This is a genomic window from Providencia sp. PROV236 (genome assembly GCF_033676985.1).
Classification (GTDB): Bacteria; Pseudomonadota; Gammaproteobacteria; order Enterobacterales; family Enterobacteriaceae; genus Providencia; species Providencia manganoxydans.
This window is the reverse complement of the sequence record NZ_CP096297.1, coordinates 4,263,646-4,321,316: the sequence shown is the minus strand read 5'-3', so window position 1 is coordinate 4,321,316 and position 57,671 is coordinate 4,263,646. Positions and strand designations below refer to the sequence as shown.

The 57,671-nt window shown below is 43.3% G+C and carries 55 protein-coding genes, 6 tRNA genes, 4 rRNA genes and 1 riboswitch (1 of these 66 running past the window's edge); of the genes, 50 read left to right on the top strand and 15 right to left on the bottom strand.

Annotated elements, in window-relative coordinates:
• Positions 1–215: 215 nt before the first annotated feature.
• From rraA to priA, 7 genes are all read right to left on the bottom strand, one after another.
• A complete protein-coding gene (gene rraA, locus M1E96_RS20120) occupies positions 216–740 on the bottom strand; it encodes a ribonuclease E activity regulator RraA (RefSeq protein WP_140182914.1) in 525 nt (174 codons plus the stop codon).
• Positions 741–828: 88 nt separating this feature from the next.
• Positions 829–1,749 (bottom strand): 1,4-dihydroxy-2-naphthoate polyprenyltransferase, encoded by a 921-nt coding sequence (locus tag M1E96_RS20115; protein WP_272580758.1) that lies wholly within the window; start codon positions 1,747–1,749, stop codon positions 829–831.
• Positions 1,750–2,121: 372 nt separating this feature from the next.
• The gene (gene hslU / locus M1E96_RS20110) at positions 2,122–3,456 is read right to left on the bottom strand and encodes an HslU--HslV peptidase ATPase subunit (protein WP_070927435.1); all 1,335 of its coding nucleotides are present in this window, start codon (positions 3,454–3,456) and stop codon (positions 2,122–2,124) included.
• Between the two features lie 11 nt (positions 3,457–3,467).
• Positions 3,468–3,998, bottom strand: a complete 531-nt coding sequence (hslV, locus tag M1E96_RS20105; RefSeq protein WP_070927437.1) for an ATP-dependent protease subunit HslV — start codon at positions 3,996–3,998, stop codon at positions 3,468–3,470.
• A 404-nt stretch (positions 3,999–4,402) separates the two neighbouring features.
• Entirely contained in the window at positions 4,403–5,224 is an 822-nt protein-coding gene (gene ftsN / locus M1E96_RS20100; protein ID WP_319067987.1) for a cell division protein FtsN, read from the bottom strand.
• A 74-nt stretch (positions 5,225–5,298) separates the two neighbouring features.
• Positions 5,299–6,327 carry a DNA-binding transcriptional regulator CytR gene (cytR, locus tag M1E96_RS20095; protein WP_140182916.1) on the bottom strand — a complete coding sequence of 343 codons (1,029 nt, stop codon included), beginning with the start codon at positions 6,325–6,327 and terminating at the stop codon, positions 5,299–5,301.
• 331 nt (positions 6,328–6,658) lie between these two features.
• On the bottom strand, positions 6,659–8,857 hold the full coding sequence (gene priA, locus M1E96_RS20090; protein WP_319067986.1) for a primosomal protein N': 2,199 nt from the start codon (positions 8,855–8,857) through the stop codon (positions 6,659–6,661).
• A gap of 353 nt (positions 8,858–9,210) precedes the next feature.
• Between priA and rpmE the strand changes: the two genes are divergently transcribed.
• Complete coding sequence (gene rpmE / locus M1E96_RS20085) at positions 9,211–9,426, top strand: 50S ribosomal protein L31 (protein ID WP_004265313.1); 216 nt, start codon at positions 9,211–9,213, stop codon at positions 9,424–9,426.
• Between the two features lie 232 nt (positions 9,427–9,658).
• Here rpmE and M1E96_RS20080 read toward each other — a convergent pair whose 3' ends face one another.
• Both M1E96_RS20080 and metJ read right to left on the bottom strand, forming a co-directional pair.
• Entirely contained in the window at positions 9,659–10,402 is a 744-nt protein-coding gene (locus M1E96_RS20080; RefSeq protein WP_319067985.1) for a hypothetical protein, read from the bottom strand.
• Between the two features lie 318 nt (positions 10,403–10,720).
• Positions 10,721–11,038 (bottom strand): met regulon transcriptional regulator MetJ, encoded by a 318-nt coding sequence (metJ, locus tag M1E96_RS20075; protein WP_004265315.1) that lies wholly within the window; start codon positions 11,036–11,038, stop codon positions 10,721–10,723.
• A gap of 314 nt (positions 11,039–11,352) precedes the next feature.
• Between metJ and metB the strand changes: the two genes are divergently transcribed.
• From metB to ppc, 3 genes are all read left to right on the top strand, one after another.
• The gene (gene metB, locus M1E96_RS20070; protein ID WP_272580755.1) at positions 11,353–12,513 is read left to right on the top strand and encodes a cystathionine gamma-synthase; all 1,161 of its coding nucleotides are present in this window, start codon (positions 11,353–11,355) and stop codon (positions 12,511–12,513) included.
• An 11-nt stretch (positions 12,514–12,524) separates the two neighbouring features.
• A complete protein-coding gene (locus M1E96_RS20065; RefSeq protein WP_319067981.1) occupies positions 12,525–14,966 on the top strand; it encodes a bifunctional aspartate kinase/homoserine dehydrogenase II in 2,442 nt (813 codons plus the stop codon).
• Positions 14,967–15,354: 388 nt separating this feature from the next.
• Positions 15,355–17,994: a phosphoenolpyruvate carboxylase gene (ppc, locus tag M1E96_RS20060; RefSeq protein ID WP_319067979.1), complete on the top strand. Its 2,640-nt coding sequence runs from the start codon at positions 15,355–15,357 to the stop codon at positions 17,992–17,994.
• A gap of 326 nt (positions 17,995–18,320) precedes the next feature.
• On the opposite strand, the gene metF is transcribed toward ppc, so the two are convergent.
• Entirely contained in the window at positions 18,321–19,205 is an 885-nt protein-coding gene (gene metF / locus M1E96_RS20055; RefSeq protein WP_070927454.1) for a methylenetetrahydrofolate reductase, read from the bottom strand.
• Between the two features lie 226 nt (positions 19,206–19,431).
• Positions 19,432–20,586: an acetylornithine deacetylase gene (gene argE / locus M1E96_RS20050; RefSeq protein WP_140183097.1), complete on the bottom strand. Its 1,155-nt coding sequence runs from the start codon at positions 20,584–20,586 to the stop codon at positions 19,432–19,434.
• A gap of 102 nt (positions 20,587–20,688) precedes the next feature.
• Here argE and argC point away from each other — a divergent pair, with 102 nt between their 5' ends.
• The 4 genes from argC (at position 20,689) to argH (ending at position 25,319) form a co-directional block, all read left to right on the top strand.
• Positions 20,689–21,693 (top strand): N-acetyl-gamma-glutamyl-phosphate reductase, encoded by a 1,005-nt coding sequence (argC, locus tag M1E96_RS20045; RefSeq protein ID WP_140183098.1) that lies wholly within the window; start codon positions 20,689–20,691, stop codon positions 21,691–21,693.
• 38 nt (positions 21,694–21,731) lie between these two features.
• Positions 21,732–22,544 carry an acetylglutamate kinase gene (gene argB / locus M1E96_RS20040; RefSeq protein ID WP_369427295.1) on the top strand — a complete coding sequence of 271 codons (813 nt, stop codon included), beginning with the start codon at positions 21,732–21,734 and terminating at the stop codon, positions 22,542–22,544.
• A gap of 42 nt (positions 22,545–22,586) precedes the next feature.
• Positions 22,587–23,807, top strand: a complete 1,221-nt coding sequence (locus tag M1E96_RS20035) for an argininosuccinate synthase (protein WP_070927460.1) — start codon at positions 22,587–22,589, stop codon at positions 23,805–23,807.
• A 135-nt stretch (positions 23,808–23,942) separates the two neighbouring features.
• Positions 23,943–25,319: an argininosuccinate lyase gene (argH, locus tag M1E96_RS20030; protein WP_319067974.1), complete on the top strand. Its 1,377-nt coding sequence runs from the start codon at positions 23,943–23,945 to the stop codon at positions 25,317–25,319.
• A gap of 169 nt (positions 25,320–25,488) precedes the next feature.
• On the opposite strand, the gene M1E96_RS20025 is transcribed toward argH, so the two are convergent.
• Positions 25,489–25,821 carry a pilus assembly protein gene (locus M1E96_RS20025; protein ID WP_319067972.1) on the bottom strand — a complete coding sequence of 111 codons (333 nt, stop codon included), beginning with the start codon at positions 25,819–25,821 and terminating at the stop codon, positions 25,489–25,491.
• A gap of 797 nt (positions 25,822–26,618) precedes the next feature.
• On the opposite strand from M1E96_RS20025, the gene oxyR reads away from it, so the two are divergent.
• Positions 26,619–27,524 (top strand): DNA-binding transcriptional regulator OxyR, encoded by a 906-nt coding sequence (gene oxyR, locus M1E96_RS20020; RefSeq protein WP_070927466.1) that lies wholly within the window; start codon positions 26,619–26,621, stop codon positions 27,522–27,524.
• A 57-nt stretch (positions 27,525–27,581) separates the two neighbouring features.
• On the opposite strand, the gene sthA is transcribed toward oxyR, so the two are convergent.
• Positions 27,582–28,979: a Si-specific NAD(P)(+) transhydrogenase gene (gene sthA / locus M1E96_RS20015; protein ID WP_272580750.1), complete on the bottom strand. Its 1,398-nt coding sequence runs from the start codon at positions 28,977–28,979 to the stop codon at positions 27,582–27,584.
• Positions 28,980–29,483: 504 nt separating this feature from the next.
• On the opposite strand from sthA, the gene fabR reads away from it, so the two are divergent.
• Positions 29,484–30,140: an HTH-type transcriptional repressor FabR gene (fabR, locus tag M1E96_RS20010; RefSeq protein ID WP_070927470.1), complete on the top strand. Its 657-nt coding sequence runs from the start codon at positions 29,484–29,486 to the stop codon at positions 30,138–30,140.
• A 15-nt stretch (positions 30,141–30,155) separates the two neighbouring features.
• Entirely contained in the window at positions 30,156–30,545 is a 390-nt protein-coding gene (locus tag M1E96_RS20005) for a YijD family membrane protein (protein WP_140183100.1), read from the top strand.
• A 131-nt stretch (positions 30,546–30,676) separates the two neighbouring features.
• Here the strand turns inward: M1E96_RS20005 and trmA are convergent, their stop codons facing one another.
• The gene (gene trmA, locus M1E96_RS20000; protein WP_369427294.1) at positions 30,677–31,774 is read right to left on the bottom strand and encodes a tRNA (uridine(54)-C5)-methyltransferase TrmA; all 1,098 of its coding nucleotides are present in this window, start codon (positions 31,772–31,774) and stop codon (positions 30,677–30,679) included.
• 209 nt (positions 31,775–31,983) lie between these two features.
• Positions 31,984–32,106: riboswitch (cobalamin riboswitch) on the top strand.
• Positions 32,107–32,182: 76 nt separating this feature from the next.
• On the opposite strand from trmA, the gene btuB reads away from it, so the two are divergent.
• From btuB to birA, 10 genes are all read left to right on the top strand, one after another.
• The gene (btuB, locus tag M1E96_RS19995; RefSeq protein ID WP_272580748.1) at positions 32,183–34,063 is read left to right on the top strand and encodes a TonB-dependent vitamin B12 receptor BtuB; all 1,881 of its coding nucleotides are present in this window, start codon (positions 32,183–32,185) and stop codon (positions 34,061–34,063) included.
• Positions 34,008–34,874 (top strand): glutamate racemase, encoded by an 867-nt coding sequence (murI, locus tag M1E96_RS19990; RefSeq protein WP_369097224.1) that lies wholly within the window; start codon positions 34,008–34,010, stop codon positions 34,872–34,874. The genes btuB and murI overlap by 56 nt, the downstream gene beginning before the upstream one ends.
• A 554-nt stretch (positions 34,875–35,428) precedes the next feature.
• Positions 35,429–36,968: ribosomal RNA gene (locus tag M1E96_RS19985) — 16S ribosomal RNA — on the top strand.
• 85 nt (positions 36,969–37,053) lie between these two features.
• Positions 37,054–37,129, top strand: a tRNA-Glu gene (locus tag M1E96_RS19980).
• A 356-nt stretch (positions 37,130–37,485) separates the two neighbouring features.
• Positions 37,486–40,389 (top strand): 23S ribosomal RNA (locus M1E96_RS19975).
• A 139-nt stretch (positions 40,390–40,528) separates the two neighbouring features.
• Positions 40,529–40,644 (top strand): 5S ribosomal RNA (rrf, locus tag M1E96_RS19970).
• A 45-nt stretch (positions 40,645–40,689) separates the two neighbouring features.
• A tRNA-Thr gene (locus M1E96_RS19965) sits at positions 40,690–40,765 on the top strand.
• Between the two features lie 28 nt (positions 40,766–40,793).
• Positions 40,794–40,909: ribosomal RNA gene (rrf, locus tag M1E96_RS19960) — 5S ribosomal RNA — on the top strand.
• The 16S, 23S and 5S rRNA genes sit together here with 2 tRNA genes alongside, the layout of an rRNA operon.
• A gap of 180 nt (positions 40,910–41,089) precedes the next feature.
• Positions 41,090–42,124: a UDP-N-acetylmuramate dehydrogenase gene (gene murB, locus M1E96_RS19955; RefSeq protein ID WP_319069268.1), complete on the top strand. Its 1,035-nt coding sequence runs from the start codon at positions 41,090–41,092 to the stop codon at positions 42,122–42,124.
• Positions 42,121–43,095, top strand: coding sequence for a bifunctional biotin--[acetyl-CoA-carboxylase] ligase/biotin operon repressor BirA (birA, locus tag M1E96_RS19950; protein ID WP_070929312.1), 975 nt, complete (start codon positions 42,121–42,123; stop codon positions 43,093–43,095). Before murB ends, birA begins: the two co-directional genes overlap by 4 nt.
• Before the next feature lie 39 nt (positions 43,096–43,134).
• On the opposite strand, the gene coaA is transcribed toward birA, so the two are convergent.
• Positions 43,135–44,085, bottom strand: a complete 951-nt coding sequence (coaA, locus tag M1E96_RS19945) for a type I pantothenate kinase (protein WP_070929311.1) — start codon at positions 44,083–44,085, stop codon at positions 43,135–43,137.
• A gap of 438 nt (positions 44,086–44,523) precedes the next feature.
• Here coaA and M1E96_RS19940 point away from each other — a divergent pair.
• The 29 genes from M1E96_RS19940 to secY form a co-directional block, all read left to right on the top strand.
• Positions 44,524–44,599, top strand: a tRNA-Thr gene (locus tag M1E96_RS19940).
• A 16-nt stretch (positions 44,600–44,615) separates the two neighbouring features.
• Positions 44,616–44,700, top strand: a tRNA-Tyr gene (locus M1E96_RS19935).
• Between the two features lie 76 nt (positions 44,701–44,776).
• Positions 44,777–44,851: transfer RNA gene (locus M1E96_RS19930), tRNA-Gly, on the top strand.
• Between the two features lie 6 nt (positions 44,852–44,857).
• Positions 44,858–44,933, top strand: a tRNA-Thr gene (locus M1E96_RS19925).
• 120 nt (positions 44,934–45,053) lie between these two features.
• On the top strand, positions 45,054–46,238 hold the full coding sequence (gene tuf, locus M1E96_RS19920; protein ID WP_337979645.1) for an elongation factor Tu: 1,185 nt from the start codon (positions 45,054–45,056) through the stop codon (positions 46,236–46,238).
• 337 nt (positions 46,239–46,575) lie between these two features.
• A complete protein-coding gene (bfd, locus tag M1E96_RS19915) occupies positions 46,576–46,776 on the top strand; it encodes a bacterioferritin-associated ferredoxin (RefSeq protein ID WP_070928796.1) in 201 nt (66 codons plus the stop codon).
• A 113-nt stretch (positions 46,777–46,889) separates the two neighbouring features.
• Positions 46,890–47,360 (top strand): bacterioferritin, encoded by a 471-nt coding sequence (gene bfr / locus M1E96_RS19910; RefSeq protein WP_369427293.1) that lies wholly within the window; start codon positions 46,890–46,892, stop codon positions 47,358–47,360.
• Positions 47,361–47,697: 337 nt separating this feature from the next.
• Positions 47,698–48,009: a 30S ribosomal protein S10 gene (gene rpsJ, locus M1E96_RS19905; RefSeq protein WP_001181005.1), complete on the top strand. Its 312-nt coding sequence runs from the start codon at positions 47,698–47,700 to the stop codon at positions 48,007–48,009.
• Positions 48,010–48,041: 32 nt separating this feature from the next.
• Positions 48,042–48,671, top strand: a complete 630-nt coding sequence (gene rplC / locus M1E96_RS19900; protein ID WP_070928795.1) for a 50S ribosomal protein L3 — start codon at positions 48,042–48,044, stop codon at positions 48,669–48,671.
• A gap of 16 nt (positions 48,672–48,687) precedes the next feature.
• Positions 48,688–49,293 (top strand): 50S ribosomal protein L4, encoded by a 606-nt coding sequence (gene rplD, locus M1E96_RS19895; RefSeq protein WP_004926458.1) that lies wholly within the window; start codon positions 48,688–48,690, stop codon positions 49,291–49,293.
• Complete coding sequence (rplW, locus tag M1E96_RS19890; protein ID WP_004926456.1) at positions 49,290–49,592, top strand: 50S ribosomal protein L23; 303 nt, start codon at positions 49,290–49,292, stop codon at positions 49,590–49,592. Before rplD ends, rplW begins: the two co-directional genes overlap by 4 nt.
• Before the next feature lie 19 nt (positions 49,593–49,611).
• Positions 49,612–50,436 (top strand): 50S ribosomal protein L2, encoded by an 825-nt coding sequence (rplB, locus tag M1E96_RS19885; RefSeq protein ID WP_070928794.1) that lies wholly within the window; start codon positions 49,612–49,614, stop codon positions 50,434–50,436.
• Between the two features lie 14 nt (positions 50,437–50,450).
• A complete protein-coding gene (gene rpsS / locus M1E96_RS19880; RefSeq protein ID WP_004265426.1) occupies positions 50,451–50,729 on the top strand; it encodes a 30S ribosomal protein S19 in 279 nt (92 codons plus the stop codon).
• 15 nt (positions 50,730–50,744) lie between these two features.
• Positions 50,745–51,077: a 50S ribosomal protein L22 gene (rplV, locus tag M1E96_RS19875; RefSeq protein ID WP_004265430.1), complete on the top strand. Its 333-nt coding sequence runs from the start codon at positions 50,745–50,747 to the stop codon at positions 51,075–51,077.
• A 17-nt stretch (positions 51,078–51,094) separates the two neighbouring features.
• Positions 51,095–51,796, top strand: coding sequence for a 30S ribosomal protein S3 (rpsC, locus tag M1E96_RS19870; protein WP_004265433.1), 702 nt, complete (start codon positions 51,095–51,097; stop codon positions 51,794–51,796).
• A gap of 11 nt (positions 51,797–51,807) precedes the next feature.
• A complete protein-coding gene (rplP, locus tag M1E96_RS19865; RefSeq protein ID WP_004926449.1) occupies positions 51,808–52,218 on the top strand; it encodes a 50S ribosomal protein L16 in 411 nt (136 codons plus the stop codon).
• Positions 52,218–52,409, top strand: a complete 192-nt coding sequence (gene rpmC, locus M1E96_RS19860; protein ID WP_008913885.1) for a 50S ribosomal protein L29 — start codon at positions 52,218–52,220, stop codon at positions 52,407–52,409. The genes rplP and rpmC overlap by 1 nt, the downstream gene beginning before the upstream one ends.
• Positions 52,409–52,663 carry a 30S ribosomal protein S17 gene (gene rpsQ / locus M1E96_RS19855; RefSeq protein ID WP_070928793.1) on the top strand — a complete coding sequence of 85 codons (255 nt, stop codon included), beginning with the start codon at positions 52,409–52,411 and terminating at the stop codon, positions 52,661–52,663. Before rpmC ends, rpsQ begins: the two co-directional genes overlap by 1 nt.
• 177 nt (positions 52,664–52,840) lie before the next feature.
• Positions 52,841–53,212: a 50S ribosomal protein L14 gene (rplN, locus tag M1E96_RS19850; RefSeq protein ID WP_008913887.1), complete on the top strand. Its 372-nt coding sequence runs from the start codon at positions 52,841–52,843 to the stop codon at positions 53,210–53,212.
• Positions 53,213–53,223: 11 nt separating this feature from the next.
• A complete protein-coding gene (gene rplX, locus M1E96_RS19845; protein WP_070928792.1) occupies positions 53,224–53,538 on the top strand; it encodes a 50S ribosomal protein L24 in 315 nt (104 codons plus the stop codon).
• A gap of 15 nt (positions 53,539–53,553) precedes the next feature.
• Positions 53,554–54,093 (top strand): 50S ribosomal protein L5, encoded by a 540-nt coding sequence (gene rplE, locus M1E96_RS19840; RefSeq protein ID WP_070928791.1) that lies wholly within the window; start codon positions 53,554–53,556, stop codon positions 54,091–54,093.
• 12 nt (positions 54,094–54,105) lie between these two features.
• Positions 54,106–54,411 carry a 30S ribosomal protein S14 gene (gene rpsN / locus M1E96_RS19835; protein WP_004926440.1) on the top strand — a complete coding sequence of 102 codons (306 nt, stop codon included), beginning with the start codon at positions 54,106–54,108 and terminating at the stop codon, positions 54,409–54,411.
• Positions 54,412–54,445: 34 nt separating this feature from the next.
• Complete coding sequence (rpsH, locus tag M1E96_RS19830; protein WP_004907134.1) at positions 54,446–54,838, top strand: 30S ribosomal protein S8; 393 nt, start codon at positions 54,446–54,448, stop codon at positions 54,836–54,838.
• A gap of 14 nt (positions 54,839–54,852) precedes the next feature.
• Complete coding sequence (rplF, locus tag M1E96_RS19825) at positions 54,853–55,386, top strand: 50S ribosomal protein L6 (RefSeq protein WP_070928790.1); 534 nt, start codon at positions 54,853–54,855, stop codon at positions 55,384–55,386.
• Positions 55,387–55,395: 9 nt separating this feature from the next.
• Positions 55,396–55,749, top strand: coding sequence for a 50S ribosomal protein L18 (rplR, locus tag M1E96_RS19820; RefSeq protein WP_070928789.1), 354 nt, complete (start codon positions 55,396–55,398; stop codon positions 55,747–55,749).
• Between the two features lie 14 nt (positions 55,750–55,763).
• Positions 55,764–56,264: a 30S ribosomal protein S5 gene (gene rpsE, locus M1E96_RS19815; RefSeq protein ID WP_004265471.1), complete on the top strand. Its 501-nt coding sequence runs from the start codon at positions 55,764–55,766 to the stop codon at positions 56,262–56,264.
• A gap of 6 nt (positions 56,265–56,270) precedes the next feature.
• On the top strand, positions 56,271–56,450 hold the full coding sequence (rpmD, locus tag M1E96_RS19810) for a 50S ribosomal protein L30 (protein ID WP_004926432.1): 180 nt from the start codon (positions 56,271–56,273) through the stop codon (positions 56,448–56,450).
• Positions 56,451–56,453: 3 nt separating this feature from the next.
• Complete coding sequence (gene rplO / locus M1E96_RS19805; RefSeq protein ID WP_070928788.1) at positions 56,454–56,888, top strand: 50S ribosomal protein L15; 435 nt, start codon at positions 56,454–56,456, stop codon at positions 56,886–56,888.
• 7 nt (positions 56,889–56,895) lie between these two features.
• Positions 56,896–57,671: the 5' portion of a preprotein translocase subunit SecY gene (secY, locus tag M1E96_RS19800; RefSeq protein WP_070928787.1), read on the top strand. Its footprint extends 550 nt past the window's final position; only the first 776 of its 1,326 coding nucleotides appear in the window; it begins with the start codon at positions 56,896–56,898; its stop codon lies off the right edge, out of view.

The window sequence follows — 57,671 nt, the reverse complement described above, 5'->3', positions numbered from 1 at the left end:
CGTCGCCTAGCTGCAACACGAACTGTTTAGGGTATTTAGGTATGTAATGTATTTGATGATGTTAAGCTGATTTTGGTATTTGTAGATGACATATTAATAGCAATGGAAATTTTTCTGGGGCTTAGTCTATGAATGTTGCAAATGGCTCTATAAAAAGAAGGGCTGATAACAAAATCAGCCCTTCTTTTTTTTAATTCGAATCAGTTTATTGAGCGTTAGAGATCTTCTTCGTCAATAACTTCAAAACCACTGCTATCTTGTGTGGAAAGCGGCTCTTCTGACAAAATAATACCAGTATTATCAGCGTATAGATAATCGCCAGAGAAAAAAGTGACCCCACCAAAATTGACACGAATATCGCTTTCGCCAATGCCTTCATCTGGGCAACCTGCTGGCATCGCTGCGATGGCTTGGATCCCTAAATCAAGTTCCATCAATGCATCGACCTGACGTACCGCACCATATACTACGATGCCTTCCCAGTGGTTATCCATGGCTAAGCGCGCCAATTCAGCATCAATCAGTGCTTTGCGTACGGAACCACCGCCATCAACGAGAAGAATGCGACCATGGCCGTCTTCTTCCAGCAAATCATACAGTAGGCCGTTATCTTCAAAGCACTTGACTGTAATGATTTGACCGCCAAATGAAGTACGTCCACCAAAATTGGAGAAAAGGGGTTCTACCACGTTAACGCTTTCTTGGTAGATATCACAGAGTTCGGAAGTATCATATTTCATAGTGTATGGTCTTTTTTTGCTGCAAGAGAAGTAAAGTATATCCCTTTTAAGAGGTGATTGGCAAAATTCACCTCTTAAAAATAAACAACTAATTGCTCAATACTACGCCAATGGAAAAGAGAATGTTAGTGAATAGTGCCGCTTTTACCATATTTTCTAGCATGGGGCGCATGCCCTCTGGGGTTGGATCGCTCAAGACACGGCGAACATGGTTCATTAACATAGGGACGGCGAGAAGGAATAGCCAACACGCCCAGCCATGCATATAGAACAAGTTAAAGAACGTTAAGCATAGAATGGCGATAATAATGATGATTGCGTGATAGATTCGAGAGCCTTGAGGCCCTAAACGTACCGCTAATGTATTTTTACCCGCTTTAACATCATTTTCGATATCGCGCATATTATTAATATTCAGAACTGCAACTGAAAGCAGCCCGCACGCTGTAGCAGGTAGTACAGTGATAATATTAAAAGTATTCGCTTGTAAGTAATAAGTTCCGATGACGCTGAGCCAACCGAAGAATATCAGGACAGAAATATCGCCTAACCCAAGGTAACCATAAGGTTTTTTACCAACGGTGTAAGTGATAGCCGCAACGATGGCCACCAATCCCAACACCAAAAAGCCAATCGCATCTTCAGGTTTTTCACACGCAACGATAATTAATAGAATGCCTGAAATGCAAGCTGCAATAATATTAATTTTCAGCGCTTTTTTCATATCAGCCTGAGTGATGACTCCTTTTTGCATCCCACGTAGGGGACCAATACGTTCTGCTGTATCGGAGCCTTTAACTGCATCACCGTAATCATTGGCAAGATTGGACAATATTTGCAGCAAACCTGCGGTAATTAGGGCTAATAGCGCGACAGGCCACTTAAAATTGCCCGTTAAATAGGTGAGCGCGGAGCCAGTGATAATCGCAATAACCCCTAAAGGCAGAGTCTTAGGACGTAAACTTTCTAGCCAAGCCTGCTTGCGGCTAATAGAAGTAGATGAGCTCATTCAATAATTTCACAGGTTTATACTCGTCATACTTCAAGTTGCAGCGTTGTTGACTACGCTCACTCGCACCAGTCACATAGTTACTATGCTTCTGGCGACTCGTTCACTTGTCGCCTAGCTGAACTTCGAATTATTTAGAGTCTATTATGTTCAATAAGATTAAAAGCCCCCGCATCAATAAAGTTGCGATGGGCTAAATAACTGTCAGTTTCTAAAGTACAGCCATGGTTCAATGGCTGTACTTGATTAGACGTATACTCGTTATATTTCAGGTTGCAGCGTTATTGACTTCATTTATTTGTCGCCTCGCTGCACCTCGAATTATTCAGAGCATGATATTAAGGATACATGAAAACCTGATAATTAATAAGATTATAAAATAAATCTACTCAGATCTTCGTCAGCCACCAGCTCATCTAAATGCTGTTTAACATATTCTGCATTGATTTGGATGGTTTGGCCGCTACGTTCGCTGGCGTCATAGGATATTTCTTCCATTAAACGCTCTAGCACCGTGTGTAGACGACGTGCACCGATGTTCTCTGTTGATTCATTGACTTGCCATGCAGCCTCAGCAATACGGCGAATACCATCTTCTGTGAACTCAATAGTCACACCTTCGGTTGCCATCAATGCTTTGTATTGCTCAGTCAAAGAGGCATTGGGTTCAGTCAAAATACGTACAAAATCTTCAGTGGTCAGTGCTTGTAGTTCAACACGGATCGGCAAACGACCTTGTAATTCAGGGATCAAATCCGATGGACTAGAAACTTGGAAGGCACCTGATGCGATAAAGAGAATATGATCTGTTCTTACCATGCCATGCTTAGTGGAAACAGTACAACCTTCGATCAATGGTAATAAATCACGCTGAACACCTTCACGGGATACATCTGGGCCAGAAGATTGCCCACCACGTTTACAGATTTTATCGAATTCATCGATAAATACGATACCGTGTTGTTCAACCGCTTCAATCGCTTGCTCTTTTAACTCTTCTGGGTTAACTAGCTTAGCGGCTTCTTCTTCAATCAACAGCTTAAATGCTTCTTTGATTTTCATCTTGCGTGCTTTTTGTTTTTGCCCCGCAAGATTCTGGAACATGGATTGTAATTGATTGGTCATTTCTTCCATGCCAGGAGGAGCCATGATTTCAACACCCATTGGTGCCGCTGCAACTTCAATTTCAATCTCTTTGTCATCTAGCTGGCCTTCACGTAATTTCTTACGGAATGATTGACGCGCAGGGGATTGCTCATCAACAGGCTCAGATTGACCCCAGTTATTTTTTGCTGGTGGGATTAATACGTCAAGAATACGTTCTTCGGCCAGTTCTTCAGCACGGTAGCGATTTTTTTCAATCGATTGCTGGCGTACCATTTTAATTGCTGAATCAGCTAAATCACGAATGATAGAGTCAACTTCTTTACCGACATAACCGACTTCAGTAAATTTTGTCGCTTCAACTTTAATAAATGGTGCGTTGGCGAGTTTTGCCAGACGGCGAGCGATTTCTGTTTTACCTACACCAGTTGGTCCAATCATTAAAATATTTTTCGGTGTCACTTCATGGCGCAGCGTTTCATTCAGCTGCATACGGCGCCAGCGATTACGTAATGCAATAGCAACAGAGCGTTTCGCATTATTTTGGCCAATGATGTGGTTATCGAGTTCGCTAACTATTTCGCGTGGAGTCATTTCGGACATACTGGCAATCCTTATGATTTTGAAGAAATTTCTTCAAAGTTTACATTGTGGTTGGTATAGATACAGATATCACCGGCGATCGAGAGCGCTTTTTCCGCGATTTCACGTGCGCTTAAATCTGTATTTTCAAGTAAGGCGCGTGCTGCGGATTGCGCATATGGGCCACCTGAACCTATAGCAATTAAATCATTTTCTGGCTGAACAACATCACCATTCCCCGTAATAATGAGAGAAGTATGTTCATCAGCGACAGCAAGCAGTGCTTCTAGTTTGCGCAACATGCGGTCAGTACGCCAATCTTTTGCTAATTCAACAGCTGCTTTAGTTAAATGGCCTTGGTGCAATTCAAGCTTACGTTCGAATAGCTCAAAAAGTGTAAATGCGTCGGCAGTGCCACCAGCAAATCCTGCAATAACTTTGTCGTTATATAAACGACGAACTTTGCGGACATTGCCTTTCATGACGGTATTACCCATCGTCGCCTGCCCATCTCCACCGATTACGACTTGGCCATTACGGCGAACACTTACGATTGTTGTCATGAGTTAGCCCCTGGTTATATGACGAAAAAATATGCGGCTTAAATACTCGTTATACTTCAAGTTGCAGCGTTGTTGACTACGTTCTCTCGCGCCAGTCACATACTGATGTATGCTCCTAGCGACTCGTTCACTTGCCGCCTAGCTGCACCTCGAATTATTTAGAGTATTGACTCGTTATACTTCAAGTTGCAGCGTTGTTGACTACGTTCTCTCGCGCCAGTCACATACTGATGTATGCTCCTAGCGACTTGTTCACTTGTCGCCTAGCTGCACCTCGAATTATTTAGAGTATAAATTTTCAAACTACCAACTTTCATAAATTGGTAGCTTGAACATGCAAAATACTGTTACAGCCACTCTTGATAGTACGTTAAAACAGTACATGGGGGAGGGGGTTATATTTTTCAACCCCCAGAGGCACGAAGAATACATCCTGATACACCAACACCACTTGCTCGATCACGCATTTTTTCAGCGGTAGACTTAGAATATGGACCAAGTATGATGCGGTGCCAACCGCCACCAACAGTGACTCGGCTTTCAATACCAGAAAATGCGAGTGTTGCACGAACAGATTCTGCCTGCTCCGCTGTACGGAAAGAACCACACTGTACCAACATATTTTGCAGATTATTCGCAGGTTTACTTTCAGTTTGCGTGGCTGGCGCTGATTGCGCAGGCTGAGCTGGTTTTGGCTCAGGTTTCGGCTCTGAAGGCGTGACAGGTTTACGCTGCACCGGTGGATTAACGGGTTGCGTTGGCTCATTAATGATCACCTGTGACCGTGGTACAGGTTGCCCGTTATACGGAACTTCTTGTAAGTTGGTGACAGGGCCGCGTCTATCGGAGTCAATTTGCTCTAATAGCTGACGTTGTTCCGGCGTCAGATCAGATTGGCGCATAATATTGCTACCTGACTTATTTTGCTGCTGGATCTCAGGGAGATCTACGCCGCGACGTTCAAGCTCTTTAATATAACGCCAACGCTCTTCTGGTTTAGGAGGTAAGGTATTTACCGGAGCTGATGGCGTATGCGCCCCTGTACTTTGAGGTGATTCTTGTTTGTTGTGAGTGATATAAAAAAGGCCGCCGACAAATAGAACAACAATCCCAACCGCAACAACGAGTGTCGTTAGAGGAAGACCTTGTGCTTTTTTTGCTTTGCCTTTACTGGTTTTACGGCGGGCAGATGAGCGCCCGCGAGCTACATAATCTTTTTGTGCCACGCTGTTACTTCACTAGGTTATTGTATGTCAGTTATTATCTCACTTTATATGTTACTTAACCTGAACGAGTTTGCCTAGCTTTTAGGCGCTTTAGTGCTTTCTCTAATGATTAAATCAGAATCTAAGAGGCGTGAACCAGGAGTTACACTATTGCCTTGCAGCTGTTCAAGCAGCAATAACATGGCATGGCGGCCTATTTCATCGCGTGGATGGTTAATGGTTGTTAGCGGTGGCAAGGTATATTTTGCTTGTTCAAGATTATCAAACCCAACGATAGAAAGATCATCTGGTAGTATTAATCCTAATTTTTTGGCTTGCCACATGGCACCGATTGCCATGATATCACTGTGGCAAAAAATCGCTGTTGGTGGCTCTGGTAGTGAAAGTAATGCCTTTGCGGCTTCAGCCCCACTTTCATGACTAAAATCGCCTCGCACAATATAGTGTTCGCGTAGTCTTTCACCTGTGCGTAGCATGGCTTTTTTATACCCTTCTAAACGATATCGGCTATGAGGCATATGTTCAGGGCCGGCAATACAAGCAATCCGTTTATGACCTAATTTTTGTAAATAATGTGTTGCATTAAATGCAGAGGTCAAATTATCAATATGGACGGTAGGTAATTTAAGGTCGGGAGAGAATTCATTAGCCATGACGATAGGCGGGAGATTCTTTTGTTCTTCCGTTGACACATCAAAGGGGAGGTTCGATCCTAATAAGACCATTCCATCAATTTGTTTAGTAATAATAAGGTTAATAAACGCATTTTCTTGCTTTTGTTGATGCTTGCAATCGCCTATCAGCACAAAATAACCTTCTTCAGCAGCGACTTTTTCTAAACCGCAGATCACATCGCTAAAGAAAGGATCACTGATATCAGGCACGATCGCCAAAATGGTTTTTGATTCATTGCGTTTATAGCTTCTTGCAAGGTTATGTGGATAGTAACCAACATCCATCACCGCCTGTTCCACTTTCTGGCGTGTCTGCAAGGAAACTTTTTCAGGGTTCATTAAAGTTCTGGAAACGGTTGCCGTTGATACGCCTGCTGCATTAGCAACATCTTTCATGGTTGCAGTACCATTTTGTTGTTTTTGTTCCACAACGCCTTCCTTACGTTAGTTAATCGTTTGCTTTTTTGCATGGCGTAAAGACGTCATCGCATCAAGTTACGAGTTATTCTAATTGGTTTAATAATAATATCTGTTACCTAGTTTACATAAAAACTGTGACTTGAGTCATTTTTTAGAGCTGCTTCGCAAATATTGAAAATAATTCACAAGGCAACCGTTTTTAGCTTATTTAATGATAAATATTTGGCTCTATAGCGGTGAGTTGTTTGCGCTATTTGATTTAGTTACGATATTTTTACTCTCATAAAAAGAAATATGATACGTAAACATGTTTTGAGTGATTTATCTTTGATAGATAAGGCTAGCCATCAGTAGGATCGACATCAATATTCCATTTCACTTTGCGACTTTCTGGCTGGCTTTGTAGCTCAGGTAGAAGTTGCGCCGTAAATTTTTGCAAATAGCCACGAGAAGGGTGTTGTAGTAACAGTTGCCAGCGGAAGCGGCCACCGCGTTTAGCTTGAATTGCTGGAGCGGGTCCTAAGATCCATAATCGAGGATCACTTTGTGGGTGTTCAGAAATATAATGGCGTACTTTCTGTAGAAACTGCTTTGAATCTTGGTTGTTGTGATCTTCTGAACGGATCAAAATATGGCTAGAAAAAGGAGGAAGCATGGCAATTTGGCGTTCTTCCATCGCTTCTTTAGTGAATGCATCATAACCACTTTCTAATAATGTCTGTAGTAATGGATGTTCCGGATGGTGAGTTTGTAAAAACACCTCACCTTGCTTGCCCGCGCGGCCAGCTCGTCCAGACACTTGCACGTAAAGCTGAGCAAAGCGTTCAGCGGCTCTGAAATCACTCGAAAACAGCGCTCCATCAACATCAAGTAGCGCAACTAAGGTGACATCTGGAAAGTGGTGTCCTTTGGCCAACATCTGTGTGCCAATCAAAATACGTGCACCACCCGCATGGACTTCATTTAAATGTTGTTCTAATTCACCTTTACGGCTAGTGGTATCACGATCAATACGTGTTACCGGAACGTTAGGGAATAATTCAGTGATCCCTTCTTCGAGCTGTTCGGTTCCCATCCCCACAGGAACGAGGTGTGTGGAGCCACAATGTGGGCATTGTTTAGGAACCGGACGTTGGCTATCACAATGGTGGCAACGTAGCTGATGAAAGTTCTGATGCAAAGTATAGTAGTGATCGCAACGTTGGCATTCGGCTATCCAACCACATTCATGGCAAATCAGTGCAGGGGCATAGCCGCGACGGTTTAAAAATAAGATTACTTGGTTGTTTTGTGCTAAGTGCTCTTGAATATGTTTAACCAATAAATGTGATAAGCCAAACTTGAGTGGTTGGCCTTTAAGGTCGATAAGATGTTGAGTTGCAGGGCGTGCGTTTCCTGCGCGTAGTGTTAAGTTCAGTTGGCGATATTTCTTTTGCTGAACATTAAATAATGTTTCTAGAGAAGGCGTAGCCGTTCCCATAATAATAGGAATGTTTTCCTTTTTTGCACGGAAAACTGCGAGGTCGCGTGCATGGTAGCGCCAGCCATCCTGTTGCTTGTAGGAACTATCATGCTCTTCATCGATAATGATAATGCCCAAGCGAGAAAAGGGAGTAAATAGTGCAGAGCGTGTACCAATGACAATGGCATTCGAACCCTGTTTTGCGCGTAACCAGACAGCAAGGCGTTCGCTGTCATTTAGCCCTGAATGCAGCACATCAACAGGGGCGTTGAAACGTTCGCGAAAACGACTAATTGTTTGCGGTGTTAAACCGATTTCAGGCACTAAAACTAATGCCTGTTTACCTTGCGCTAAAATATTTTCTAATACACTGAGGTACACTTCGGTTTTACCAGAACCAGTGATACCCGCAAGGAGCCAAGGTGAAAAAGTATCATCTTCAGCACGGATGGCACCGACGGCGGTAGCTTGTTCGCTATTGAGGCGTAAGCGTTCTCCACTGACAGAAAATTGAGATTGCCATTTTTCTGCTATTGGCTGAACAGGGTACAGGTTAATGTAATCTTTCTTTTTCAGCGACTGAAGCGCGCTTTCGCTCAATTCCAGTTCATTGACTTGGTGGCGATAAATTGCACCACGACGCAATAAAGCCAGAGCTTGTTGCTGTTTTGGCGAACGTTTTAATTCGTTAAGATCGACACTTTCGCCAAGTGCAGTTACCTGCCATTGCCAAATTGGCGAAAACTCAGCGGCCTTGCCTTGACGTAATAGAATAGGTAACGCATGAAAGAGAACTTCACCAATGGGGTAGTGATAGTACTGCGCTGACCATAATAGCAATTGCCATAGGTCGTCAGGGAAGAGGGTTTCATTATCAAGCACAAGCTCAACGGATTTCAGTTGGTCTTCGGGGAGTTCGCTAGTATGGCTGTGGTTAACCACAATGCCTAGAGCTTGCCGTTTACCAAAAGGCACCATGACACGACCGCCAATTGGAGGGATCGGCATATTGTCATCTAAGCAATAATCAAAAGCGCGATTTAAAGGAACAGGTAAAGCCACCTGAACGACGATCATATCTAGTATTCCGTCTAGTTTTTGTGCGATAATAGTAAGATTGTCTGGTTAGAGTATCATAAAAAACTCTACTCTAAATAATTCGAGATGTAGATAAGCGACAAGTGAAAGACCAGTAAGACAGACGGGGAGCATAGACAAACTGTGTGGCTCGGCTCGCTGAGGTTAGTCGATACCTCTGCATCTTAAAGTATGGCGAGTATATGCAGTTTTCATTGCGCGATAAACATATTTTCTGTATGATCCGCCGCCTTTGGTATCTAATTTTGCCAATAAACATTTTTAATCAACACGACGTGTGGTGTCCGGCGTTAGGGCTGGAATGGCGACACGGCCTTAATAGAGGTTCTCCCATGAAAAAAGGTATTCACCCTAAATACGAAGAAGTTACTGCTACTTGTTCTTGCGGTAATGTTATGAAAATCAATTCAACTGCGGGTCACTCACTGAACCTGGACGTTTGTGGTAACTGCCACCCGTTCTATACTGGTAAACAGCGTGACGTTGCGACTGGTGGTCGTGTTGATCGCTTTAACCAACGTTTCAGCATCCCAGGTTCTAAGAAGTAATAAAACCTACAGATGCAAAAAAGGGAAAATACGTTTTCCCTTTTTTTATGGAAGAAATAAACCGTTAGAGATGGTCACCCACACCAAACACATACCATTGTTTCTGATCTTCGCGTTTGATTTTACCATGTCGATATCGGTTTTATCGGTCACTTGCCCACATCTAAATAGCGATAACTGGAGCACAGTACAGATAGAAGCGCACTCTCTAAAGAATACGCATTAATCACATTTAGCGTTTTTTACATGGCGCTGGGGCATATTGTGCATTTGCGGGAAAAGGATTAGCTTCACAGTCAGGGAGCTGTTCACGAACTTCAAACATTGCAAAACCAATGACACCAATATTACGTTCATCACCTTGAATATTTTGATTTACATAAGAATTCTCAGGGGTAGCAAAGCGGAAAGCTGCGACGTGATCTTGGCTTTTACGGAATCCTTCAATGGTTACCTCACTCTTTGGGCGGATCAGATAACCACTATTTTGATATGAGCCTGCACGGCCATTGAGTACATCGATACCATCAACCGTTGTGACCACTTCATAAGTTCTATTTCTATCGGTATTGGCGATGGTTAATTGATAACGCTGTCCCTCTTTGGCGGGTAAAATATACTGGCCTTGATGATTACGATAGATTGGCATTTTATAGCCACGTTGGTCAGTGACTTTGATTTCCAATGGAGATAGTGCGATGTAATTCATGGTTTGAATGTGCGATGGTATTGATTCTCCGCGGTAATAGATAGTGGCAGTATCAAAAGGTGAGTTGGTTAAACGTGATGCATTCACGGTTGTTACAGCAGAATTAACATCTTCACCCCATTGAGTACCTAATTTTTTGGCTGAAGATTGAATATCAGCGGTTTCTCGGTACTTTTGTGAGTTTATGGCGGAATAGTTTGTGCATCCAGCGGTAATGAGTAACGCAGTACCAATTAGCCCCATCAAAGCCTGATTATATCGATTCATTACATTACCCTTCATGATTTTTGTTATTCGTTGTGAGTAGGAAATAATGCTGGGAGTGTAAAATTACGGATCGTGTAAAGCTTGAGGGAGATTCTGAATTGCGAATAATTCAGAGGAATCTAAACCGAAGTAGATCTCCAAACCCTTTCAAGTTGCAGTTTTGGTTGACTGTACTCAGTTAGCCGGATCATAGAGTTTATCTATGCTCTTCGTCTACCTTCGTTTGTCGCCTAACTGCAACTCGAATTGTTTAGAGTGGAAAAAACGCTACGTCATCAGTGAGTGGCGTAGTTGAAACCAGAGATGAAGTAGCAGCAATCAGTATTCCCAAGTTTCAGGGTCAATGCCGAGTTCGCGCATGATCTCTTTAGCGGCCTCTGGGATTTCATCATTACGCTCTTTGCGTAAATCCTCATCATTTGGCAGCGGCTGGCCAGTAAAGGCGTGCAAAAAAGCTTCACACAGTAATTCACTGTTGGTTGCATGACGTAAGTTATTGATTTGTCTGCGGGTACGCTCATCAGTTAAAATTTTCAGTACCTTCAATGGAATTGATACTGTAATTTTTTTTACTTGCTCACTTTTTTTGCCATGCTCAGCATACGGACTGACATATTCACCGTTCCATTCAGCCATGAGTTACCTTGGTTATTTTCATTAATAATAAAAAATAATACATCAGTTATCTTTCAAATCACAAAATATTCATGGTCTAAGATATTTAACTGACATATAAGTTAAAATACTAGCAACATAAAACGTCATAATTTCTTTTTGAAATTAATGAGTTGATATGTTTTGCATAAATTACAATCAATTTACGCATAATCATTAAGGATGATTATTCCATTACTTGATATAAACGTAAAGAAGTTTAGCCGTCTAGATATGTTGACGTCTATACTTCTAGTGGGTATTATTTGGCTTACCGTCTATCAGGAGAAGCGTTTATGTCCCTTAAACCGTCGACTATCGCCATTCATAATGGGTTAAACGAAGATTCGCAGTTTGGCTGCGTTGTTCCGCCCATTTATTTATCCAGTACTTATAATTTTACTGAGTTTAATGAGCCTCGTGTTCATGATTATTCACGTCGGGGCAATCCTGGGCGTGATATCGTGCAAAGAACAATCGCACAGCTTGAAGGCGGTAGCGGAGCAGTGATGACAAACAGTGGGATGTCCGCGTTACATCTTTTATGTACTGTTTTTCTGCAACCAGGGGATCTACTTGTCGCTCCTCATGATTGTTACGGCGGAAGTTATCGTCTGTTTAATAGTCAGCATCAACGCGGTGCTTATCAAGTGCAATTTGTTGATCAAAATAACCAAACTCAATTACTCGCTGCCCTAGCTAAAAAACCTAAATTGGTGTTGATTGAAACGCCAAGTAATCCACTACTAACTATTTATGATATTGAAACAATTACAAAACTAGCTCACGATGCAGGGGCTTTAGTCATTGTTGATAACACTTTTTTAAGTCCTATATTGCAGCAACCGATTTCGTTAGGTGCTGATTTTGTTGTGCACTCTTGTACAAAATATCTTAATGGTCATTCAGATATTATTGCAGGAGCCGTTATTGCCAAAGAGGAAAAGTGGGCAATAGAATTAGCATGGTGGGCGAATAACATCGGTGTTACAGGGGGAGCCTTCGATAGCTATTTATTGCTCAGGGGGATCAGAACGTTATCACCACGCATAAAGCAGCAACAAAGTAATGCTCATGAGATAGTAAATTATCTTAAAACTCAGAAGTTAGTGAAGAAATTATATTATCCTGAATTAACAGAGCATGCAGGCCACAAGGTCGCCGTAAAACAGCAGAAAGGTTTTGGTGCAATGTTGAGCTTCGAATTTAATGGTGATGAATCACAGTTACGTCGTTTTCTAAGCTCACTCACACTTTTTACACTTGCGGAGTCATTAGGGGGCGTTGAAACCTTAATATCACATAGTGCGACGATGACACATGCAGGAATGTCAGCGGAGGCACGAGCGGCGGCGGGTATTACTGATAGCTTATTACGGATTTCTGTCGGGATCGAAGATAGCCAAGATCTGATCGCGGATTTAGAAAATGCATTTAAAGTAGCAGCACAACGTTAGCGGAGTATTTGATGAGTGCACTGACAGCAGTTGAGGCGGGTCCACATCACCGCCAGTTACATAAATTTGGAGGGAGTAGTTTAGCTGATGCGAAATGTTATCAGCGGGTCGCCAATATTATGGCTAACTATAGCCAATCCGGTGACTTAATGGTGGTTTCAGCTGCGGGTAGTACAACAAATCAGTTAATTAATTGGCTAAAATTAAGTCAAAGTGATCGTATTTCTGCTCATCAAGTTCAGCAATACTTACGTCGTTACCAGCAAGATTTAATTAATGGGCTATTGCCAGAAGAGAAGGCCAGCAAACTAACTCGTTTATTTATCGAAGATTTAGAGCGCTTAAGTGCTTTACTGGATAAACCGATTAATGATGCTTCTTACGCCGAAGTCGTTGGTCACGGTGAAATATGGTCAGCACGCCTGATGTCTGAGGTGTTGCAAGAATCAGGCATGCAAAGTGTTTGGTTAGATGCTCGGGCGTTTTTGCGTGCAGAAAGAGCAGCTCAGCCGCAGGTTGATGAGCCACAATCACGCCAATTATTACAGCAAATTTTAGCGCAGTATCCTAAACATCGTTTGGTTGTGACAGGGTTTATTTCCCGTAACCAAGCGGGTGAAACGGTTCTTCTAGGGCGTAATGGTAGCGATTATTCGGCAACACAAGTCGGCGCATTAGCAGATGCTGAAAAAGTCACTATTTGGAGCGATGTAGCAGGGGTATATAGCGCTGACCCACGTAAAATTAAAGACGCCTGTTTATTGCCTTTATTGCGTTTAGATGAAGCCAGCGAACTCGCTCGTCTTGCTGCACCGGTACTACATACACGTACCTTACAACCCGTTTCTGTGAGTAATATCGACCTGCAATTAAGATGCAGCTATCAGCCTGAGCAAGGTTCAACAAAAATTGAACGTGTCTTAGCATCAGGAACTGGCGCAAAAATTGTGACGAGTCATGATGATGTATGTTTAATTGAACTCAGAATTGCACAAGGGCGTGATTTTAATCAGATCTATAAGGATATCGATTCACTATTGAAGCGTACTCAGCTACGTCCACTCGCGCATGGTATTCATCCTGATAGGAATTTACTGCAATTTTGTTATACCTCTGAAATTGTTGAAAGTGCCTTGAATATTTTAGAAGAAGCCGCGCTTCCGGGAACGTTATCACTACGTGAAGGTTTTTCATTGGTGGCATTAGTGGGGGCAGGGGTATGTAAAAACCCACTGCATAGTCATCGCTTCTACGCAGAATTGAAAGAGCAGCCTGTTGAATTTGTTTGGCATTCGGAAGATGGGATCAGCTTAGTTGCGGTATTGCGTTCAAACCAGACTGAACATTTAATTCAAGGCATGCATCAAAGTCTGTTCCGAGCCGAAAAACGTATTGGATTAGTTTTATTTGGTAAAGGCAATATAGGTGCTCGTTGGTTAGAGCTATTTGCCGCTGAACAACCGAATATTTCTGCGCGTAGTGATTTTGATTTCGTGCTTGCTGGTGTCGTTGATAGCCGCCGCAGTTTGCTTAATTACCAAGGTATTGATCCTAGTCGTGCCTTAGCCTTTTTCGATGATGATGCAATAGAACATCAGGACGATAATCTGTTTTTATGGATGCGCTCCCACCCATATGATGATCTCGTTGTGCTTGATGTAACAGCGAGCGCGGAGCTGGCGAATAGCTATATTGATTTTGCCAGTTATGGCTTCCATGTTATCAGTGCTAATAAAATTGCGGGGGCAGCAGAAACACAGCAGTATCGCCAAATTCGTGATGCATTCAGTAAAACTGGGCGTCATTGGTTGTATAACGCCACGGTAGGGGCAGGTTTACCAATCAATCATACTGTGCGTGATCTCAAAGAAAGTGGCGATGCTATTTTAGCCATCAGCGGTATTTTTTCCGGCACTTTGTCATGGCTTTTTTTACAGTTTGATGGCTCTGTACCTTTCAGCGAATTAGTTGAACAAGCATGGCAACAAGGTTTGACGGAACCTGATCCACGAATTGACCTCTCGGGGCAAGATGTCATGCGTAAATTGATTATTTTAGCTCGCGAAGCAGGTTATGAAATTGAACCTACGGATGTCCGTGTTGAATCATTGGTTCCTCCGCAAGCAGAAGCCGGCTCATTAGATGAGTTTTTTGAAAATAGTGCACTGATTAATGAACAGATGCAACAACGCTTAGAAGCAGCCCAAGAAATGGGGATGGTTTTGCGCTATGTTGCGCGATTTGATGCGGTGAAAGGGCGTGCTCGTGTTGGTGTCGAAGCGGTTAAACCTGATCATCCTCTATCTTCATTACTACCGGGCGATAATGTTTTTGCCATCGAAAGTCGTTGGTACCGCGATAATCCATTAGTGATCCGCGGGCCCGGTGCGGGTCGTGATGTAACTGCGGGGGCTATCCAATCAGATCTTAATCGTCTTTCTCAGCTGCTATAACGTATTTTTAAGGTAGGTATTATTTTTTTAATGCCTACCTCCTTACAATTAATCCTATCTATTTTTGCGTTTTTGTTCTGATGATTTAATTCTTAAGCAATATTCATGTCTTAAAAGTGCTGAATCGACAATATATTGCGCTAAAGCAAGACATGAATAAGAAAAACTAATAAAAATATCGCTGTAATTAAATTTCAGAAAAATCCCCCAAATTGCTTTTTTTCTGATATCTATATAGAGGCAAGGGTAAAATTTGGTGGCTGCATCACAAAACTACAACTCCAGCGCAGCTTGCTGAAATTTAATTACAGGAAATTGGACGCAGTTGCTAACCGTTAACTAACCTAGAACGGACCGCATTCTGCCAGAAGCACAAGGTTAAAGTCTCATGAATCAGCAATATTCTGCAATGCGTAGTAATGTCAGTATGTTGGGTAAGCTACTCGGCGACACAATTAAGGAAGCTTTAGGTGAGGACATCCTCGATAAAGTGGAATCCATCCGTAAATTGTCAAAATCATCTCGTGCTGGTAATGAAGTACAGCGCCAAAAACTGTTAATGACATTACAAAACCTCTCTAATGATGAACTACTACCAGTTGCGAGGGCATTTAACCAGTTTTTAAACCTGACTAACGTTGCTGAGCAATATCACAGCATCTCACCACACGGTGAAGCAGCGAGTAATCCTGTTGCACTCAAAAACTTATTCAGCCGCTTAAAAGATAAAAGTTTTACTGATGGCGATATTCATAAAGCGGTTAACCAGCTCTCAATCGAATTGGTTTTAACGGCTCATCCCACAGAGATAGCACGTCGTACCCTGATCCATAAACTGGTTGAAGTAAATACCTGTTTATCACAACTCGATCATGATGATTTGGCCGATTACGAGCGCAACAATATCATGCGTCGCTTGCGTCAATTAGTCGCGCAATCGTGGCATACCGATGAAATTCGTAAAATTCGCCCAACGCCTATCGATGAAGCAAAATGGGGATTTGCAGTTGTAGAAAACTCATTGTGGGAAGCGGTACCTGCATTTTTACGTGAGTTTAATGAGCAGCTTGAAGAATCTATCGGTACAGTGTTACCGGTTGAAGCCAACCCAATTCGCTTTACCTCATGGATGGGTGGGGATCGTGATGGTAACCCAAATGTAACTTCAGAAGTTACGCGTCATGTATTATTGCTCAGTCGTTGGAAAGCGGCGGATTTATTCTTAAAAGATATTCAAGTTCTGGTCTCCGAACTATCGATGACCGAAGCAACCCCAGAACTGCGTGCATTAGCAGGAGGTGATGATGTTGATGAGCCTTATCGACAAATAGCTAAAAACCTGCGAGGCCAGCTATTTTCCACTTTGGAATATTTAGAGCGCCGAGTCAAAGGTGAGCAAGTACTGCCACCTGCTGATTTATTGACCGACAATGCACAATTGTGGGAACCGTTGTACGCATGCTATCAATCACTCATGGCATGTGGGATGAGTATCATTGCGAATGGACAACTACTGGATACATTACGTCGTGTACGTAGCTTCGGTTTGCAACTCGTCCGTATCGATGTTCGCCAAGAAAGTACGCGTCATACGGAAGCTCTGTCTGAGTTAACACAGTATTTAGGTTTAGGTGACTATGCCACTTGGTCTGAAGAAGAGAAGCAAGACTTCTTATTAACGGAATTGCAATCGCGTCGTCCGTTGATCCCGCGTAGTTGGCAACCAAGTGCTGAAACAGCAGAAGTCTTCGAAACCTGTCGTGTGATTGCGGAATCTAAGAATGATTCTGTCGCGGCCTATGTCATTTCCATGGCAAAAGTGCCTTCTGATGTACTTGCGGTTAAGCTATTACTCAAAGAAGCCGGCGCTTCAGTGCGTTTACCTGTTGCACCACTATTTGAAACACTTGAAGACTTAAACAACGCTGAAAGCGTGATGAAAAAGCTGCTAAGTATCGAATGGTATCGTGAGCTAATTGATGATCGTCAGATGGTCATGATTGGTTATTCTGACTCAGCAAAAGATGCGGGGGTTATGGCTGCTTCTTGGGCACAATACCGCGCACAAGATGCTCTAATTAAGTTATGTGATAAAGAAGGCGTCACATTAACACTCTTCCATGGCCGTGGCGGCACAATTGGCCGAGGTGGTGCACCTGCTCATTCTGCACTGCTCTCTCAACCGCCGGGAAGCTTACGAGGTGGTTTACGTGTCACTGAACAAGGTGAGATGATCCGCTTTAAGTTTGGTTTACCACAGGTGGCGATCAGTAGCTTAGCGTTATACGCGAGTGCTATTTTAGAAGCGAACTTACTGCCACCACCTGAGCCAAAACAAGAGTGGAAATCTGTAATGGATTCTCTATCTGATGTTTCTTGTGCTATGTATCGTGACTATGTCCTCGAACAGCCTGACTTTGTGCCTTACTTCCGCGCTGCAACACCTGAGCTTGAATTAGGTAAATTACCACTAGGCTCACGTCCTGCAAAACGTCGCCCAACGGGGGGGGTTGAAACTTTACGTGCTATCCCATGGATTTTTGCGTGGACTCAGAACCGTTTAATGCTCCCTGCATGGTTAGGGGCAGGCGCTGCACTGAAGCATGTGATTGAACAAGAAGGCAAACAAGCTGTATTGGATGAAATGTGGCAGCAATGGCCTTTCTTCAACACACGTATTGCTATGTTAGAAATGGTGTATGCGAAAGCGGACTTATGGCTCGCTGAATATTACGACCACCGTTTGGTGGAAGAGCGCCTTTGGCCTCTTGGCTTGAAACTACGTGAACAGCTTTCTGAAGATATCAAAAGTGTGTTAGCTGTTTCGAAAGATGAGGCACTGATGGCTGATTTGCCATGGATTGCTGAATCAATTGCCTTACGTAATGTTTACACAGATCCATTAAACGTTTTACAGGCAGAATTACTACACCGCTCTCGCCAGCAAGAGCAGCCAGATCCGCGCGTTGAGCAAGCATTGATGGTGACCATTGCCGGTGTTGCCGCGGGTATGCGTAATACGGGTTAATATAATTATATCTATATAAAGATAAAGGCTACTATATTATTGGTAGCCTTTATTGCTTATAAATCAGTAAATTGATAATGATAAAAGTAATTAATCATCTAAAAATTGTTCTAGAGTTGTCGTGTTTTCACTATTCTTAAATTGTGTAATTATTGTTCTATAGATTTTAGCTTTGTTTCGACTTCGTTATAATTTTATATTTCAAATGGTTAGATTTTTTAGTTGCAGAACTAATCAAAGTAATAACTTGAATAATATAGAGTATTAGCTTAGGTGATGGAGTTAGGACCACATCAATTGCAGTCCTAATAAATGATCGGCGAGTCTTACGGTCTTACCCCTAACGTATGGCAAATAGCATAAGTTAGTTCAGAGCGGTTCAACGTATAAAAATGGAAATCCTTCACACCTTCTCGGCTTAAAATTTTCACCATATCCATCGCAATCGATGCACCAACTAAATTGCGGCTTTCGGGGTCATTATCTAACCCTTCATACATTTTGCTCATCCATGATGGAATACGTACGTTGGTGAGCTTGGCAAAACGCTCTAGCTGGCGGAAATTTGAAACAGGCAAAATACCCGGTACGATTTCCACATCAATGCCTGTTGCGACACAACGGTCGCGAAAGCGTAAATAGCTTTCAACATCAAAAAAGAATTGGGTGATCGCGCGGTTAGCACCTGCATCAATTTTCTTTTTTAAGCTAATTAAGTCTGCCTGAGCGCTTTTCGCTTCAGGATGGACTTCAGGGTAAGCAGCAACAGAAATATCAAAGTCGGCTTCGGTTTTCAGTAATTCGACTAAATCCGCTGCATACATATCGGGTTTGCTACTGTTATCGGGTAAATCACCACGCAGTGCCACGATTTGACGAATTCCACTATTCCAATAATCACGTGCGATCTCTTTTAATTCATCGCGTGATGCATCGATACAAGTCAAATGAGGAGCCGCGATGAGACCCGTTTTTTCTTTAATGTCTTTAATAATGCTATGGGTTCTATCACGTTCGCCTGAATTTGCGCCGTAGGTCACAGAGACAAACTTAGGTTTAAGATTCTTTAACCGATCAATCGATTTCCAGAGAGTTTGTTCCATCTCTTCAGTACGCGGCGGAAAAAATTCAAAGGAGACATTAATCTGCCCATCTAACTCTGCCAAATTTTGGTTTAGCGCCTCGCGCTGATTTGCGTGAAAAAAACTCATACCCTGCCTCTCGTGACATTAAGTCTTGCAATCGTAATTGTATCGATAGTTTATTATATCCATTTACGCGTCTATACGTTTAGACGTCTAAATAGAGATTACCGAATATTTAAATAGAGTCAACACTTAAATGAAATAGTCACAGTGAGAGTTTTTCAGAGGCAATAGGAAAAAAATTCAAGTTGAAGAAAGCGCAACAGCAAGATGCTATTGCGCTTATCAAATTTTATTCAGTCAGACAAAAATGTTCAATCAGCTGACCAATCAGTTGGCGGGTGGGTTCAATAAATGCGATATCGATAAACTCATCAGGCTGATGAGCTTGTTCAATTGAGCCGGGGCCAAGAACTAAAGTAGGGCAGAGCTCTTGAATAAAAGGGGCTTCCGTACAGTAATTAACAGTATCTGCTTTTTGACCGAGAAGTTGTTCAATCACAGCGACCATTTTATGATCAGTTGGGCATTCATAACCTGGGATAGGGGGATGCAGTGCTTCAATGTCTAAACGACCCGGCCATTTTGCTTTGACTGGTTCAAGGGTTTCATTCAATAGCTCATCGAGATCTTGTAAGGTTAGACCCGGTAAAGGACGAATATCCATGTGTAATTCACAGCAACCACAAATGCGGTTCGCAGCATCACCACCATGAATATGACCGAAATTCATCGTTGGGTAGGGGATCACGAACGCAGGGTTGTTATAACGCTCTTTCAATGTGTTACGTAGCGTCATCAAATGGCTAATCGACTCATGCATTAATTCAATTGCATTAACACCTCGGGCTGGATCACTTGAGTGCCCCGACTGACCGGTAATACGAATGGCATTTGAAAGGTGCCCTTTATGCGCACGTATTGGCTGTAACGAGGTAGGTTCACCAATAATGGCAAAGTCAGGGCGCAGTTGAGTACTCGCCGCAAAATAACGTGCCCCCGCCATTGAGGTCTCTTCATCGGCAGTTGCAAGAATATGCAGTGGACGAGTAAATTTGCTCGTATCAATATCACGCAGCGCATCAACAATAAAAGCAAAAAAGCCTTTCATGTCGGCGGTCCCTAAGCCATAGAGCTTACCGTCGTGCTCCGTCAATGCAAAAGGATCTTTACTCCAACGGCCTTCATCAAAGGGGACGGTATCTGTGTGGCCACACAACATTAGGCCACCACTGCCTTCACCAATTGATGCTAATAGATTGTATTTATCACGGGTATCCGGTACGGGTTGGATATTAACCGTAAATCCAAGTGTTTCTAGCCAGCCTCCCAGCAATTCAACCAGTGCTTTATTGCTCTGATCGAGTTGTGCATCAGTTGCACTGATGGATGGAGTGGCAATTAATTGACGATAAATCTCAATAAATGCAGGTAATTTAATATTCACTGTTGACAGCCTTTATCCATAATAGTATCAATATTCATGCACTTTATTTGAATAAAAATACACATTAAACTGTTTGGGTCACGAGTACAAGGTAGAAAGTATATGTTGAACACACTCATTATCGGGGCCAGTGGCTATACTGGAGCGGAATTAGCGGCTTATCTGCAACGTCATCCTGAAATAAATCTTCAAGGGTTGATGGTGTCAGCGCAAAGTGCTGATGCAGGTAAATGCTTCTCTGATTTACATCCCCAGTATAAAGGCATCATCGATATTCCAGTGCAACCATTGACCGATGTTGCAGCAGTAGCACAAGGCGTTGATGTCGTATTTCTTGCAACGGCTCATGAAGTGAGCCATGACATCGCCCCTCAATTTTTAGAAGCGGGTTGTGTCGTGTTTGATTTATCAGGCGCCTATCGTGTTCAAGATGCTGCTTTCTATCCACAATACTATGGTTTTGAACATACAAACAGTAAATGGTTAGATCAAGCCGTTTACGGCCTTGCAGAATGGCAGGCTGATAAAATTCGTCAAGCCCAGTTGATCGCGGTACCGGGGTGCTATCCAACTGTTTCTCAGTTAGCGCTTAAACCACTGATTGAGGCTAAATTACTTGATGAACAAATGTGGCCCGTCATTAATGCAACCAGTGGTGTTTCAGGTGCTGGGCGTAAAGCTTCCATGACTAATAGTTTTTGTGAGGTGAGTTTGCAGCCTTATGGCATTTTTACTCACCGTCACCAACCCGAAATTGCAACGCATTTAGGCCGTGAAGTCATTTTCACTCCACATTTAGGCAATTTTGCTCGCGGTATCCTTGCCACGATCACTTGCAAGGTGAAAGCAGGGGTAACTGATGAGCAAATTCGTCAAGTATTTAAAGATGCCTATCAAAGTAAACCGTTGGTGCGTTTATATGACAAAGGCGTTCCGGCACTAAAATCTGTGGTTGGTACACCATTTTGTGATATCGGCTTTGTGCTAAAAGGTGAACATCTGATATTAGTGGGTACAGAAGACAATTTATTAAAAGGCGCAGCTGCACAGGCAGTGCAATGCATGAATATTCGTTTCGATTTTAATGAAACACAATCATTATTTTAGTGCCATCACGGTCAATGAACTTATTAAGGATCAACCCCATGCAACCATTAGTGATTAAATTGGGTGGTGTATTACTCGACAGCGAAGAAGCGCTAGAGAGGCTGTTTACGGCATTGCAAACTTATCGTCAGTCACATCAAAGACCATTAGTCATTGTGCATGGTGGTGGCTGCTTAGTTGATGAATTAATGCAGAAATTGCAATTACCGGTAGTTAAAAAGCAAGGGCTACGCGTCACCCCAGCAGATCAAATTGACATCATTACTGGGGCATTAGCGGGGACTGCTAATAAAACATTATTGGCGTGGGCAACTAAATACCAGCTACAAGCGGTTGGTCTATCATTAGGTGATGGGCAAAGTGCGGTAGTGACTCAACTTAATGATGAACTAGGTCATGTTGGCAGTGCGAAACCGGGCAATGCGAAATTACTGCAATTACTATTAGATGCAGATTATTTACCAATTATCAGTTCAATTGGTGTGACATCGGATGGTTTATTAATGAACGTCAATGCAGACCAAGCGGCTACAGCGATTGCACAGGCATTGAATGCAGATTTAGTTCTATTGTCTGATGTGAGCGGCATTCTTGATGGTAAAGGCCAAAAAATTGATGAAATGACGACGGAGAAAGCTCAGAAACTAATTGAACAAGGCATTATTACCGACGGCATGATTGTAAAAGTCAATGCGGCACTTGATGCAGCAACCACCTTACAGCGACCCGTTGATATTGCGAGTTGGCGTCATGCGGAGCAATTACCCGCACTATTTAATGGTACCTCCATCGGAACTCGAATTTTAGCATCGAAAGTGAGATGCATGCGGTTAGCTTTGCTAATCAAATAAACAAATGAACTCTTAATTAAGCGGAATCGGGATAGATAAGTTATGAAAAAGGGCATCAAAAAAATTGTATTAGCGTACTCAGGTGGTTTAGATACATCAGCAATTATTCCATGGTTAAAAGAAAACTATGATGATTGTGAAGTAGTTGCATTCGTTGCTGATGTTGGGCAAGACAGAGAAGATCTGGTTGGTGTTGAACAAAAAGCGCTGCAATCAGGGGCATCTGAATGCTATGTCGTCGATCTGCGCGAAGAATTTATCAAAGAATATATTTACCCAGTATTAAAAACAGGCGCTCTTTATGAAGGTAGCTACCTATTAGGGACGTCAATGGCGCGCCCAATTATTGCTAAAGCGCAAGTTGAAATTGCATTGAAAGTGGGTGCTGATGCTGTTGCTCATGGCGCAACAGGTAAAGGCAACGACCAAGTTCGTTTTGAAAGTACATACACTGCGTTAGCACCTCAATTAAAAGTGGTTGCGCCATGGCGTGAGTGGGATTTACGTTCTCGTGAAGCGCTTCTTGATTACTTAAAAGAGCGTAATATCCCAACGACAGCAAGCCTTGAGAAAATTTATAGCCGTGATGAAAACGCATGGCACATCTCAACGGAAGGGGGTGTATTAGAAAGCACATGGAATGCGGCTAATCAGGACTGCTGGGTGTGGACGGTTGATCCAAAAGATGCACCAGATGAAGCTGAATTAGTCACCGTTGGTGTGAAACAAGGTGAAGTCGTTTCTGTTAATGGTAAAGCGCTGTCACCACTGGGTTGCCTTGAGACTCTGAACGTACTGGGTGCGAAGCATGGTGTGGGCCGTATTGATATTGTTGAAAACCGTTTAGTCGGCATGAAATCACGTGGTTGTTATGAAACCCCAGGGGGAACCATCATGATGGCTGCTCTGCGTGGCATTGAGCAGCTGGTTCTGGATCGCGATAGCTTTAAATGGCGTGAGCAATTAGGTCTAGAAATGTCTTATGTGGTTTATGACGGTCGTTGGTTTGCACCTTTACGTCAATCTCTACAAGCTGCGGCAGAATCTTTAGCGCAAGATGTGACGGGTGAAGTGGTATTGAAATTGTATAAAGGGCAAGTGACGGCAATTCAGAAGAAAGCGGATAAGAGCCTGTATTCTGAAGAGTTCGCTACATTCGGTGAAGATGAAGTTTATGATCACAGCCATGCTGGTGGTTTTATCCGTCTATATTCACTGTCTTCACGTATTCGTGCGTTGAAGGAACAGAATAAAGCGAAATAGTTTTAGTATTTTCCCGGCAGCGGTAGGCTGCCGGGTACGACATATATACTCTAAATAATTCAAGTTGCAGGTAGTCAACATCCCTGTAGCTTAATGGATGAAGAGTATATTTTATCAATCAGATAGGGATCAATTATGGCACTTTGGGGTGGACGTTTTAGTCAAGAAGCCGATCAGCGGTTTAAACAATTTAATGATTCATTGCGCTTTGATTATCGCTTAGCACAGCAAGACATTATTGGTTCGGTTGCATGGTCAAAAGCGTTGGTCACTGTTGGAGTGTTATCAGCGGCGGAGCAGCAATCTTTAGAACAGGCATTGAATGAATTATTGCAAGAGGTTCAAGATAACCCTGAAAGTATTCTGCAAAGTGATGCTGAAGATATTCATAGTTGGGTCGAAGGAAAACTGATTGATAAAGTAGGGGATTTAGGAAAAAAACTGCATACCGGTCGTAGTCGCAACGACCAAGTGGCAACGGATTTAAAACTGTGGTGTAAAGATCAGGTTGCTTTGTTATTAGAGGCGGTTTCGGAGCTGCAAAAAGCGTTGGTTATCACGGCTGAAAATAATCAAGATGCGGTGATGCCTGGATACACTCATTTGCAACGTGCACAGCCAGTCACTTTTGCACATTGGTGCTTAGCTTACAGTGAGATGCTTGCGCGTGATGAAAGCCGTTTAAAAGATACATTGAAACGTTTAGATGTGAGCCCATTAGGTTGTGGCGCATTAGCTGGCACTGCTTATGATATCGATCGCGAACAGCTAGCGGGTTGGTTAGGATTCTCTGCTGCTACGCGCAATAGTCTCGATACGGTATCCGATAGGGATCATGTCCTTGAACTATTATCTGATGCCAGTATTGGCATGGTGCATTTATCGCGTTTTGCTGAAGATTTAATCTTCTTTAACAGTGGCGAAGCAGCTTTTGTCGAATTATCAGATAAAGTCACCTCAGGCTCTTCATTGATGCCGCAAAAGAAAAACCCAGATGCCTTAGAATTGATCCGCGGTAAATGTGGACGTGTACAGGGTGCATTAACAGGCATGATGATGACCCTTAAAGGCCTACCACTGGCATACAATAAAGATATGCAAGAGGATAAAGAAGGCCTCTTTGATGCACTTGATACATGGTTAGATTGTATGCATATGGCTGTTTTAGTGCTTGATGGCATTCAAATCCGACGTGGGCGTTGTGAAGACGCGGCAAAACAAGGTTACGCCAATGCGACAGAGCTCGCTGATTATCTTGTAGCAAAAGGTGTTCCATTCCGCGAGGCGCATCATATTGTTGGTGAAGCGGTGGTTGCAGCTATCGCTCAAGGTAAGGCACTAGAAGAGATGGCTTTGAGTGATTTGCAAAAATTCAGTGACACCATCCAATTGGATGTCTATGAAATTTTATCATTGCAATCATGTTTAGATAAGCGTTTAGCAAAAGGTGGGGTTTCTAAGGGACAAGTCCAAAAGGCAATTACAGAAGCTAAAATTCGTTTAGGGTTATAATGTTATTTTAGCATTGAATAAGTTAAACATGGGGGGGAGAGAATTCTGCCCCCAATTCCACGAGTATACGCGTTAGCGTTTAAATATATTTCACTTTTATCTGTTTTCCATAAGACAATCTCGCTGTTGATTTATAGTGACTCATCACATTCTGCATTTTCAGTGTTTTTTAAAGGTATTCTACTGAGAGCATTGCTAAATTTTTTGCTTTGTTTATCCATTGAAATTGATAAATCCCTCTATTATTCTCAAGTTGTTGCCAGCCAGTTGGTTGACTCTTTTGGATATTATGAATATTTGACGTTTTTATGGTGCTTGTACCGCCATCAAAGCAATTCAAATTAGCGCCGTTATTAGCAACGTTATAGCTGCATGGAGGAAATACAATAGTCGCTTTAAATGTAATTTTTCCATGACCTGTATTTGCTTGTACGTTTGTAGAAAATAATGATGTTGTTAACAAAATAAATGACAAAGCGGAAATGGTTTTTTTCTTATTCATAATATTAGACCTATATATTTTTCTGTAATGGGGATTTGTATTATTCCTTCAGTATTTGACGAAATGGATTATATAGATATAAATTTATTTTGAGTGTTAACTAACTTTAAAAAGAAAATGTGAGTAAATATATTAAAGAAAGATTCGTTATGTTTGTATTTAAGCATTCCCTCTATTAAGCATTATTTGGATTATGGTTCTAAAAATAACGCTTACATATATGCCTATGGCGTTACATGTTGACATCAATATGCCTTTGGGTGGTTTTATTTGCTGTTATTTTCGAACCTCTATACGGCTTGTTTAATTCGTTTAGCTAGGGTGAATATAACTGTTGCCAATTTGTTTTTAATGAAAACTAATAAATCAATGAATAAGATAAACATAATTTATCTGAATGTTACATTGGTTTTTTCATTATTAAATTTAAACTATGTCCTATAGCCTCATTTGTTTATTTAGGAATTGGAAGATATTTTAATTATCGATAATATAAAAATATGTTTATGTTATCGATAAGTAGTTATTACTATTTAGATATAAATAAAAGATGCCGCGTGTTCTATGTGTATATTATTTTGCCATGAATTTTAATATATTCGCTATACTTCTTGTTACCGTACCTTTCACCAAGGTATGATGACTATGCTAATTCATATAAAAAGTAGGCCTATTGTCGACGTAACGTACTAATTACGAGGTAATTTCGAACATTTAACTCTAATTGATAGTTAAAAGCATCAGAAACCTGCTATACTGATTGGCAGTTTATATTAATAAAAGATAAGGGCTGCAAAATGAACATTCGCGATCTGGAATATCTAGTGGCATTGGCTGAACATAAACATTTTCGCCGTGCAGCTGACTCTTGCCACGTGAGCCAACCAACATTGAGTGGCCAAATACGTAAGCTAGAAGAAGAACTTGGCGTCATGTTGTTGGAAAGAACCAGTCGTAAAGTTTTATTCACTCAGCAAGGTTTATTGCTTGTTGAGCAAGCCAGAACGATTTTAAGAGAAATTAAAGTCTTACAAGAAATGGCTGCTTTACAAGGAGAGAGCATGTCGGGGCCTTTGCATATTGGTTTGATCCCAACAATTGCTCCATATTTACTGCCATTAATTATTCCTGAGTTACATAAATTATTTCCTAAACTGGAAATTTATTTACATGAAGCACAAACCCAACAGTTATTAGCTCAGCTTGATAGCGGTAAACTTGATTGCGCAATTTTGGCTCAAGTCAAAGAAACTGATCCTTTTATTGTTGTGCCATTATTTGAAGAGCCGATGAAACTTGCCATTTATGAAGGACACTCATGGCGTGATCGTAATACTATTGATATGAGCGAGTTATCGGGTGAAAAATTATTAATGTTGGAAGATGGGCATTGTCTGCGTGACCAAGCGATGGGCTTTTGCTTTCAAGCAGGCGCTAAAGAAGATACACATTTCCGTGCTACCAGCTTAGAAACATTGAGGAATATGGTTGCAGCAGGCAGTGGAATAACATTATTGCCTGATTTAGCTGTACCCAACGAGGCATGTCGTGACGGGGTATGCTACTTAAATTGTATCCATCCCGAGCCTAAGCGTACTGTCGTGCTTGTTTATCGCCCTGGCTCGCCTTTACGTGGCCGTTATGAGCAGCTAGCAGAAGCTATTTATAATCTAATGAATAGTTATTATAGAAAGAAAATGTAATTGGCTTGGCGTATTGACATATTGCTGGGAGATCCCCAGCAATATGGTAGTTGAAGTTTAGAAAAGACGATTTAAACCATTCAATGCAGCTACACGGAAGGCTTCCGCCATTGTCGGGTAGTTGAACGTAGTGTTCACAAAATACTCAATCGTATTTCCTTCCCCTTTTTGCTCCATAATAGCTTGCCCAATGTGAATAATTTCTGCGGCTCTTTCACCAAAGCAGTGAATACCCAAAATTTGCAAAGTTTCTCGATGGAATAGAATTTTCAAACTACCCACATTCATACCTGCAATTTGTGCGCGTGCTAAATGTTTAAATTGAGCACGGCCCACTTCGTATGGGATCTTCATTGCAGTTAATTGCTGTTCTGTTTTACCAACAGAGCTAATTTCAGGAATGGTATAAATGCCAGTTGGTATATCTTCAACGAGGTGAGCATTGCCTAAGCCTTCAGTGATTGCTCGCGCAGCGATGCGTCCTTGGTCATAAGCCGCAGAAGCAAGACTTGGATAGCCGATAACATCACCAACTGCATAAATATGTTCATTGGAAGTTCGGTAAGCTTTATCAACTTTGATCAGCCCACGGCCATCTGCTTCGATACCAACATTGGCTAAGCCGAGTGTATCAGTATTACCTGTTCGTCCGTTGGCATACAGCAAACAGTCAGCTTTCACCTTTTTACCTGATTTCAAGTGAACAATAACGCCATCAGGAACACCTTCAATTTTCTCATATTCTTCATTATGGCGAATAACGACACCACTATTCCAGAAGTGATAAGAAAGCGCATCTGACATTTCTTGATCTAAGAAAGCAAGTAGGTGATCACGTGTATTAATTAAATCAACTTTGACACCTAAGCCTCGAAAGATAGAGGCGTATTCACAACCGATCACGCCAGCACCATAGATAATTACGTGGCGCGGTTCGTGAGTTAAATTCAGGATCGTGTCGCTGTTGTAGATACGTGAGTGATTGAAATCAACATCAGATGGGCAATAAGGACGAGAGCCTGTTGCGATCACGATATTGTCTGCACTAAGAACATCACAGCTACCATCGGCGTAGCGTACGCTAACATGTTTTTCATCAATGAATGTTGCTTCGCCAGAGAACATTTGGCAACCATTACGTTCATAAAAACCTTGGCGCATACGTGTTTGTTGACTAATGACACTTTCAGCATGCTGAAGAATTTCAGAGAACGAGGAACGTAAGGAGCGTGAATTATCACTGTAGAGTGGATTTTGGTTAAATTCGATAATTCGGCTAACGGCGTGGCGAAGTGCTTTTGAAGGGATAGTTCCCCAGTGGGTACAACCACCGCCTACACTGTTATAGCGTTCAATGACGGCGACGTTTTTCCCTTGTTTCACTAGCCCCATGGCGGCGCCTTCTCCGCCAGGTCCGGAACCAATGACAATTGCATCAAAATGGATGTGTTGCATGAGGTAAGACCTGCTCTAAAAACAAAATGACAACATGATGTTAGCATATCCGTCGATTATTTACTCGCTTTACCGCTCACCTTTGAAATTATGCTGATTTAAATGTTAAATAACTTCAAGCTTTTTGGGGACATGTCTTACAAATTCAACCTTAGTAAAACAAAACACAGTTAATTGATAAAAAAGTAAAAAATTGCCGAAAAATGATTTGGTCAAAGTCTGAAAAACAGTAATCTGTAGGTCAAATCGCCTTTTCACTCAAACAGGCTAATAAATTTCAGGTATGCTAAATGGTAGTGGAGCTGAAGTTTTATTATTTTGATATACTCGCCATATAATTCAAGTTGTAGTGCTTTTTGTGAAGATAGGGTGAACGGTGTTCACTCGCTACTGATTATAGCTTTATATATGATCCTAGCGATTCATTCACTGATCACGTAGCTGCACTTTGAATTATTTAGAGTGTATCAATGGCTGTTTAATGACATAGAAATCAGGATCACCGTGAGCAATATTATTGGCGTTAGAGCAAAACAGAAAGAAAAAACTCGTCGTTCGCTCATTGAAGCCGCATTTAGCCAATTAAGTGCAGAACGTAGTTTTACAAGCCTAAGCTTGCGTGAAGTTGCACGTGAGGCTGGTATCGCACCCACTTCATTTTATCGCCATTTCAAAGATGTTGATGAATTAGGGCTGACGATGGTTGATGAAAGTGGCTTGATGTTACGTCAACTCATGCGCCAAGCGCGTCAGCGCATTGCAAAAGGCGGTAGTGTGATCCGCACATCAATCTCGACTTTTATGGAGTTTATAGGTAATAACCCTAATGCGTTTAGGTTATTATTACGTGAACGCTCTGGAACCTCTGCTGAGTTTCGTGCAGCGGTGGCACGGGAAATCCAACACTTTATCGCAGAACTTGCCGATTACCTTGAACAAGAAAGCCGTATGCCACGACATTTTACTGAGCTACAAGCAGAATCCATGGTCACCATCGTTTTTAGCGCAGGTGCTGAAGCTCTAGATATCGATGAGGAAAAAAGGCAGCATCTGGAAGAACGGTTAGTGTTACAGCTACGTATGATCGCGAAAGGCGCATATTACTGGTACCGCCGTGAACAAGAAAAACAAAATCAAACTGACCCCGATCTCACTAAATAATATAAAGGAGAATCAATGACGGAACACAATCGCTATGAGAAAAGCACATTACTACTCGCACTAGTGGTTGGCTTATCGACTCACGGAACTTTCTCTGCTCTGTTTAACTCCTTAGTAGAGTTTTCTATATTTCCGATTATTACTTTAATATTAGCAGTTTATAGCCTACACCAGCGTTACTTACATCATGCAATGCCAATGGGGTTACCTAAATTTGTCGTGGGTAACTTCTTTTTAGGTTTATTTGCGTACGCTGCGATCCTGCGCGTGCAGCACCCAGAAGTGGGTTCTAACTTTATTCCTGCAACCATTATTGTTGCACTAGCTTTGTGGTTATATACAAGCTGGAAAACACGCAAAAAAGAACAGCAGGAACTGGCTGCTGAAAATGAAGCTGAAGTTTAATTTGGTTAAAAAATTAGCTTAATAGAAAACGCCGTAATGTAAAACATTGCGGCGTTTGTGTATCTATACTCGTTATATTTCACATGACTACCTTACGACAGCTTGAATTTTTTAGAGTATAAATTAAACAATTAACGGCGAGTCAGTAAAACACCGCTTTCCATATGATGGGTGTAAGGAAATTGATCAAACAACGCTAGCTTTTTCACTACATGGGTTTCATTTAAAACGACTAAATTGTCGCACAAGGTTTCTGGGTTGCAGGAAATATAGAGGATATTGTCATATTCTTGTACTAATTTGACCGTTTTGTCATCTAAACCACTGCGCGGAGGATCAACAAAAATTGTATTACATTGGTAATCGCTAAGATTGATACCGTCAAGTCGTTTGAATTCACGTACACCGCGCATGGCTTGGGTAAAATCTTCAGCTGACATTCGGATAATTTGTACATTATTAATGTGGTTAGCTGCGATATTGTATTGCGCTGCTGTGACAGAAGGCTTGGCAATTTCAGTGGCAAGTACCCGTTCAAAGTTTTGCGCTAACGCTAATGAAAAATTACCATTACCACAATAAAGCTCTAGTAGATCACCCGTCGAATTTTTTGTCGCAGCAATAGCCCACTCTAGCATCTTAACGTTCACTTGTGCATTCGGTTGAGTAAAACTATTTTCTACTTGGCGATAAATCATATTGCGACCGTTTATTGTCAAACACTCATCAACATAATCATTATCTAACATAATTTTTGTTTTTGATGCACGGCCGATAAGCTGAAGATCGAAACCTTCATTAGTGAGTTTTTCTTTTAATTGCTTAGCTGCTTCAATCCATTCATCGCCTAATTTCTTATGATATAGCAAAGAAACGATAAGTTTATTGCTTAGTGTTGAAAGGTAATCAATCTGAAATAATTTATGGCGTAGCAGCTCATTTTCTTTTATTAGTGGCAAGATTTTTGCCATAACATGATTAATGAGCTGACTTGCGACAGGAAATTGATCAATTCGAATGCGCTCTTTTGTTTCTTTATCAAACATGATGTGAAACAGGTCATCACCGTCATGCCACACTCGAAACTCTGCACGCATTCGGTAATGGGATTTTGGCGATGAAAAAATTTCAGGTTCAGGTGCGTTAAAAGGAGCCATCATAGCCTTTAAACGATCAGTTTTTTCTGCGAGTTGCTGCTCGTAGTTTTCAATATGTAAGGAGTTTGACATGTTTGGCTCCATATACTCGTTATACTTCAAGTTGCAGGGTTGTTGACTACGCTACGCTCGCCGAGTCATAGAGTTTATCTATGCTCCTGGTCTATCTTCACTTGTCGCCTACCTGCACCTCGAATTATTTAGAGTATAAAATAGTAAAATTCAGATCAGGAGCGAAATTGTAGGGAATGCGCTGCAGATGTCCAGTTTTCATTATCCATCCGTAGACACCAATTGCGATTCCTCATAGGATAATATGTAGAGTGAACAGGGAATTTGGTGTGAGTCCAAAACTGACGCGCAACGGTAAAAGTCCGATACCTGTCCACAACCTTTACCTCGCTTTGTTGAATATTTGCGCGGATCTTATATTCAGCCTCGCGGAATTTTAATTTAATTGATTTTCCGGGTGTTATCATAATGAATAATAATAAGTTGCTGCCGTTTTCGGTTGCTGCTGTGGCAGTGTTGTGTGGTATTTCTTCTCTGGCAAATGCAAAAAATCAATCTGACGAAATGGTGGTGACAGCTAACCGTTTTGAACAACCAATTTCATCGATATTAGCGCCTGTAACTGTAGTCACACGTGAAGAAATTGATCATTGGCAATCTAATACCGTGGTCGATGTATTGAAACGACTACCCGGTGTTGATATCTCACAAAGTGGTGGTATGGGACAACAAAGTTCTTTATTTATCAGGGGAACAGAATCCCGCCATGTTTTGGTTTTAATTGATGGTGTACGGTTAAACCAAGCAGGAATATCTGGGTCATCTGATCTTAGCCAAATTCCTATCTCATTAGTCCAAAAAATTGAATATATTCGCGGTGCGAGATCTGCCGTTTATGGTTCAGATGCTGTTGGTGGTGTGGTGAATATTATTACTCGCCGTGATAATGATGGAACAACATTGAATGCTGGAGCCGGTTCATATGGTTATCAAAATTATAACGGTTCAACTCAACAGAAAATTGGCGACAATACAACTGTAACCGCAGCGGGTGCTTATACCCACACAACAGGGTTTGATGTAGAAGCTAGAGGGATGACTGGCATGCATCCACAGCCTGATAAAGATGGTTTTCTTAATAAAACATTATGGTTAGGAGTGGAGCATCAGTTTTCATCTGAGGTATTAGCTTACGCGCGTGCTTATGGTTACGATAATAGAGCAAACTATGATAGTTATGACGATGGGGTATCACTTGTTGATACGCGTAAGCTTTATAGCCGTACCTATGAAACCGGCGTAAAATATCAACAGGGCAATTACTCCAGCTCTTTAATGGGAAACTATAGTCGGGTGAAAGACTATAATTATGACCCGCGTCATGGACAATATAGTCAATTTTCCAGCTTAGATGAATCCCAGCAATATAATTTGCAATGGGGTAATAGCTATCGCTTAGATAAAGGAAATATTAGTGGTGGTGTTGATTATCAATATCAAAATATTGAACCAGGCACTGCTATGGCGAATAAAAAAGAATCGGTAAAGACAACAGGGTTATATTTAACCGGCCAATATGCTCCAATTAACTCTGTTACAGCTGAAGCAGCGGTACGCGCAGACCATCATTCTGAATTTGATTGGCACACGACATGGCAATCAGGACTCAGCTGGGAATTTTATGATGGATATAAAATTATTGGTTCTTATGCCACAGCGTATAAAGCACCTAATCTAGGGCAGTTGTATGCGAACTCCTCCTCGGAATGGGGAACGACACTTGGTAATCCAAATCTTAAACCAGAAAAAAGCCAACAATGGGAAATGGGTTTAGAAGGCGTAACGGGCCCACTATTATGGCAATTCAATGCTTATCATAATGATATTGATAATCTAATTACATATAAATATGGTTACCCAATTTCTACCTACGAAAATATAGATAAAGCGAAAATCAAAGGAATTGAATGGATTGGGGAAATAGAAACGGGCATTTTCCAACATCAGTTAACTTACCAATATATTGACCCTAGAAATAAAGATACGGATCAAGTTTTGCTAAGAAGAGCAAAGCAGCAAGTAAAATATCAGCTTGATTGGACTATGTATCAGATGAATATGGGAATTACTTATCAATATGTGGGACAGCGTTATGATGTTGATGCATTAGGAAATCGTTTAAAAGTAGGCGGATATAGCGTTTGGGATATCACAGCTGCATATCCGATCACTTCACATCTCACAATTCGTGGTAAAATAGCTAACATGTTCGATAAAGACTATGAGACCGCGTATGGTTATCGCACCGCTGGAAGAGAATATTTCCTTACTGGAAGCTACAACTTCTAATCACAATCTATCTATTCGCCCGACCATTCTTGTGTTCGACTCAGGAGTGGGCGGGTTATCTGTTTACCGTGAAGTTAAAAAATTACTTCCTAATGCTCACTATATATATGTATTCGATAATGAAGCATTTCCTTATGGTGAAAAAAGTGAAGAGTTTATTATCGACAGGGTGTATCAGATTGTAGATGCCGTGGCAAAGAAACATGCTTTGACGATCACCATCATTGCTTGTAATACGGCGAGTACGGTCGGTTTACCAAACTTAAGAGCACATTTTACCTTTCCAATTGTGGGGGTAGTGCCAGCGATTAAGCCTGCAACTAAGTTAACCCGAAATGGTGTCGTAGGGCTGTTGGCAACAAAAGGCACGGTGAATCGTGAGTATACAAAAGAGTTAATAGCGCGATTTGCAACGGATTGTAAGGTAATTTCACTTGGTTCATCAGATCTTGTACAACTAGCAGAAAGAAAACTCCATGGTGAAAAAATACCATTAACTGAAGTTGCAAATGCAGTGAAACCATGGCTAAGAATGCCGGAACCACCTGATACCGTAATTTTAGGGTGCACTCATTTCCCATTACTTGTTGAAGAACTTGAACAGGTGTTAGCGAGTGGGACAAGATTTATTGATTCAGGGGCTGCAATTGCAAGGCGTACAGTTTGGTTGATCAGCAATCAAGCAGACGAGACAACTTCAAGTGAAGAAAAAGACTTTGCATATTGCTTATTAATGAACGATGAAGCGCAAGCATTACAGCCAGTATTAGCTGGTGAAGGGTTTGATTCGCTGGAAAAACTAGCGATTTAACTCAAATTTGATGGAATGCTGAGCAAACAGAAAAAAAATGCAAAAAAGGGGTTGCGTGATTTTCCTGACTCCCTATAATGCGCCTCCACTGACCGACGATGAGCCGACACGAAATGTGATGGCAAGCCCAAGGGATAACCTAAAAAGCATCACGAAGGCAGCGAGAGATTCTGAAAAGAATAAGCGAAAAAAAAGCTTGACTCTCGATGAGGAAAGCGTATTATACGCCACCTCGCGACAACGACCTAAACGGTTAATATCGAAAGATAAAGTCGCAACGCTCTTTAACAATTTATCAGACAATCTGTGTGGGCACTCACAAGACACTATCAAAAAATATTTGATTTTAAAGTCTTGAAGAGTGACTAACACGTTAATTCATATATATGAAATAAGGTAGTAACGCTTATTTTGGAAGGATAACGCGAAAGCAAGCAGCGATGAGCCGAGACAGTACTTAGGTACGGCGAGGTGAGGCGATGTGCAGCTGACAAAGTTAGCCGAACAAAAGAACGTTACGGTCAGTAAGACATTCTTTGAGCATCAAACACTTTTAATTGAAGAGTTTGATCATGGCTCAGATTGAACGCTGGCGGCAGGCCTAACACATGCAAGTCGAGCGGTAACAGGAGAAGCTTGCTTCTCGCTGACGAGCGGCGGACGGGTGAGTAATGTATGGGGATCTGCCCGATAGAGGGGGATAACTACTGGAAACGGTGGCTAATACCGCATAATCTCTTAGGAGCAAAGCAGGGGAACTTCGGTCCTTGCGCTATCGGATGAACCCATATGGGATTAGCTAGTAGGTGGGGTAATGGCTCACCTAGGCGACGATCCCTAGCTGGTCTGAGAGGATGATCAGCCACACTGGGACTGAGACACGGCCCAGACTCCTACGGGAGGCAGCAGTGGGGAATATTGCACAATGGGCGCAAGCCTGATGCAGCCATGCCGCGTGTATGAAGAAGGCCCTAGGGTTGTAAAGTACTTTCAGTCGGGAGGAAGGCGTTGATGCTAATATCATCAACGATTGACGTTACCGACAGAAGAAGCACCGGCTAACTCCGTGCCAGCAGCCGCGGTAATACGGAGGGTGCAAGCGTTAATCGGAATTACTGGGCGTAAAGCGCACGCAGGCGGTTGATTAAGTTAGATGTGAAATCCCCGGGCTTAACCTGGGAATGGCATCTAAGACTGGTCAGCTAGAGTCTTGTAGAGGGGGGTAGAATTCCATGTGTAGCGGTGAAATGCGTAGAGATGTGGAGGAATACCGGTGGCGAAGGCGGCCCCCTGGACAAAGACTGACGCTCAGGTGCGAAAGCGTGGGGAGCAAACAGGATTAGATACCCTGGTAGTCCACGCTGTAAACGATGTCGATTTGGAGGTTGTGCCCTTGAGGCGTGGCTTCCGGAGCTAACGCGTTAAATCGACCGCCTGGGGAGTACGGCCGCAAGGTTAAAACTCAAATGAATTGACGGGGGCCCGCACAAGCGGTGGAGCATGTGGTTTAATTCGATGCAACGCGAAGAACCTTACCTACTCTTGACATCCAGAGAACTTAGCAGAGATGCTTTGGTGCCTTCGGGAACTCTGAGACAGGTGCTGCATGGCTGTCGTCAGCTCGTGTTGTGAAATGTTGGGTTAAGTCCCGCAACGAGCGCAACCCTTATCCTTTGTTGCCAGCGATTCGGTCGGGAACTCAAAGGAGACTGCCGGTGATAAACCGGAGGAAGGTGGGGATGACGTCAAGTCATCATGGCCCTTACGAGTAGGGCTACACACGTGCTACAATGGCGTATACAAAGAGAAGCGACCTCGCGAGAGCAAGCGGAACTCATAAAGTACGTCGTAGTCCGGATTGGAGTCTGCAACTCGACTCCATGAAGTCGGAATCGCTAGTAATCGTAGATCAGAATGCTACGGTGAATACGTTCCCGGGCCTTGTACACACCGCCCGTCACACCATGGGAGTGGGTTGCAAAAGAAGTAGGTAGCTTAACCTTCGGGAGGGCGCTTACCACTTTGTGATTCATGACTGGGGTGAAGTCGTAACAAGGTAACCGTAGGGGAACCTGCGGTTGGATCACCTCCTTACCATTGAAGTGTTTTTGTGAAGTGTTCACACAGATTGTCTGATAGAAAGTAGAGCAGCAAGCGCGTCTGCGAAGCAGAGACTGATGTCCCCTTCGTCTAGAGGCCTAGGACACCGCCCTTTCACGGCGGTAACAGGGGTTCGAATCCCCTAGGGGACGCCAATGCGCCGGTCATCGAGTGAAAGGCGATACCCCAATAATGATTAAGCCCATTACAGTGTAGTGGGTTTAACAATTATGCTCTTTAACAATCTGGAACAAGCTGAAAATTGAAAACAACGCACATTGTTTATCGCTTAAACAATGTGAGAGTCTCTCAAAAATCTCAACGTGAAGGTTTTCTTCAAAACGAACCGCGAGTGGCATGAGCGAGCAGTGTGAAATTCAAGGCGGACAGCGCACAGCTAGCGCAGCGTACATAGGTACGTGAGCATAGCGAGCACTGCCCAACGCAGAAGTTCACCACGCACAGCCATGACGCCTAAGTTCGTCTGAAACGAAACACTTTCGGGTTGTGAGGTTAAGCGACTAAGCGTACACGGTGGATGCCTAGGCAATCAGAGGCGATGAAGGACGTGCTAATCTGCGATAAGCGTCGGTAAGGTGATATGAACCGTTATACCCGACGATTTCCGAATGGGGAAACCCAGTGCAATCCGTTGCACTATCGTTTGATGAATACATAGTCAAACGAAGCGAACCGGGGGAACTGAAACATCTCAGTACCCCGAGGAAAAGAAATCAACCGAGATTCCCCTAGTAGCGGCGAGCGAACGGGGAGCAGCCCAGAGTCTTAATCAGCATCAGCATCAGGAGAACGGTCTGGAAAGTCCGGCAGTAAAGGGTGATAGCCCCGTATCCGAAGGTGTTGGTGTTGTGAACTCGACGAGTAGGGCGGGACACGTGTTATCCTGTCTGAATATGGGGGGACCATCCTCCAAGGCTAAATACTCCTGATTGACCGATAGTGAACCAGTACCGTGAGGGAAAGGCGAAAAGAACCCCGGCGAGGGGAGTGAAATAGAACCTGAAACCGTGTACGTACAAGCAGTGGGAGCACCTTCGGGTGTGACTGCGTACCTTTTGTATAATGGGTCAGCGACTTATATTCTGTAGCAAGGTTAACCGTATAGGGGAGCCGTAGGGAAACCGAGTCTTAACTGGGCGAATGAGTTGCAGGGTATAGACCCGAAACCCGGTGATCTAGCCATGGGCAGGTTGAAGGTTGGGTAACACTAACTGGAGGACCGAACCGACTAATGTTGAAAAATTAGCGGATGACTTGTGGCTGGGGGTGAAAGGCCAATCAAACCGGGAGATAGCTGGTTCTCCCCGAAAGCTATTTAGGTAGCGCCTCGTGAACTCATCTTCGGGGGTAGAGCACTGTTTCGACTAGGGGGTCATCCCGACTTACCAACTCGATGCAAACTACGAATACCGAAGAATGTTATCACGGGAGACACACGGCGGGTGCTAACGTTCGTCGTGAAGAGGGAAACAACCCAGACCGCCAGCTAAGGTCCCAAAGTCATGGTTAAGTGGGAAACGAAGTGGGAAGGCTCAGACAGCCAGGATGTTGGCTTAGAAGCAGCCATCATTTAAAGAAAGCGTAATAGCTCACTGGTCGAGTCGGCCTGCGCGGAAGATGTAACGGGGCTAAACCATGCACCGAAGCTGCGGCAGCGACATTTAGATGTTGTTGGGTAGGGGAGCGTTCTGTAAGCCTGCGAAGGTGTACTGTGAGGTATGCTGGAGGTATCAGAAGTGCGAATGCTGACATAAGTAACGATAATGCGGGTGAAAAACCCGCACGCCGGAAGACCAAGGGTTCCTGTCCAACGTTAATCGGGGCAGGGTGAGTCGACCCCTAAGGCGAGGCAGAAATGCGTAGTCGATGGGAAACAGGTTAATATTCCTGTACTGGTGATAATTGCGATGGGGGGACGGAGAAGGCTAGGCTATCCGGGCGACGGTTGTCCCGGTTTAAGGATGTAGGCAGGTGAATTAGGCAAATCCGGTTCACTAATGCTGAGGTCTGATGACGAGTCACTACGGTGATGAAGTAGCTCATGCCCCGCTTCCAGGAAAAGCCTCTAAGCTCTAGATTATCATTAATCGTACCCCAAACCGACACAGGTGGTCAGGTAGAGAATACTCAGGCGCTTGAGAGAACTCGGGTGAAGGAACTAGGCAAAATGGTGCCGTAACTTCGGGAGAAGGCACGCTGGCGCTAGGTGAAGTGGTTTACCCATGGAGCTGAAGCCAGTCGCAGATACCAGCTGGCTGCAACTGTTTATTAAAAACACAGCACTGTGCAAACACGAAAGTGGACGTATACGGTGTGACGCCTGCCCGGTGCTGGAAGGTTAATTGATGGGGTTATCCGTAAGGAGAAGCTCTTGATCGAAGCCCCAGTAAACGGCGGCCGTAACTATAACGGTCCTAAGGTAGCGAAATTCCTTGTCGGGTAAGTTCCGACCTGCACGAATGGCGTAATGATGGCCAGGCTGTCTCCACCCGAGACTCAGTGAAATTGAACTCGCTGTGAAGATGCAGTGTACCCGCGGCAAGACGGAAAGACCCCGTGAACCTTTACTATAGCTTGACACTGAACATTGAGCCTTGATGTGTAGGATAGGTGGGAGGCTTTGAAGTGTGGACGCCAGTCTGCATGGAGCCAACCTTGAAATACCACCCTTTAATGTTTGATGTTCTAACGTTGCCCCGTGATCCGGGGTGCGGACAGTGTCTGGTGGGTAGTTTGACTGGGGCGGTCTCCTCCCAAAGAGTAACGGAGGAGCACGAAGGTTGGCTAAGCATGGTCGGACATCATGCGGTTAGTGCAAAGGCATAAGCCAGCTTGACTGCGAGAGTGACGGCTCGAGCAGGTACGAAAGTAGGTCTTAGTGATCCGGTGGTTCTGAATGGAAGGGCCATCGCTCAACGGATAAAAGGTACTCCGGGGATAACAGGCTGATACCGCCCAAGAGTTCATATCGACGGCGGTGTTTGGCACCTCGATGTCGGCTCATCACATCCTGGGGCTGAAGTAGGTCCCAAGGGTATGGCTGTTCGCCATTTAAAGTGGTACGCGAGCTGGGTTTAGAACGTCGTGAGACAGTTCGGTCCCTATCTGCCGTGGGCGTTGGAAGATTGAAAGGGGCTGCTCCTAGTACGAGAGGACCGGAGTGGACGCACCACTGGTGTTCGGGTTGTCATGCCAATGGCATTGCCCGGTAGCTAAGTGCGGAAGAGATAACCGCTGAAAGCATCTAAGCGGGAAACTTGCCTTGAGATGAGTCTTCCCTGACTCTTTAAGGGTCCTAAAGGAACGTTTAAGACTAAGACGTTGATAGGCTGGGTGTGTAAGCGTAGCGATACGTTGAGCTAACCAGTACTAATGAACCGTGAGGCTTAACCTGACAACACCGAAGGTGTTTTAGAGAGATTGAGTTGTTTTTGAGTAGTGAGAAGCCGAAAGGTGAGGGACACACAGCTTGTTTGAGATTGAGGTTCTGGTTTGCGTTGAGATAACTGCAAACGGGAACGAAACAGAATTTGTCTGGCGGCAATAGCGCGGTGGTCCCACCTGACCCCATGCCGAACTCAGCAGTGAAACGCCGTAGCGCCGATGGTAGTGTGGGGTCTCCCCATGTGAGAGTAGGGAACTGCCAGACATTAATTTTAAAGGTTGTGTCAGTACTGACTGACCGCACCATATTGCTGATATGGCTCAGTTGGTAGAGCACACCCTTGGTAAGGGTGAGGTCCCCAGTTCGAATCTGGGTATCAGCACCAGAAATTATCGGCATTTAAAAAGAATTTACCTAGCGGCAATAGCGCGGTGGTCCCACCTGACCCCATGCCGAACTCAGCAGTGAAACGCCGTAGCGCCGATGGTAGTGTGGGGTCTCCCCATGTGAGAGTAGGGAACTGCTAGGTTTCAAATATAAAAAGCCACCTTAGGGTGGCTTTTTGCTATCTAGCTTTTATAAAGCACATCATTACATACGTTTCATACCTTCCATGCAATCTTCTACTGTAACTCTATTATTTAATGATTCTCTTCAATCAGCCTGTTAGACTTATCTAATCTTTATTTGTTATGTGCTGAAGGCAACAATGAACTCATCCCTTGAATTAAAACAATTTAATAGCTTTGCGCTGGAAGCAAAAGCAAAGTCAATTTATCTTGCAGGATCGGCAGAGCTTATTTATCAGCTATGGTGTGATGCAAGAAAACAGCAATTACCAGTTTTAATTCTTGGCGGTGGAAGCAACGTTCTCTTTATTGATGATTTTGATGGTGTAGTCATTCTTAATAGAATAATGGGGGTGACGACCACTGAGCAGGCTGATTTTTGGCATGTATATGCAGGCGCTGGAGAAAATTGGCATCAATTAATAGAATCTTTACTAAATCAGGGGATCTATGGTGCCGAAAATCTGGCGTTAATACCTGGGTGTGTGGGTTCTGCTCCGATTCAAAATATAGGGGCTTATGGCATAGAGCTCAAAGATCTTTGTGAGTATGTGGATACCCTTGATTTAACGACTGGAAAGCCATCAAGACTCTTGGCAGAAGAATGCCGCTTTGGCTATCGGGATAGTATCTTTAAGCATGAATATCAACACACACACGTTATTGTGGGAGTTGGTTTAAAATTACCTAAGCAATGGTCTCCTAAGCTTACATATGGGGATTTGGCATTGTTAGACCCACAAACGGTAACGCCACAGCAAGTTTTTAATTCAGTATGTAATACGCGTAAAATGAAATTACCGGATCCTTCTGTTACAGGTAATGCAGGTAGTTTTTTTAAAAATCCGATTATTTCGGCTGATAAAGCAGAACAATTGAGGCAACAATATCCGTCATGCCCACAATATTTACAGGATGATGGTTCCATTAAAGTTGCGGCTGGCTGGTTAATTGATCAATGCGGTTTAAAAGGCTACGAATTAGGTGGTGCGGCAGTACATACTAAGCAAGCACTTGTACTGATTAACAAAGGTCATGCTACCGGATGGGATATCGTCAATTTAGCTAAATATGTTAGTCAAAGGGTTTATAAGCGCTTTGGTATTATGCTTGAGCCAGAAGTTAGATTTATTGGAAAATATGGTGAAATTAACCCAATGGACTGTATTTTATGAAAGAAACCAGTATTCCTCTACAGTTGATAGATATTCTGTCCGATGCTCAAATTCATTCAGGGCAACAGCTGGGTGATATTTTAGGGATGACCCGAGCAGGCATTAATAAACATATTAAAACACTGCGTTCTTGGGGGCTTGATATACAGACTATTTCCGGAAAAGGTTATAAGCTTCCCTACTCTATCAACCTTCTGAATGCTCAAGCCATTATGCAGCATACTCAAGGTAGTAATATTATCGTTGAGCCGGTTATTGATTCAACCAATCAGTATATGTTGGAAAGGATACCTAGCTTAAAATCTGGCGATGCATGTTTAGCTGAGTACCAAAGTGCGGGAAGAGGGCGACGTGGTCGTCAGTGGATTTCTCCTTTTGGTTGTAATTTATATTTATCAATGTATTGGAAGTTAGATCAAGGTCCCGCAGCCGCTGTAGGACTTAGCTTAGTGGTTGGTATTATCATTGCTGAAACATTGAATAAAATAAGCAAATCAAAAGTTAAAGTTAAATGGCCTAATGATCTTTATTTAAATGATAAAAAATTAGCAGGTATTCTTGTTGAGCTAACTGGTAAGACAGGCGATGCAGCCCATATTATTATCGGAATTGGCATTAATATTGGGATGGGTAAAAATAATATAAATAAAGATAAAGAAATTAATCAAGAGTGGTCATCACTTGCTGATGAAGTTGATTATATTGAGAGGAATGAGTTATCTGCAAATATTATAAATGCACTAAAAGATGCTTTAGTATTATTTGAAAAGGAAGGTTTGTTGCCATTTCTATCTCGTTGGTTTGAATTAGATAATTTCTTGGGGCGAGATGTTAAGCTATTGATTGGAGAGAAGATTATAACTGGTATTGAAATGGGGATTAATCAGCAAGGTGCTTTATTATTACGCCAAAATAATGGGGAGGTAATCCCTTATATAGGTGGTGAAATATCATTACGCTCTAATGAATAATAATTAAATATATGCCGGATAATTACCGGCATATAAAATTTACTTTCTTATTCTAACACTCTGAATAGAATGATTATCGCCCTTTGTCATTATTAAGCTAGCGCGCTCTTTGGTTGGCAAAATATTTTCTTCTAAGTTTAATCCATTAATTTCATCCCAAATAGAACTTGCTATATTAATAGCTTCCTCTTCGCTCAATTTAGAGTAGTTATGGAAGTAAGAATCAGGATCTGAGAAAGCACCTTGTCGGAATTTCAAAAAGCGGCCAACATACCACTGTTTTAATAGCTCAGGAGCGGCATCGACATAGATAGAGAAATCTACAAAGTCGGAGACAAACACGTGGTGAGGGTCATGTGGATAATCCATATCGCTTTGTAGGACATTGAGGCCTTCTAAGATGAGTATATCCGGCTGATCAATAACTTGCTGCTGATCTGGTACAATGTCATAAGTGAGATGCGAATAAACAGGGGCGACGACATTACGGGCACCCGATTTAATTTGAGAAACAAAATTGACTAGTTTCCTCATATCATATGATTGAGGAAAACCTTTTTTCTTCATGATGTCGCGATCTTTTAACACTTGATTTGGATATAAGAAACCATCTGTTGTAATCAAATCAACTTTTCTATGTTCTGGCCAACGAGTTAATAGCGCTTGTAATAAACGTGCTGTTGTACTTTTACCAACGGCAACGCTGCCAGCAATACCAATAATGTAAGGTACCTTTGCTCCATTTGTCCCTAAAAATTGTTCAAGGACAGCTTGGCGCCGTAAATTGGAGCTAATATAAAAATTGAGTAAACGCGATAATGGTAGATAAATTTCAATAACATCTTCCATCGAGAGCTCTTCATTAATACCTTTTAACTCTAGAAGCTCACTAGAAGTTAGTGTCAAAGGGACTGAATCTCGCAATGTTGCCCAATGTTCTCTATCAAACTCTAAATATGGTGTAGTAATAAAATTCTCTGTCTGTTTCATAAACCAACATCTGCCTATTCTATGCAGGTTGGACAGGTTGCCTAAACACCCGTATCCGTAAAATTAAGTTGCATCATAGCGAGTGAAAGATAGTTGGCGTAGAACTTTTTATGTTTTATGTGAATTTTTTTTGACGAAGGCAGTAAAAACGGCATTGATTGTTGAAAAAAACAACAGTGGACAATCAATAGTTTTGAACCTTATAGTCACTTTTGGACTTAATAAACAATGAAGATTATTTTTTAGCAGCGAGAGAACACTTTACGGACTAAATAATAATGGATTATAGTTGCGGTCTGCTGTAGATGTTTTAATCTGAATATAGCGAAAAAAACAGCAAAATCACAAAAAACGAATAAAATGTGAGCAAGTAAACAAAAAATTAAATTTTTTTGTTGCAAGTCTCGCTCACTCTTCCTAGAATGCGCAGCACTTGATGCCGGCATAGCTCAGTTGGTAGAGCAACTGACTTGTAATCAGTAGGTCCCGAGTTCGACTCTTGGTGCCGGCACCAATTAACAATTTGGATAGGTGGGATACCCAAGCGGCCAAAGGGAGCAGACTGTAAATCTGCCGTCATCGACTTCGAAGGTTCGAATCCTTCTCCCACCACCATCTCCTGAAGGGTCTTATAATAAGATTTATTCAGGTAACAGTTTAACAGCTGATAACTCAGGTAGCCGAGTTCATTGCGGGCATCGTATAATGGCTATTACCTCAGCCTTCCAAGCTGATGATGCGGGTTCGATTCCCGCTGCCCGCTCCAAGATGTGCTGATATAGCTCAGTTGGTAGAGCACACCCTTGGTAAGGGTGAGGTCGGCAGTTCGAATCTGCCTATCAGCACCACTCCTCATATGTTCTCATTCATCTCCCTGATTTGTCTCCTGTAAAAAACAAGCAAATAAATTTTAACTGCTTGGTTGATGTGGTGTAACCACCGATTCCGTGTCTTAGAGGGACAATCTAATGTCTAAAGAAAAATTTGAACGTTCAAAACCGCACGTTAACGTTGGTACAATCGGCCACGTTGACCACGGTAAAACTACCCTGACAGCAGCAATCACTACTGTTCTGGCAAAAACTTACGGCGGTAGCGCTCGTGCATTCGATCAAATCGATAACGCACCAGAAGAAAAAGCGCGTGGTATCACCATTTCTACTTCTCACGTAGAATACGATACTCCTACTCGTCACTACGCACACGTAGACTGCCCAGGACACGCCGACTATGTTAAAAACATGATCACTGGTGCTGCTCAGATGGACGGTGCAATCCTAGTTGTTGCTGCGACTGATGGTCCTATGCCACAAACTCGTGAGCACATCCTGTTAGGTCGTCAGGTTGGTGTTCCTTACATCATCGTTTTCCTGAACAAATGTGACATGGTAGACGACGAAGAGCTGCTGGAACTGGTAGAAATGGAAGTTCGTGAGCTTCTGTCTCAGTACGATTTCCCAGGCGATGACACTCCAGTTATCCGTGGTTCAGCTCTGAAAGCGCTGGAAGGCAACCCAGAGTGGGAAGCGAAAATTGTTGAATTAGCAGAAGCACTGGATAGCTACATCCCAGAGCCAGAGCGTGCAATTGACAAGCCATTCCTGCTGCCAATCGAAGACGTATTTTCAATCTCAGGTCGTGGTACAGTAGTAACAGGCCGTGTTGAGCGTGGTATCATCAAAGTTGGTGAAGAAGTTGAAATCGTTGGTATCCAAGCAACGGCTAAAACAACTTGTACTGGCGTTGAAATGTTCCGTAAATTGCTGGACGAAGGTCGTGCGGGTGAGAACGTAGGTGTTCTGCTGCGTGGTACTAAGCGTGAAGAAATTCAACGTGGTCAAGTACTGGCAAAACCAGGTTCAATCAAGCCACACACTCAGTTCGAGTCAGAAGTTTATATCCTGAGCAAAGATGAAGGTGGTCGTCATACTCCATTCTTCAAAGGTTACCGTCCACAGTTCTACTTCCGTACAACTGACGTAACCGGTACTATCGAACTGCCAGAAGGCGTAGAGATGGTAATGCCAGGTGATAACATCAACATGATCGTTACCCTGATCCACCCAATCGCGATGGATGACGGTTTGCGTTTCGCAATCCGTGAAGGTGGCCGTACAGTAGGTGCGGGTGTTGTTGCAAAAATTATTGCATAATCACAACCCACTTTAGTGAAAAGGGCATCTATAAGATGCCCTTTTGTATTTCACGCTTTGAACAACCAATAAGTACATCAATCACCATCTTATTCAACATCATCGAGTTTTATCGAATTGACTGAATAACGATTTTTCAAGCCATAATCAAAAGCAACAGCGCCGATAACACTTCTAAGTCAACGTATAATACGCCTTTATTTACTGTGGACATCAACCTTTAATGAAAGATGTTTACTGCTTAGTAAAAAGCTAATGTAAATTAATAGTAACGATAATTGAAATGGTAATCATTTTTATTTAAACTTCCTGTATGTGATTTATACAGGTAGCTATTATGTATGTATGTCTCTGTGAAGCAGTCACCGATAAACAAATTAGGAATGCTGCTCGTAAGTACCAAGTGACATCACTGAAAGGGTTGCGTCAGATCCTCCCAGTAGGTCGTGAATGTGGTAAATGTATTCGGCAAACGCGTGAAATTTTAGATGAAGAGTTGGCATTACTTGAAGATCTTTGTATTGCAGATGTAGCATAATCGAAATAATAATTATTTAACTTATTCATTAATAAGTAACTTTCATTCTAAATCTTATGGATAAAATTACTCATATATCAAATTTCAGTACTACACTTTAAATACTGGAAGCGATGGAGAGTAAAAAAATGATAGCCCACCTAAATAAGTTGTTGGGCAATGAATTAGTTGCAATCAATCAATATTTTTTGCATGCACGTATGTTCAAAAATTGGGGGCTTACTCGTCTTAATGAAGTCGAATACCATGAATCAATTGATGAAATGAAGCATGCTGATAAATATATCGAACGTATCCTTTTCCTTGAAGGCCTGCCTAACTTACAAGATCTGGGTAAACTAAATATTGGTGAAGATGTCGAAGAAATGCTCGCTTCAGATCTTAAGCTGGAGCTTGATGGTGCTAAAAACCTGAAAGATGCGATTAGCTACGCAGACTCAATTCATGATTACGTAAGTCGCGATTTAATGATTGAAATCTTAGCTGATGAAGAGAACCACATTGATTGGATAGAAACTCAGCTAGATTTAATCAAGCGTATGGGTATTCAAAATTATACTCAAGCGCAAATTATTGAAGAGTAAAACGTGTTGATGGAATAAAATAGTGATGCCTTACCCTCTTAGTGGGTGAGGCATTTTTACTTTAGAGCCCGTAAAGTAAAAAAATCAGAAAAGTTTGCACATATTTTCCTCGATTACTTGCGTTTCACATTCAGTTGCGTATAATGCGCGAGCTTACTGATTAGTAAGCCCTAGATTTTAGGACTTAAAGATCAGTATTGAGTCAACGATTTGTTGCTCATTTAGACAATACTCCCGATTTGGGGGTTACATAAAGAACGATTACACTCCCCCATCAATCGAAATGGGTGCGAGGAGTAATCATTTACGTTTATAAAATAGTTGGAGCTCTGGTCTCATGCAGAACCAAAGAATCCGTATCCGCCTGAAAGCTTTTGATCATCGTTTAATCGATCAATCAACTGCGGAAATCGTAGAGACTGCTAAGCGCACTGGTGCGCAGGTACGTGGTCCTATCCCGCTGCCGACACGTAAAGAGCGTTTTACCGTTCTGATTTCTCCGCACGTTAACAAAGATGCGCGTGATCAGTACGAAATTCGCACTCACAAACGTCTGGTTGACATCGTTGAGCCAACCGAGAAAACCGTTGATGCTCTGATGCGTCTGGACCTGGCTGCCGGCGTTGACGTGCAGATCAGCCTGGGTTAATCAGGTCGTCGAACGATTGAGAGGTTGAAACAATGATTGGTTTAGTCGGTAAGAAAGTGGGAATGACTCGTATCTTCACTGAAGATGGCGTTTCTATCCCTGTAACTGTTATCGAAATCGAAAATAACCGCGTTACTCAGGTTAAAACTGCAGAAACTGACGGTTACAATGCAATTCAGGTGACTACTGGTAGCAAAAAAGCGAACCGTGTATCTAAGCCTGAAGCAGGTCATTTCGCTAAAGCTGGCGTTGAAGCTGGCCGTATTCTACGTGAATTCCGTACTGAAGAAGGTACTGAGTTTAACGTAGGTCAAAGTATTAGCGTTGAAATTTTCGCTGACGTTAAAAAAGTCGACGTTACTGGTACATCTAAAGGTAAAGGTTTTGCCGGCACAGTTAAGCGCTGGAATTTCCGTACTCAAGATGCTACTCACGGTAACTCCTTGTCACACCGTGTTCCGGGTTCTATCGGTCAAAACCAGACTCCGGGCAAAGTGTTCAAAGGCAAGAAAATGGCAGGCCAACTAGGTAATGAGCGCGTAACCGTTCAAAGCTTAGATGTAGTACGTGTTGACGCTGAGCGCAACCTGCTGCTGGTCAAAGGTGCTGTTCCAGGAGCAACTGGTAGCAACCTGATCGTAAAACCGGCTGTCAAGGCTTAACGTCGAGGAGATAGGAATGGAATTGGTAATGAAAGACGCGCAAAGCGCGCTGACTGTTTCCGAAACTACCTTCGGGCGTGATTTCAATGAAGCGCTTGTTCACCAAGTAGTTGTTGCGTATGCAGCTGGTGCTCGTCAAGGTACTCGTGCTCAGAAAACTCGTGCTGAAGTTTCTGGTTCAGGTAAAAAACCATGGCGTCAAAAAGGCACAGGCCGCGCACGTTCTGGTTCTATCAAGAGCCCAATTTGGCGCTCTGGTGGTGTTAGCTTTGCTGCTAAACCACAGGACCACAGTCAAAAAGTTAATAAGAAGATGTACCGTGGTGCTCTGAAAAGCATCCTATCTGAACTGGTACGTCAAGATCGTCTGATCGTTGTCGAGAAGTTCTCTGTTGAAGCACCTAAAACTAAGTTGCTAGCACAGAAACTGAAAGATATGGCTCTGGAAGATGTGCTGATCATCACTGCTGAATTAGATGAAAATCTGTTCTTAGCAGCGCGTAACCTGTACAAGGTTGACGTTCGTGATGCAGCGGGTATCGACCCAGTTAGCTTAATCGCCTTCGACAAAGTGGTTATGACTGCTGATGCTGTGAAGCAAGTTGAGGAGATGCTGGCATGATCCGTGAAGAACGTCTGCTAAAAGTACTGCGCGCGCCGCACGTATCTGAAAAAGCTTCTACAGCGATGGAAAAAAGCAATACCATCGTTCTCAAAGTTGCGAAAGACGCGACTAAAGCAGAAATCAAAGCTGCTGTGCAGAAACTGTTTGAAGTCGAAGTTGAAGGTGTTAACACTTTGCTGGTTAAAGGCAAAACTAAACGCCACGGTCAGCGTTTCGGTCGTCGTAGCGACTGGAAAAAAGCTTACGTTACGCTGAAAGAAGGCCAGAATCTGGACTTCATTGGCGGCGCAGAGTAAGTCGGAGGAGTAAAGAACAATGGCAATTGTTAAATGTAAACCTACGTCTCCGGGCCGTCGCCACGTAGTTAAAGTGGTTAACCCTGAGCTGCATAAGGGCAAACCTTATGCTCCGCTGTTAGAAAAAAACAGCAAATCCGGTGGTCGTAACAACAATGGCCGTATCACCACTCGTCACATTGGTGGTGGCCATAAGCAACATTACCGTCTGGTTGATTTTAAACGCAACAAAGATGGTATTCCTGCTGTTGTTGAACGTTTGGAATATGATCCAAACCGTTCTGCGAACATTGCACTGGTTCTATATAAAGACGGTGAACGTCGTTATATTCTTGCACCAAAAGGCCTGAAAGCTGGCGACCAGATCCAATCTGGTGTTGATTCAGCAATCAAAGCGGGTAACGCACTGCCTATGCGCAACATCCCTGTTGGTTCTACAGTTCATAATATCGAACTGAAACCAGGTAAAGGTGGTCAGTTAGCGCGTTCAGCAGGTACTTACGCTCAGATCGTTGCTCGTGATGGTGCTTATGTCACCCTGCGTCTGCGTTCTGGTGAAATGCGTAAAGTTTTGGCTGATTGCCGTGCAACTTTAGGTGAAGTTGGTAACGCTGAGCATATGTTACGTGTTCTGGGTAAAGCTGGTGCTAGCCGCTGGCGTGGTATTCGTCCTACCGTTCGTGGTACGGCGATGAACCCAGTTGATCACCCACATGGTGGTGGTGAAGGTCGTAACTTTGGTAAACACCCTGTAACACCATGGGGCGTGCAAACCAAAGGTAAGAAAACTCGTAGCAACAAGCGTACTGATCAATTCATCGTACGTCATCGTTCTAAAAAATAATTAGAGGATAAGCCATGCCACGTTCTCTCAAGAAAGGTCCTTTTATTGACCTGCACTTGCTGAAGAAGGTAGAGAAAGCGGTGGAAAGCGGAGACAAGAAGCCTCTCAAGACTTGGTCCCGTCGTTCAACGATCTTTCCTAATATGATCGGATTGACCATCGCTGTCCATAATGGTCGTCAGCATGTTCCAGTTTTTGTTACCGACGAAATGGTTGGTCATAAGCTGGGTGAATTCGCACCGACTCGCACTTATCGCGGCCACGCGGCAGATAAGAAAGCTAAGAAACGTTAAGGATAGGAGGAAGAGATGGAAACTTTAGCTATGCATCGCCACGCTCGTTCTTCTGCCCAGAAGGTTCGCTTAGTTGCCGACCTGATTCGCGGTAAGAAAGTGTCGCAAGCTCTGGAAATTCTGACCTATACCAACAAGAAAGCTGCTGGTTTAGTGAAGAAAGTACTTGAATCTGCAATTGCTAACGCAGAGCAAAACGATGGCGCTGACATTGATGACCTGAAAGTTGCGAAGATTTTCGTTGACGAAGGTCCAACCATGAAACGCATCATGCCGCGTGCGAAAGGCCGTGCAGATCGTATTCTTAAGCGCACCAGCCACATTACTGTGGTTGTGTCCGATCGCTGAGACTCTGGAGACTAGCAATGGGTCAGAAAGTACATCCTAATGGTATTCGCCTGGGTATTGTCAAACCTTGGAACTCTACTTGGTACGCGAATACTAATGAATTCGCTGACAACCTAGACAGCGATTATAAAGTACGCCAGTACTTGAATAAAGAATTGGCAAAAGCGTCAATTTCACGCATCGTTATCGAGCGTCCTGCAAAAAGCATCCGTGTGACTATTCACACTGCTCGCCCAGGTATCGTTATCGGTAAGAAAGGTGAAGACGTAGAAAAACTGCGTAAAACAGTAGCGGATATCGCTGGTGTTCCTGCGCAAATCAATATCGCCGAAGTTCGTAAACCAGAACTAGACGCTAAATTGGTTGCTGACAGCATCTCTTCACAGCTGGAACGTCGTGTTATGTTCCGTCGTGCTATGAAGCGTGCAGTACAGAACGCAATGCGTCTGGGCGCTAAAGGTATTAAAGTTGAAGTCAGTGGCCGTTTAGGCGGTGCTGAAATCGCTCGTACCGAGTGGTATCGTGAAGGCCGTGTGCCACTGCACACATTACGTGCTGACATCGATTATAACACTTCAGAAGCGCACACCACTTACGGTGTTCTCGGCGTTAAGGTATGGATCTTCAAAGGTGAGATTCTGGGTGGTATGGCTGCTGTTGAACAAGCTGAGAAACCAGCTGCTCAACCTAAAAAGCAGCAGCGTAAAGGCCGCAAGTAAGGAGCGTCGCTATGTTACAACCAAAGCGTACAAAATTCCGTAAGGTGCACAAAGGCCGCAACCGTGGTCTGGCGCAAGGTACGGATGTTAGCTTCGGCACTTTCGGTCTTAAAGCTGTTGGCCGTGGTCGTCTGACTGCACGTCAGATCGAAGCGGCTCGTCGTGCTATGACCCGTGCTGTTAAGCGTCAAGGTAAAATCTGGATCCGTGTGTTCCCAGACAAGCCAATCACTGAAAAGCCACTCGAAGTTCGTATGGGTAAAGGTAAAGGTAACGTAGAGTATTGGGTTGCCTTGATCCAGCCTGGTAAAGTCCTATATGAAATGGACGGTGTGCCTGAAGAGCTGGCTCGTGAAGCATTCTCTCTGGCAGCAGCGAAACTGCCTATCAAAACCACCTTTGTAACTAAGACGGTGATGTAATGAAAGCACAAGAGCTGCGCGAAAAAAGCGTTGAAGAGCTGAACTCTGAACTGCTAAACCTGTTACGTGAGCAATTTAATCTTCGTATGCAGGCGGCAAGTGGTCAGCTACAACAGTCTCATCTGTTGAAACAAGTGCGTCGCGATATCGCACGTGTGAAGACTTTACTGACTGAGAAGGCAGGTGCGTAATGAGCGATAAAATCCGTACTCTGCAAGGTCGTGTAGTTAGCGATAAAATGGAGAAATCTATTGTTGTTGCTATCGAGCGTATGGTGAAACACCCTCTGTATGGTAAATTCATCCGTCGTACGACTAAATTGCACGTACATGACGAGAACAATGAATGTGGAATCGGTGACGTGGTAGAAATCCGCCAAACTCGTCCACTGTCTAAGACTAAGTCTTGGGCCTTAGTTCGCGTTATTGAAAAAGCTGTTCTGTAATCGAATAGTCTTTTACAATGAATAAACGGCTCTTTTTTTACTGAGCCGTTTATTTTTTTCTGTCCATAACGAAGATGTGGTGTTATAATGCCGCGCCCTCGTATTATGGGGTATATTGAACGGTCTCTTCAATAATGAAGTGGCTCAGTAGTAGTTGACATTTAGCGGAGCACTAAAATGATCCAAGAACAGACTATGCTGAACGTGGCCGACAACTCCGGTGCACGTCGCGTAATGTGTATCAAGGTTCTAGGTGGCTCGCACCGTCGCTACGCAGGCGTCGGCGACATCATTAAAATTACTGTTAAAGAAGCAATTCCACGCGGTAAAGTGAAAAAAGGTGATGTCCTGAAGGCGGTAGTGGTGCGCACCAAGAAGGGTGTACGTCGCCCGGACGGTTCTGTCATTCGCTTCGATAGTAATGCATGCGTTATTCTAAACAATAACAGCGAGCAGGTAGTCGGTACGCGTATTTTTGGGCCGGTAACTCGTGAACTTCGTAATGAGAAGTTTATGAAAATTATCTCACTGGCACCTGAAGTACTCTAAGGAGCGGAACTATGGCAGCGAAAATCCGTCGTGATGACGAAGTTATCGTGCTAACTGGTAAAGATAAAGGTAAGCGCGGTAAAGTAAAGCAGGTTATTTCTTCTAGTAAAGTTATCGTTGAAGGTATCAATCTGGTTAAAAAACATCAGAAGCCTGTCCCGGCTCTGAACCAACCAGGTGGCATCGTTGAAAAAGAAACTGCTATTCAAGTTTCTAACGTTGCAATCTTTAACGCGGCAACTGGTAAGGCTGACCGTGTAGGCTTTAGATTCGAAGACGGCAAAAAAGTCCGTTTCTTCAAATCTAACAGTGAAACTATCAAGTAATTTTTGGAGTATACGATGGCGAAACTGCATGATTACTACAAAGACGAAGTAACTAAACAACTGATGACTCAGTTTGGTTACAATTCTGTCATGCAAGTCCCTCGGGTCGAGAAGATCACCCTGAATATGGGTGTTGGTGAAGCTATTGCTGACAAAAAACTGCTGGATAACGCAGCAGCTGACCTGGCAGCAATCTCTGGTCAAAAACCATTGATCACCAAAGCACGCAAATCTGTTGCAGGCTTCAAAATCCGTCAGGGCTATCCAATCGGCTGTAAAGTGACCCTGCGTGGCGAACGCATGTGGGAGTTCCTTGAGCGTCTGATTTCTATTGCTGTACCACGTATTCGTGACTTCCGTGGCTTGTCCGCTAAGTCATTTGATGGTCGCGGTAACTACAGCATGGGTGTACGTGAACAAATCATCTTCCCTGAAATCGATTACGATAAAGTGGATCGTGTACGTGGTTTAGATATTACTATCACCACTACTGCGAAATCAGATGACGAAGGTCGCGCACTGTTAGCAGCGTTCAACTTCCCGTTCCGCAAGTAAGGCAGGGTACTCATGGCTAAGAAATCTATGAAAGCGCGTGATGTTAAGCGTGCTAAATTAGCTGAGAAGTTCTTCGCAAAACGCGTTGAATTGAAAGCTATCATCTCTGATGTAAACGCATCTGATGAAGATCGCTGGGACGCTGTTCTCAAGCTGCAAACACTGCCACGTGATTCAAGTCCTTCTCGTCAGCGTAACCGCTGCCGTCAAACTGGGCGTCCGCACGGTTTCCTGCGGAAATTTGGTCTGAGCCGTATTAAAGTCCGTGAAGCCGCTATGCGCGGTGAAATCCCGGGCCTTAAAAAGGCTAGTTGGTAATTGTCACCATTTTGAATCACGGGAGTAAAGACAGATGAGCATGCAAGATCCCATCGCGGATATGCTGACCCGTATCCGTAACGGTCAGGCCGCGAACAAAGTTGCGGTCACCATGCCTTCCTCCAAGCTGAAAGTGGCGATTGCCAAAGTGCTGAAGGAAGAAGGTTATATTGAAGATTTTAAAATTGAAGGCGACATCAAGCCAGAATTGGAACTGACTCTGCGTTATTTCCAAGGTAAGGCTGTTGTAGAAAGCATTCAGCGTGTAAGCCGCCCAAGTCTGCGCATCTATAAGAAAAAAGATGAGCTGCCACAAGTTATGGCTGGTTTAGGTATCGCTGTTGTTTCTACCTCTAAAGGTGTCATGACTGATCGTGCAGCTCGCCAAGCTGGTCTTGGTGGCGAGATTCTCTGCTACGTAGCTTAATTCGGGAGGAAAGAATGTCTCGTGTGGCAAAAGCACCCGTCGTCATTCCTGCCGGCGTAGAGGTAAAACTCAACGGTCAGGTTATTTCGATTAAGGGTAAAAACGGCGAGCTTACTCGTACTATCCATAATGCAGTTGAAGTTAAACATGAAGATGGCCACCTAACTTTCGCTCCACGCGAAGGTTTTGATGATGCATGGGCACAAGCGGGTACAACTCGTTCACTGTGTAATGCAATGGTTGTTGGTGTTACCGAAGGCTTCACTAAAAAACTTCAGCTAGTCGGTGTTGGTTACCGTGCAGCAATCAAAGGCAATGCAGTTAGCTTGTCTTTAGGTTTCTCGCATCCGGTTGAACACGCACTGCCAGCAGGCATTACTGCTGAATGCCCAACACAAACTGAAATCGTACTGAAAGGTGCGGATAAGCAAGTGATTGGTCAAGTAGCGGCAGAACTGCGTGCTTACCGTCGTCCTGAGCCTTACAAAGGCAAGGGTGTTCGTTACGCCGATGAAATCGTGCGTACTAAAGAGGCTAAGAAGAAGTAAGGTAACACTATGGATAAGAAAGCAGCTCGTATCCGTCGTGCGACCCGCGCACGCCGCAAGATCCAAGAGTTGGGTGCGACTCGCCTGGTGGTACATCGTACTCCACGCCATATTTATGCGCAGGTTATCGCTCCGAACGGTTCTGAAACGTTGGTGGCCGCTTCTACTACAGAAAAAGCTATCAATGAGCAAGTGAAATTCACTGGAAACAAAGACGCAGCAGCAGTTGTTGGTAAAATTATTGCTGAACGTGCACTGGAAAAAGGCATCACTGTTGTTGCTTTTGACCGTTCTGGTTTCCAATATCATGGTAGAGTCCAGGCACTGGCAGATGCTGCCCGTGAAGCTGGCCTTCAGTTCTAAGGTAGAGGTGTAAGATGGCTCACATCGAGAAACAAGCTGGCGAACTGCAGGAAAAGCTGATCGCGGTAAACCGCGTAGCAAAAACCGTTAAAGGTGGCCGTATTTTCAGCTTTACAGCACTGACAGTAGTTGGTGATGGTAACGGTCGCGTTGGTTTTGGCTACGGCAAAGCGCGCGAAGTTCCGGCAGCAATCCAGAAAGCGATGGAAAAAGCCCGTCGCAGCATGAAAACCGTTGCTCTAAACAACGGCACTCTGTTCCACCCTGTGAAAGGTACACACACCGGTTCTCGCGTGTTTATGCAACCTGCTCACGAAGGTACCGGTATCATTGCCGGTGGTGCAATGCGTGCTGTTTTAGAAGTAGCTGGAGTTCGCAACGTACTGGCTAAAACCTATGGTTCCACAAACCCAATCAACGTGGTTCGTGCAACACTGGATGCTTTAGACAGCATGAAGTCTCCAGAAATGGTCGCAGCTAAGCGTGGAAAATCCGTCGAAGAAATTCTGGGGTAATCAGCCATGGCTAAGACTATTAAAATTACACAAGTTCGCAGTTCAATCGGTCGCCTGCCTAAGCATAAGGCAACTTTGATCGGTTTAGGTCTGCGTCGCATTGGTCATACAGTAGAACGTGAGGACACTCCTGCTGTTCGCGGTATGGTCAACTTGGTTTCCTACATGGTTAAAGTTGAGGAGTAAGAGATGCGTTTAAATACTCTATCTCCGGCTGAAGGTGCCAAGCACGCGCCTAAGCGCTTAGGTCGTGGTATCGGTTCTGGTCTGGGTAAAACCGGCGGACGTGGTCACAAAGGTCAGAAGTCTCGTTCTGGCGGTGGCGTACGTCGTGGTTTCGAAGGCGGCCAGATGCCTTTATATCGTCGTCTACCAAAATTTGGTTTTACTTCACGTAAAGCAATGATCACAGCAGAGATTCGTCTGTCTGATTTTGCTGCTGTTGAAGGCGATGTTATTGATCTGAACGCACTAAAAGCCGCGAATGTTGTTGGCATCCAGATTGAATACGCGAAAGTGATTCTGTCTGGCGAAGTGAATCGTGCAGTTACTGTACGTGGCCTTCGTGTTACTAAAGGTGCTCGCGCTGCGATTGAAGCTGCCGGCGGTAAAATTGAGGAATAAGTGACAGATGGCTAAACAACCAGGATTAGATTTTCAAAGTGCCAAGGGTGGTGTTGGTGAACTGAAGCGCAGACTTTTGTTTGTTATCGGTGCACTGATCGTTTTCCGAATTGGTTCTTTTATTCCGATTCCTGGTATTGATGCCACTGTGCTTGCCAAATTGCTCGAACAGCAACAAGGCACCATCATTGACATGTTTAACATGTTCTCTGGTGGTGCTCTTAGCCGAGCTTCTATCTTTGCTTTGGGTATTATGCCGTATATCTCGGCTTCAATTATTATCCAACTATTGTCAGTGGTTAACCCACGACTAGCAGAGATTAAGAAAGAAGGTGAAGCAGGTCGTCGGAAGATAAGCCAATATACCCGTTGGGGTACTTTAGTATTAGCAATATTCCAATCTGTGGGTATTGCAATGGGTCTTCCGAATATGCCAGGGATGCAAGGGCTAGTTATTGATCCGGGTCTCCCGTTCTACTTCACGGCTGTTGTTAGCTTAGTTACAGGAACTATGTTCTTGATGTGGCTAGGTGAGCAGATAACTGAACGAGGTATTGGTAACGGTATCTCAATCATTATCTTCGCTGGTATCGTTGCGGGTCTTCCGCCGGCTATTGGCCATACTATCGAGCAAGCTCGGCAAGGCGATCTGCACTTCCTCCTGTTGCTGTTGGTTGCAGTGCTCGTATTCGCGGTAACTTTCTTTGTTGTGTTCATGGAGCGTGGTCAACGTCGTATCGTCGTTAACTATGCAAAACGCCAACAAGGACGCCGTGTTTATGC

Bases quoted from the DNA above. Each gene is read 5' to 3' on its own strand.
- rraA (WP_140182914.1), bottom strand. From the start codon at position 740: ATGAAATATGATACTTCCGAACTCTGTGATATCTACCAAGAAAGCGTT.
- M1E96_RS20115 (WP_272580758.1), bottom strand. From the start codon at position 1,749: ATGAGCTCATCTACTTCTATTAGCCGCAAGCAGGCTTGGCTAGAAAGT.
- hslU (WP_070927435.1), bottom strand. From the start codon at position 3,456: ATGTCCGAAATGACTCCACGCGAAATAGTTAGCGAACTCGATAACCAC.
- hslV (WP_070927437.1), bottom strand. From the start codon at position 3,998: ATGACAACAATCGTAAGTGTTCGCCGTAATGGCCAAGTCGTAATCGGT.
- priA (WP_319067986.1), bottom strand. From the start codon at position 8,857: ATGATCGTCGTTCAGGTGGCTTTACCTGTTCCTTTAAATCGCGCTTTT.
- rpmE (WP_004265313.1), top strand. From the start codon at position 9,211: ATGAAAAAAGGTATTCACCCTAAATACGAAGAAGTTACTGCTACTTGT.
- M1E96_RS20080 (WP_319067985.1), bottom strand. From the start codon at position 10,402: ATGAATCGATATAATCAGGCTTTGATGGGGCTAATTGGTACTGCGTTA.
- metJ (WP_004265315.1), bottom strand. From the start codon at position 11,038: ATGGCTGAATGGAACGGTGAATATGTCAGTCCGTATGCTGAGCATGGC.
- metB (WP_272580755.1), top strand. From the start codon at position 11,353: ATGTCCCTTAAACCGTCGACTATCGCCATTCATAATGGGTTAAACGAA.
- M1E96_RS20065 (WP_319067981.1), top strand. From the start codon at position 12,525: ATGAGTGCACTGACAGCAGTTGAGGCGGGTCCACATCACCGCCAGTTA.
- ppc (WP_319067979.1), top strand. From the start codon at position 15,355: ATGAATCAGCAATATTCTGCAATGCGTAGTAATGTCAGTATGTTGGGT.
- metF (WP_070927454.1), bottom strand. From the start codon at position 19,205: ATGAGTTTTTTTCACGCAAATCAGCGCGAGGCGCTAAACCAAAATTTG.
- argC (WP_140183098.1), top strand. From the start codon at position 20,689: ATGTTGAACACACTCATTATCGGGGCCAGTGGCTATACTGGAGCGGAA.
- argB (WP_369427295.1), top strand. From the start codon at position 21,732: ATGCAACCATTAGTGATTAAATTGGGTGGTGTATTACTCGACAGCGAA.
- M1E96_RS20035 (WP_070927460.1), top strand. From the start codon at position 22,587: ATGAAAAAGGGCATCAAAAAAATTGTATTAGCGTACTCAGGTGGTTTA.
- argH (WP_319067974.1), top strand. From the start codon at position 23,943: ATGGCACTTTGGGGTGGACGTTTTAGTCAAGAAGCCGATCAGCGGTTT.
- M1E96_RS20025 (WP_319067972.1), bottom strand. From the start codon at position 25,821: ATGAATAAGAAAAAAACCATTTCCGCTTTGTCATTTATTTTGTTAACA.
- oxyR (WP_070927466.1), top strand. From the start codon at position 26,619: ATGAACATTCGCGATCTGGAATATCTAGTGGCATTGGCTGAACATAAA.
- sthA (WP_272580750.1), bottom strand. From the start codon at position 28,979: ATGCAACACATCCATTTTGATGCAATTGTCATTGGTTCCGGACCTGGC.
- M1E96_RS20005 (WP_140183100.1), top strand. From the start codon at position 30,156: ATGACGGAACACAATCGCTATGAGAAAAGCACATTACTACTCGCACTA.
- trmA (WP_369427294.1), bottom strand. From the start codon at position 31,774: ATGTCAAACTCCTTACATATTGAAAACTACGAGCAGCAACTCGCAGAA.
- btuB (WP_272580748.1), top strand. From the start codon at position 32,183: ATGAATAATAATAAGTTGCTGCCGTTTTCGGTTGCTGCTGTGGCAGTG.
- murI (WP_369097224.1), top strand. From the start codon at position 34,008: ATGGTTATCGCACCGCTGGAAGAGAATATTTCCTTACTGGAAGCTACA.
- murB (WP_319069268.1), top strand. From the start codon at position 41,090: ATGAACTCATCCCTTGAATTAAAACAATTTAATAGCTTTGCGCTGGAA.
- birA (WP_070929312.1), top strand. From the start codon at position 42,121: ATGAAAGAAACCAGTATTCCTCTACAGTTGATAGATATTCTGTCCGAT.
- coaA (WP_070929311.1), bottom strand. From the start codon at position 44,085: ATGAAACAGACAGAGAATTTTATTACTACACCATATTTAGAGTTTGAT.
- tuf (WP_337979645.1), top strand. From the start codon at position 45,054: ATGTCTAAAGAAAAATTTGAACGTTCAAAACCGCACGTTAACGTTGGT.
- bfd (WP_070928796.1), top strand. From the start codon at position 46,576: ATGTATGTATGTCTCTGTGAAGCAGTCACCGATAAACAAATTAGGAAT.
- bfr (WP_369427293.1), top strand. From the start codon at position 46,890: ATGGAGAGTAAAAAAATGATAGCCCACCTAAATAAGTTGTTGGGCAAT.
- rpsJ (WP_001181005.1), top strand. From the start codon at position 47,698: ATGCAGAACCAAAGAATCCGTATCCGCCTGAAAGCTTTTGATCATCGT.
- rplC (WP_070928795.1), top strand. From the start codon at position 48,042: ATGATTGGTTTAGTCGGTAAGAAAGTGGGAATGACTCGTATCTTCACT.
- rplD (WP_004926458.1), top strand. From the start codon at position 48,688: ATGGAATTGGTAATGAAAGACGCGCAAAGCGCGCTGACTGTTTCCGAA.
- rplW (WP_004926456.1), top strand. From the start codon at position 49,290: ATGATCCGTGAAGAACGTCTGCTAAAAGTACTGCGCGCGCCGCACGTA.
- rplB (WP_070928794.1), top strand. From the start codon at position 49,612: ATGGCAATTGTTAAATGTAAACCTACGTCTCCGGGCCGTCGCCACGTA.
- rpsS (WP_004265426.1), top strand. From the start codon at position 50,451: ATGCCACGTTCTCTCAAGAAAGGTCCTTTTATTGACCTGCACTTGCTG.
- rplV (WP_004265430.1), top strand. From the start codon at position 50,745: ATGGAAACTTTAGCTATGCATCGCCACGCTCGTTCTTCTGCCCAGAAG.
- rpsC (WP_004265433.1), top strand. From the start codon at position 51,095: ATGGGTCAGAAAGTACATCCTAATGGTATTCGCCTGGGTATTGTCAAA.
- rplP (WP_004926449.1), top strand. From the start codon at position 51,808: ATGTTACAACCAAAGCGTACAAAATTCCGTAAGGTGCACAAAGGCCGC.
- rpmC (WP_008913885.1), top strand. From the start codon at position 52,218: ATGAAAGCACAAGAGCTGCGCGAAAAAAGCGTTGAAGAGCTGAACTCT.
- rpsQ (WP_070928793.1), top strand. From the start codon at position 52,409: ATGAGCGATAAAATCCGTACTCTGCAAGGTCGTGTAGTTAGCGATAAA.
- rplN (WP_008913887.1), top strand. From the start codon at position 52,841: ATGATCCAAGAACAGACTATGCTGAACGTGGCCGACAACTCCGGTGCA.
- rplX (WP_070928792.1), top strand. From the start codon at position 53,224: ATGGCAGCGAAAATCCGTCGTGATGACGAAGTTATCGTGCTAACTGGT.
- rplE (WP_070928791.1), top strand. From the start codon at position 53,554: ATGGCGAAACTGCATGATTACTACAAAGACGAAGTAACTAAACAACTG.
- rpsN (WP_004926440.1), top strand. From the start codon at position 54,106: ATGGCTAAGAAATCTATGAAAGCGCGTGATGTTAAGCGTGCTAAATTA.
- rpsH (WP_004907134.1), top strand. From the start codon at position 54,446: ATGAGCATGCAAGATCCCATCGCGGATATGCTGACCCGTATCCGTAAC.
- rplF (WP_070928790.1), top strand. From the start codon at position 54,853: ATGTCTCGTGTGGCAAAAGCACCCGTCGTCATTCCTGCCGGCGTAGAG.
- rplR (WP_070928789.1), top strand. From the start codon at position 55,396: ATGGATAAGAAAGCAGCTCGTATCCGTCGTGCGACCCGCGCACGCCGC.
- rpsE (WP_004265471.1), top strand. From the start codon at position 55,764: ATGGCTCACATCGAGAAACAAGCTGGCGAACTGCAGGAAAAGCTGATC.
- rpmD (WP_004926432.1), top strand. From the start codon at position 56,271: ATGGCTAAGACTATTAAAATTACACAAGTTCGCAGTTCAATCGGTCGC.
- rplO (WP_070928788.1), top strand. From the start codon at position 56,454: ATGCGTTTAAATACTCTATCTCCGGCTGAAGGTGCCAAGCACGCGCCT.